43 protein-coding genes, 2 tRNA genes, 1 rRNA gene, 2 other RNA genes and 2 pseudogenes are annotated in these 47,132 nt (G+C 24.0%); 18 read left to right on the top strand and 32 right to left on the bottom strand.

All coding sequences use genetic code 4. From position 1 onward, the window contains the following. A pseudogene (locus tag F795_RS06410) lies at positions 1-200 on the top strand (IS30 family transposase); the annotation flags it as partial. A gap of 182 nt (positions 201-382) precedes the next feature. After that, entirely contained in the window at positions 383-1,204 is an 822-nt protein-coding gene (locus F795_RS0101310) for a hypothetical protein (RefSeq protein ID WP_022935941.1), read from the top strand. 21 nt (positions 1,205-1,225) lie between these two features. Here the strand turns inward: F795_RS0101310 and metK are convergent, their stop codons facing one another. The 5 genes and pseudogenes from metK to rpsP form a co-directional block, all read right to left on the bottom strand. Continuing rightward, positions 1,226-2,377, bottom strand: coding sequence for a methionine adenosyltransferase (gene metK / locus F795_RS0101305; RefSeq protein WP_022935940.1), 1,152 nt, complete (start codon positions 2,375-2,377; stop codon positions 1,226-1,228). 182 nt (positions 2,378-2,559) lie between these two features. Further along, positions 2,560-3,534, bottom strand: a complete 975-nt coding sequence (locus tag F795_RS0101300; protein WP_022935939.1) for an aspartate--ammonia ligase — start codon at positions 3,532-3,534, stop codon at positions 2,560-2,562. Positions 3,535-3,751: 217 nt separating this feature from the next. Continuing rightward, a pseudogene (gene rplS, locus F795_RS03360) lies at positions 3,752-4,099 on the bottom strand (50S ribosomal protein L19); the annotation flags it as partial. Further along, positions 4,092-4,775, bottom strand: a complete 684-nt coding sequence (gene trmD, locus F795_RS0101290; RefSeq protein ID WP_022935937.1) for a tRNA (guanosine(37)-N1)-methyltransferase TrmD — start codon at positions 4,773-4,775, stop codon at positions 4,092-4,094. The gene trmD and the pseudogene rplS, both read right to left, overlap by 8 nt. A gap of 2 nt (positions 4,776-4,777) precedes the next feature. Further along, complete coding sequence (gene rpsP, locus F795_RS0101285; RefSeq protein WP_022935936.1) at positions 4,778-5,044, bottom strand: 30S ribosomal protein S16; 267 nt, start codon at positions 5,042-5,044, stop codon at positions 4,778-4,780. 258 nt (positions 5,045-5,302) lie between these two features. Between rpsP and F795_RS0101280 the strand changes: the two genes are divergently transcribed. Both F795_RS0101280 and F795_RS0101270 read left to right on the top strand, forming a co-directional pair. Further along, on the top strand, positions 5,303-5,818 hold the full coding sequence (locus F795_RS0101280) for an MAG0490 family ComEA-like DNA-binding protein (protein WP_022935934.1): 516 nt from the start codon (positions 5,303-5,305) through the stop codon (positions 5,816-5,818). After that, positions 5,743-7,131, top strand: coding sequence for an MAG0480 family ComEC-like protein (locus F795_RS0101270; protein WP_084254390.1), 1,389 nt, complete (start codon positions 5,743-5,745; stop codon positions 7,129-7,131). The genes F795_RS0101280 and F795_RS0101270 overlap by 76 nt, the downstream gene beginning before the upstream one ends. Here the strand turns inward: F795_RS0101270 and ligA are convergent. Genes ligA through F795_RS0101250 form a run of 4 tightly spaced genes read right to left on the bottom strand, consistent with a single transcriptional unit; the run spans position 7,085 to position 11,881 of the window. Further along, on the bottom strand, positions 7,085-9,091 hold the full coding sequence (gene ligA, locus F795_RS06405) for an NAD-dependent DNA ligase LigA (RefSeq protein WP_022935931.1): 2,007 nt from the start codon (positions 9,089-9,091) through the stop codon (positions 7,085-7,087). The genes F795_RS0101270 and ligA overlap by 47 nt on opposite strands. Before the next feature lie 16 nt (positions 9,092-9,107). Further along, entirely contained in the window at positions 9,108-10,052 is a 945-nt protein-coding gene (locus F795_RS0101260) for an energy-coupling factor transporter transmembrane component T family protein (protein ID WP_022935930.1), read from the bottom strand. A gap of 3 nt (positions 10,053-10,055) precedes the next feature. Next, a complete protein-coding gene (locus F795_RS0101255) occupies positions 10,056-11,093 on the bottom strand; it encodes an ATP-binding cassette domain-containing protein (protein ID WP_022935929.1) in 1,038 nt (345 codons plus the stop codon). Then, complete coding sequence (locus tag F795_RS0101250; protein ID WP_022935928.1) at positions 11,078-11,881, bottom strand: energy-coupling factor transporter ATPase; 804 nt, start codon at positions 11,879-11,881, stop codon at positions 11,078-11,080. The genes F795_RS0101255 and F795_RS0101250 overlap by 16 nt, the downstream gene beginning before the upstream one ends. 58 nt (positions 11,882-11,939) lie before the next feature. Here F795_RS0101250 and rnpB point away from each other — a divergent pair. The 6 genes from rnpB (at position 11,940) to rpsD (ending at position 16,720) form a co-directional block, all read left to right on the top strand. Continuing rightward, positions 11,940-12,229: RNase P RNA component class B (rnpB, locus tag F795_RS03740), an RNA gene on the top strand. A gap of 82 nt (positions 12,230-12,311) precedes the next feature. Continuing rightward, positions 12,312-12,418: ribosomal RNA gene (gene rrf, locus F795_RS0101245) — 5S ribosomal RNA — on the top strand. 44 nt (positions 12,419-12,462) lie between these two features. Beyond that, on the top strand, positions 12,463-13,305 hold the full coding sequence (gene whiA / locus F795_RS0101240) for a DNA-binding protein WhiA (protein WP_022935927.1): 843 nt from the start codon (positions 12,463-12,465) through the stop codon (positions 13,303-13,305). Between the two features lie 98 nt (positions 13,306-13,403). After that, positions 13,404-13,682, top strand: a complete 279-nt coding sequence (locus tag F795_RS0101235; RefSeq protein WP_022935926.1) for a hypothetical protein — start codon at positions 13,404-13,406, stop codon at positions 13,680-13,682. A gap of 638 nt (positions 13,683-14,320) precedes the next feature. Then, on the top strand, positions 14,321-15,865 hold the full coding sequence (locus F795_RS0101225; protein WP_022935924.1) for a hypothetical protein: 1,545 nt from the start codon (positions 14,321-14,323) through the stop codon (positions 15,863-15,865). A gap of 255 nt (positions 15,866-16,120) precedes the next feature. After that, complete coding sequence (gene rpsD / locus F795_RS0101220; protein ID WP_022935923.1) at positions 16,121-16,720, top strand: 30S ribosomal protein S4; 600 nt, start codon at positions 16,121-16,123, stop codon at positions 16,718-16,720. A 21-nt stretch (positions 16,721-16,741) separates the two neighbouring features. On the opposite strand, the gene F795_RS06400 is transcribed toward rpsD, so the two are convergent. The 7 genes from F795_RS06400 to ffs all read right to left on the bottom strand — a co-directional run bounded on the left by F795_RS06400 (position 16,742) and on the right by ffs (position 27,023). Next, a complete protein-coding gene (locus tag F795_RS06400; RefSeq protein ID WP_277868642.1) occupies positions 16,742-16,870 on the bottom strand; it encodes a hypothetical protein in 129 nt (42 codons plus the stop codon). A gap of 103 nt (positions 16,871-16,973) precedes the next feature. Beyond that, the gene (locus F795_RS0101210) at positions 16,974-17,756 is read right to left on the bottom strand and encodes an ABC transporter ATP-binding protein (RefSeq protein ID WP_022935921.1); all 783 of its coding nucleotides are present in this window, start codon (positions 17,754-17,756) and stop codon (positions 16,974-16,976) included. Next, positions 17,731-18,783 carry a FecCD family ABC transporter permease gene (locus tag F795_RS03735; protein WP_084254389.1) on the bottom strand — a complete coding sequence of 351 codons (1,053 nt, stop codon included), beginning with the start codon at positions 18,781-18,783 and terminating at the stop codon, positions 17,731-17,733. Before F795_RS03735 ends, F795_RS0101210 begins: the two co-directional genes overlap by 26 nt. Beyond that, positions 18,776-19,858 (bottom strand): ABC transporter substrate-binding protein, encoded by a 1,083-nt coding sequence (locus F795_RS06395; RefSeq protein ID WP_022935918.1) that lies wholly within the window; start codon positions 19,856-19,858, stop codon positions 18,776-18,778. Before F795_RS06395 ends, F795_RS03735 begins: the two co-directional genes overlap by 8 nt. A 101-nt stretch (positions 19,859-19,959) precedes the next feature. After that, complete coding sequence (locus F795_RS0101190) at positions 19,960-24,690, bottom strand: DUF4011 domain-containing protein (RefSeq protein WP_022935917.1); 4,731 nt, start codon at positions 24,688-24,690, stop codon at positions 19,960-19,962. Between the two features lie 113 nt (positions 24,691-24,803). Beyond that, entirely contained in the window at positions 24,804-26,846 is a 2,043-nt protein-coding gene (locus F795_RS06390; protein WP_022935916.1) for a hypothetical protein, read from the bottom strand. Positions 26,847-26,926: 80 nt separating this feature from the next. After that, an RNA gene (gene ffs / locus F795_RS03730) (signal recognition particle sRNA small type) lies at positions 26,927-27,023 on the bottom strand. A gap of 171 nt (positions 27,024-27,194) precedes the next feature. Here ffs and F795_RS03350 point away from each other — a divergent pair. From F795_RS03350 to recU, 4 genes are all read left to right on the top strand, one after another. After that, positions 27,195-28,331 carry a helix-turn-helix domain-containing protein gene (locus F795_RS03350; RefSeq protein ID WP_022935915.1) on the top strand — a complete coding sequence of 379 codons (1,137 nt, stop codon included), beginning with the start codon at positions 27,195-27,197 and terminating at the stop codon, positions 28,329-28,331. After that, on the top strand, positions 28,303-29,127 hold the full coding sequence (locus F795_RS06385) for an MAGa7180 family putative nuclease (protein WP_022935914.1): 825 nt from the start codon (positions 28,303-28,305) through the stop codon (positions 29,125-29,127). Before F795_RS03350 ends, F795_RS06385 begins: the two co-directional genes overlap by 29 nt. A gap of 80 nt (positions 29,128-29,207) precedes the next feature. Beyond that, positions 29,208-31,241, top strand: coding sequence for a UU173 family protein (locus F795_RS0101170; RefSeq protein ID WP_165000484.1), 2,034 nt, complete (start codon positions 29,208-29,210; stop codon positions 31,239-31,241). An 84-nt stretch (positions 31,242-31,325) separates the two neighbouring features. After that, positions 31,326-31,850, top strand: coding sequence for a Holliday junction resolvase RecU (gene recU, locus F795_RS0101165; protein WP_022935912.1), 525 nt, complete (start codon positions 31,326-31,328; stop codon positions 31,848-31,850). On the opposite strand, the gene F795_RS0101160 is transcribed toward recU, so the two are convergent. The 10 genes from F795_RS0101160 to prfA form a co-directional block, all read right to left on the bottom strand. After that, positions 31,847-32,125, bottom strand: coding sequence for an HU family DNA-binding protein (locus F795_RS0101160; RefSeq protein ID WP_022935911.1), 279 nt, complete (start codon positions 32,123-32,125; stop codon positions 31,847-31,849). The two genes, recU and F795_RS0101160, sit on opposite strands and share 4 nt — an antisense overlap. Before the next feature lie 61 nt (positions 32,126-32,186). After that, on the bottom strand, positions 32,187-33,173 hold the full coding sequence (locus F795_RS0101155; protein ID WP_022935910.1) for an NAD(P)H-dependent glycerol-3-phosphate dehydrogenase: 987 nt from the start codon (positions 33,171-33,173) through the stop codon (positions 32,187-32,189). Between the two features lies 1 nt (position 33,174). Further along, on the bottom strand, positions 33,175-34,485 hold the full coding sequence (gene der, locus F795_RS06380) for a ribosome biogenesis GTPase Der (RefSeq protein ID WP_022935909.1): 1,311 nt from the start codon (positions 34,483-34,485) through the stop codon (positions 33,175-33,177). After that, positions 34,485-35,150: a (d)CMP kinase gene (gene cmk, locus F795_RS0101145; RefSeq protein ID WP_022935908.1), complete on the bottom strand. Its 666-nt coding sequence runs from the start codon at positions 35,148-35,150 to the stop codon at positions 34,485-34,487. The genes der and cmk overlap by 1 nt, the downstream gene beginning before the upstream one ends. Positions 35,151-35,158: 8 nt before the next feature. Continuing rightward, on the bottom strand, positions 35,159-35,527 hold the full coding sequence (locus F795_RS0101140; RefSeq protein ID WP_022935907.1) for a hypothetical protein: 369 nt from the start codon (positions 35,525-35,527) through the stop codon (positions 35,159-35,161). Further along, entirely contained in the window at positions 35,527-36,588 is a 1,062-nt protein-coding gene (locus F795_RS06375; protein WP_022935906.1) for a hypothetical protein, read from the bottom strand. The genes F795_RS0101140 and F795_RS06375 overlap by 1 nt, the downstream gene beginning before the upstream one ends. 84 nt (positions 36,589-36,672) lie before the next feature. Next, positions 36,673-38,538, bottom strand: coding sequence for a type I DNA topoisomerase (gene topA, locus F795_RS0101130; RefSeq protein ID WP_022935905.1), 1,866 nt, complete (start codon positions 38,536-38,538; stop codon positions 36,673-36,675). A 162-nt stretch (positions 38,539-38,700) separates the two neighbouring features. Next, on the bottom strand, positions 38,701-39,816 hold the full coding sequence (dnaJ, locus tag F795_RS0101125) for a molecular chaperone DnaJ (RefSeq protein WP_022935904.1): 1,116 nt from the start codon (positions 39,814-39,816) through the stop codon (positions 38,701-38,703). Positions 39,817-40,187: 371 nt separating this feature from the next. Then, positions 40,188-40,895, bottom strand: coding sequence for a peptide chain release factor N(5)-glutamine methyltransferase (locus tag F795_RS06370; RefSeq protein ID WP_022935903.1), 708 nt, complete (start codon positions 40,893-40,895; stop codon positions 40,188-40,190). After that, positions 40,895-41,974 carry a peptide chain release factor 1 gene (gene prfA, locus F795_RS0101115; protein ID WP_027120247.1) on the bottom strand — a complete coding sequence of 360 codons (1,080 nt, stop codon included), beginning with the start codon at positions 41,972-41,974 and terminating at the stop codon, positions 40,895-40,897. Before prfA ends, F795_RS06370 begins: the two co-directional genes overlap by 1 nt. Before the next feature lie 59 nt (positions 41,975-42,033). Here prfA and F795_RS0101110 point away from each other — a divergent pair. Further along, positions 42,034-42,108: transfer RNA gene (locus tag F795_RS0101110), tRNA-Thr, on the top strand. Positions 42,109-42,208: 100 nt separating this feature from the next. On the opposite strand, the gene F795_RS06365 is transcribed toward F795_RS0101110, so the two are convergent. The 5 genes from F795_RS06365 to F795_RS06355 all read right to left on the bottom strand — a co-directional run bounded on the left by F795_RS06365 (position 42,209) and on the right by F795_RS06355 (position 44,569). Continuing rightward, positions 42,209-42,284: transfer RNA gene (locus F795_RS06365), tRNA-Trp, on the bottom strand. Positions 42,285-42,312: 28 nt separating this feature from the next. Continuing rightward, positions 42,313-42,543: an acyl carrier protein gene (locus F795_RS0101100; protein WP_022935901.1), complete on the bottom strand. Its 231-nt coding sequence runs from the start codon at positions 42,541-42,543 to the stop codon at positions 42,313-42,315. Positions 42,544-42,565: 22 nt separating this feature from the next. After that, complete coding sequence (locus F795_RS0101095; RefSeq protein WP_022935900.1) at positions 42,566-43,090, bottom strand: MHO_1590 family protein; 525 nt, start codon at positions 43,088-43,090, stop codon at positions 42,566-42,568. 8 nt (positions 43,091-43,098) lie between these two features. Then, on the bottom strand, positions 43,099-44,232 hold the full coding sequence (locus F795_RS06360; protein ID WP_022935899.1) for an MHO_1580 family protein: 1,134 nt from the start codon (positions 44,230-44,232) through the stop codon (positions 43,099-43,101). Next, positions 44,225-44,569, bottom strand: coding sequence for a hypothetical protein (locus tag F795_RS06355; RefSeq protein ID WP_022935898.1), 345 nt, complete (start codon positions 44,567-44,569; stop codon positions 44,225-44,227). Before F795_RS06355 ends, F795_RS06360 begins: the two co-directional genes overlap by 8 nt. A 134-nt stretch (positions 44,570-44,703) precedes the next feature. On the opposite strand from F795_RS06355, the gene F795_RS0101080 reads away from it, so the two are divergent. Next, positions 44,704-45,417: a pseudouridine synthase gene (locus tag F795_RS0101080; RefSeq protein WP_022935897.1), complete on the top strand. Its 714-nt coding sequence runs from the start codon at positions 44,704-44,706 to the stop codon at positions 45,415-45,417. A gap of 52 nt (positions 45,418-45,469) precedes the next feature. Here the strand turns inward: F795_RS0101080 and F795_RS0101075 are convergent, their stop codons facing one another. Continuing rightward, positions 45,470-45,868 carry a cytidine deaminase gene (locus F795_RS0101075; protein WP_022935896.1) on the bottom strand — a complete coding sequence of 133 codons (399 nt, stop codon included), beginning with the start codon at positions 45,866-45,868 and terminating at the stop codon, positions 45,470-45,472. Positions 45,869-46,371: 503 nt separating this feature from the next. Between F795_RS0101075 and F795_RS0101070 the strand changes: the two genes are divergently transcribed. Together F795_RS0101070 and F795_RS03340 are read left to right on the top strand one after the other, a co-directional pair. After that, positions 46,372-46,758 carry an MG284/MPN403 family protein gene (locus F795_RS0101070; RefSeq protein ID WP_022935895.1) on the top strand — a complete coding sequence of 129 codons (387 nt, stop codon included), beginning with the start codon at positions 46,372-46,374 and terminating at the stop codon, positions 46,756-46,758. 158 nt (positions 46,759-46,916) lie between these two features. Further along, the coding region (locus tag F795_RS03340) for a helix-turn-helix domain-containing protein (protein WP_040538404.1) at positions 46,917-47,132 on the top strand (216 nt) is incomplete at its 3' end.

Below are 47,132 nucleotides of genomic sequence, written 5' to 3'. Positions count from 1 at the left end.
GACAAAAAGGTAGTGATGAAAATTGAAATGGTTTATTTAGGAGATTCTTTCCTAAAGGAACAGATTTCAATGATATATCACCTGAAGAAATACAAAGAGTAACAACCCTAATAAATAAAAGACTAAGAAAAACTTTAAACTATAAATCAGCTGAAGAACTATATGTTGATGCTTATAATAAAACCATAGAATCATTGTAATATAGAAAATCATAACCAAAAAATACAGCAATTAAAAAATTGCAATTTTTCGTTTGCAATTTTTTAATATTTTAATTTGTTTGTAATAGAATAAAGTTATAAGCAACAAGCGTTGCACTTCATACTTCATTCAAGCTGAGTAATCAACTTTTTTGTTTATTTATTGTATAATTTTATTAATTATGAATACAAAAAATAGAGAATTAAAGATATTAAAAAAAACTAATGCTCAATCAGTTTGATTTTGAACTTTAGTTTTATGTATGGTTATAGTAGTAGATGCATTTTTTGCATATTTTGGAATTGTTTTTAAAACTAAATTTGATGGATATAAAGTATTGGGCAATGATATCGCTTTGAGTATTGTTTGTGGATTTATGGTTGGTTTAATAACTTTAATATTAGCTTTCGTCTTTTTACAAATATTTAAAAAAGCAGTAATTAAAGATTTCTTTTCATATTATTGTTATATTAATTCGTTAAGAAATGCCCACGCTCTTCTTTTGATTAAAGATCAAAGATTGCTTGATATTTATAAGAAAAATGAAGCAATGACAAAAAAAGAATATATGGAATTATTAGCTAAAATGTTAAATTATTCAACTTCTTCAATAGAATATAAAAACTTAGTTAAAAATGTGGACGATGATTTTAGAAAACATTCATATAATGAAATTGAACCTAAAAACATAATTAGATTAGGTTTTTTAAAAACATTTGTATTTAACTTTTTAATTCCTTTAATTATTATTTTAGCCTTAATACCTTTTCCAATCTTATATCAAAAAGATATAGTAACTAAAAGTTCTGAATTACCGGCGCTTTCTAGACTTATAATTATAGTAATAATGACTATATTTGTGCTAAATGTTTCTATATTTGCCTATGAAATTGATGCAACTAAAAAAATATGAAACAATGAAAGTTTTAATAATTATTTTTTCTTCTCATTTAATACATTCTCATATAAGTATTTAAATTCTTCTTTTATTAGAAGTGAATAAATATTTTTAAAAAAGCATAACTTATTTAGAGCTATGCTTTTTTTCAAAGTACGCTTGAATTTCTTTAACTTTATTTAGTCTTTCTCAAGGTAAATCTAAGTCATTTCTTCCAAAGTGTCCAAATGTTGCAGTTGGTAGATAAATAGGCTTTAATAAATCTAATGTATCAATAATACCTTTAACTGATAAATCAAATATTTTATTGATCATATCAATTAATTCAGTTTCGGAATATTTTGAAGTGTTAAATGTTTCAACATATATACTTTGCGGTTTCGGAAGTCCAATTGCATAAGAAAGTTGTATTTCACATTTCTTTGCAATTTTAGCTGCAACTATGTTTTTTGCAATATATCTAGCCATATAAGTTGCAGATCTATCTATTTTGGTTGCATCTTTTCCCGATTGGCAGCCACCACCGTGATGAGCAAAACCACCATAGGTATCCACTATTATTTTTCTTCCGGTTAAACCTGTGTCTCCGACAGGTCCACCAATAACAAATTTACCTGTTGGATTTAGCAACATTTCATAATCTAGATTAAGCTTATGTTCTTTAAGGACATAATCAATTATATTTTCTTTGACAAATTTTCTAAATTCTTCATAGTTATAATTAGCATCATGTTGTATAGACATAAGCACTTTTTTAACTATAATACTATTTTTGTCTGAATCTTCTTCTATTGTTACTTGGCTTTTCATATCTGCTTTAGCATATGGAAATTTATTTTGACGTCTTAATTTTTCTGCTCTTTTAACAAGTTCATGAGCAAGAGTAATTGTTCAAGGCATATAGTATTTGTTTTCATCAGTTGCATATCCAAAGATAATACCTTGATCACCTGCCCCTAGCTCTTTATTTTTATTAGATTTAACACCTTGAGCAATATCGGGGCTTTGCTCTGAGATGCCAACCATAATATTAAAGTCATTTTCTGTATATCCTAAAGGTTTTAAAACTTTTCAAGCTTCTTTTACAACATCAACATATCCATTTGTTGTTATTTGTCCGCCTATATAAATAACATTGTTATTTGCAATTACATCACAAGCAACACGTGAATATGGGTCTTGTTTTAAAAGCGCATCTAAAATAGCATCACTAATTTGGTCACAAATTTTATCTGGATGTCCTGCACCAACACTTTCGCTGGTTAATAATCTTTTCATTTATTTCTCCTTATTTTGTTAATTATTATTACATAAGGAGATAATGTTTTACATGTTGGATTAATTTAAAATAAATAATCCCTCGCTATCCACCTTGTTTATTTAAATAAATAGGTTGGCGTGTCTTATTGCTGCTAAGCTAAACACCTCTTTATGTATTAAGTTTTTTTAACAATTATATTTTATAATATTTCTAGTTTTTTTAGTTTATTTTTATTGACATTTTTTTGATCTCAAACACTAACTTGAACTTCTCCAATGTGTTCCTTTTCGAGTAAAAATAAAGCTATTCTGCTTTGACCTAAACCACCACCAATTGTAAAAGGTAGTGTTTCATCAATGATTTGTTTGTGATAATCGCTAAGCGATTTTATTTTACTTTCAGACATATCCATTTGTTTAATTAAACTGTCTCTATTTACTCTAATTCCCATTGAACTTAATTCAATTGCCCGATCATGTAATTTATCGTAAATAATAATATCGCCATTTAAATTTCAATCATCATAATCTTTTGCGCGTGAAGAATGTGGCTTATTATTAGTTAAGTTATAACCTATTTTATAAATAAAAACTGCGCCATACTTTTTAGATATTTCATACTCTCTTTGGTTAACATCTAAATTAGGATATTTGTCTAATAACTCTTGTGAAGAAATAAAATAAATATCTTTAGTTAATTTTTTTGAAAGTTGAGGATATTCTAAATTAATTTCATTTTCTACTTCATATAATGCTTGATATATCTTTTTTACAATGTATTGTAAAAAATTAAGATTTCTATCTTCTTTTTTAATTATAAGTTCTCAGTCTCATTGGTCAACATAAATTGAATGTAAGTCATCTTGTTCTTCTTCGCGTCTAATTGCATTCATATCTGTGTAAATACCTTCATTAATATTAAAATTATACTTACTAAGCGCATATCTTTTTCATTTGGCAAGTGAATGTATTATTTCTAGATCTTCATCAATATTTTTTGCTTTAAATTTAACAGGTTCCTCTCCATTTAAAGGATCATTTAAATGGCTTGAACTAAGTAAAAATAAAGGCGCTGAAACTCTAACTAAGTTTAATGTTTTAGCTAGCTTAGATGAAAATAAAGTTTTTAATTTATCAATTGCAAATTGTGTTTCTTTTAAATTTAATTTAGACATATTCTATTAATGATAGCATAAAGCATATAAATTAAAATAAAAAGCACATTTAATAATTTAAATATGCTTTATTAATTATAGAATTTGATAACTATTTTTTAGCAGCTTTAGGTGCAGCATTTTTAGCAGCAGGTTTTTTAGTAGTGGTTGTTTTAGGTTTAACTTCAACTTTTTTAGTAACTTTTTTAGGTTTTGCACTAGTAGTTTCAGTGTTTGCCTTAATTTCCTTAAGACGTGTGCTTTTACCTTGTAAATCACGCATATAGAATAATTTAGCTCTTCTAACTTTATTCTTTCTTAAAACTTCAATTGTAGAAATTAAAGGAGAATTTAATTTAAATGTTCTTTCAACACCAACACCATAAGAATCTTTTCTTACTTTAATGGTTTTGTTAATTCCTTCGCCATTTGCAGCAATAACAAGACCTTCATACATTTGAATTCTTTCTTTGTTACCTTCTTTAATTCTAACGTGAATCTTGATGTTATATCCTTCTCTAATTTCAGGTAAGTCAGTTCTAATTTGTTCACTTTCAACTTCTTGTAATAATTTAGTTCTACTCATCTTTTTTCCTTTCTAATTTTTTAATAATATCTTTACGATTTTTTTTAGTTTTTAAATAAGCTTGTTCTTCTCTTCATTTTTGAATATCTTTATGATTGCCTGATAAAAGTACATCGGGAACCTTATAGCCTAAATAATCATAAGGTTTAGTATATTGTGGGTAATCTAGTAAACCATTTCCTTCAAAACTTTCATTTTCATGACTTTCTTTTTTTATTACACCAGGACATAATCTAGCAGTAGCTTCAGCAACTACCATTGCTGCAATTTCGCCTCCTGTTAAAATATAATCCCCAATAGAAAGTTCTTCATCTACAAAGTTTAATATTCTTTCATCAAATCCTTCATAATGGCCACATATTAATGTAAGTTCATCATATTTAGCTAATCTATGAGCTTCAGTTTGATTAAATAATTTGCCTTGTGGGCTTAATAAAACTTTATATGAATTAGGCACAGTTTTAAGTGCTTCATGAATGGGTTTTACTTGTAAAAGCATCCCGCTTCCACCACCATATACTGTATCATCAACTTTATTATGTTTATCATCAGAAAACTTTCTAAAGTCAATAATATTTAATTCTAGATGTCCTAATTTAATTGCTTTAGCAATTATACTTTGCAATTTAAATTGTTCAAAATATTCAGGAAATAGAGTAAGAATGTTTATTTTCATATTTATTTTTTGCTTACTTTGCTTGCTTTATATTTTGCATAGAAATCATTTACTTTTAATAAATTTCTAACAGTTTCTGATGGTTTAGCGCCTTGATCTAAGTATTTAGTTACTAATTCATAGTTAATGTTTAATTTTTTTGTATGAGAATCATAGTTTCCCAATTCTTCAATAAATTTACCATCTCTAGGAGCACGTTCATCGCTGGCTACAATTTTATATGTTGCATAGAATTTTTTACCAGTTCTTTTTAGTCTTAATTTAACCATGTTATTCCTTTCTTTATTTAATTATTTAAAAATAATTATATATTTTACCATAAAAAAAACTGTCAAGCAAAAATACTTGACATTTTTTATTTATTTAATAATTGATTAATAAAACTTTTAACTACAGCAAATAAGTTTTTAATTTTAAAATTGATATATTTTAGGAAAAACAAAATGACTTTTCCTAATCTTTTCTCATCTTTTTCCTTTTTTAGAAATCTTTTTCCTTTTTGTTTATTCTTATTATTGAGAGGTATTATGAGAAAAAGTGTCAAAAGGATTTTAATTAGTTCAAGTATATTTGTTATTTCATCAATATTTTTAATGTCATCTTTATTAATTACTAAAAAAAGATATATTGCAAATAATAAAGATAATAAAAATCAACAAGAAGAATATATTACTATTAATATAAGCGGTGCTATATTTTTTCCAGGCGAATATACAATAATTAAAAATAGTTTGATTAGTGATATTTTAAAAATAGCAAAACCTAAATCAGGTGCTAATTTAAAGAATATAGATCTTAATAATAAAATTGAAAAAAATAATTATAAGTTATATATACCATATAAAAAAGATGCAAAGTTTTTTATAACAGAAATTAAAAATGCAACCGATTTAGTAAACCTAGGTATTAGAAAAAATATTTCAATCAAAATATTCAACTTTATAAAACAGCATAAGTTTAAAGTAACATGAGAAGAAGTTTCAAAAATAAATGGAGTTGGTGAAAAGACTTTATCAATTCTCAAACAGAGACTAATATTGTAAATGACTATTTTAAATCCTTTATTATTGCACTTTTAATATTTCTAGTTTCTTTTAAGGTAAGCAATGTCTTACTTTGATTTACACTTGTATTATTTTTTGCTATTAATATTTTTAATTGAAAAGCATTATTAGTTGGCATTTTTATAGGCAGTTTATTTATTATGATAAGTAAAATTTCTTTATATATTACATTTAAAAATGTAGGCAAAGAAATTGATGATAATTTTAAAATTATTAAAAGTTTTTCTAATTTTTTTATTGTTCAGAATAATAGTAGAACTAATATACTTATCTATTTTAAAAATAATATTTTTAATATTGATGATATTGTTCACGTTAAAGGTGCAGTTTCTGAAATTAAAAATGTTAATTCATTTCATAATTCTAATAATGTATATTTACAAATTTATAAAGCTAGTGTTTATTTATATGAAAAAGCAAATATAAATAATTTTGTTAATAAAGATGCAAATACTAGAATGTTTTTAAATTTGTTTATTTTTTCCAAACAGATTGATAAAAACAATGAAATTATACAAATGTTAAAAGAAATGTCTATTATTCATTATTTCATAATAAGCGGATTTCATTTTGGAATAATTTATTTTATTTTTAAAAAAATATTTGAAAAAATTAGGTTAGTTAAAGTTTCTGAATACTTAAGTTTATTATTGCTTTTTATATATTTGTGTATGTTAAAGTTTCCAATTTCAGCATTTAGAGCTTTTATATTTTTACTTTTGAGAGTCATAAATCAAAAGCTATTTAACAAAAAGTTTTCTAATTTAACATTACTTGCTTTTATTGCTACGCTATTCTTAATTTTTGATTATTCATTAATATTTAATTATTCATTTATTTTTTCTTTTGTATTAACATTTGTTATTTTATTAACTAATAATATTTTTAGAAATACTAAAAAAGAATATTTAAAAAATATATGAATATCTTTATTCACATATTTTTCATCACTTTTAATATCATTAACTTTGGTTGAAAAAATAAGCATTTTTTCTTTTATATATCAATTATTTTTTGGGCCAATAATATTTTTAAGTTACACTTTTTCTATTTTATTTTTCTGAACTAAATATTTATCAATGTGATATTTTAATTTTTTAAGTGTTTTAATTAAATTAATTTATAAAACTAATATTGAAATAAATATAGGCAAAAAGCTTATTTATTTGCCTTTTATAATTCATGCATTATATATTTTGATTTATATGTTAATTTCATTAAATAGGAACTATTTAATGTATAAAATTAATTCTTATTTTTTAGCATATCAATTAAATCATTTTCAGAGATAACTTTAACATTTAATTCATTAGCTTTATCTAATTTAGATCCAGGATTTTCTCCGCATAAAACATAAGAAGTTTTTTTAGATACACTATTTACTATATTTCCATTATTTGCCTTTATTAATTCTTCAAAATAGTTTCTAGGCTTAGATAATGTTCCTGTAATAACAATATTAATTCCATCTAATAATTTGCTTTTTATATTTGAAATATGTTCGAAATTCATTCCACTATTAAGAAAGTCATTAATTAATTTTTTATTATTATCAACTGATAGCCATTTTTTAACTGAATCAATAATTTTCGGACCAATTTCATTATATTGAATTAAAGAATCAAAATCAAATTTTAGAAATTCAGAAAGTTTTTGAACTTTAGAAGCTATAAAGCTTGCAACTTTTTGTCCTATGTGTTTTATAGATAAAGCAAAAATAAATTTGTCAAGTCCTAATTTTTTTGAATCTTCAATTGAATTTAAAATTTTCATTATAGATTTAGTTCCTAATTTTTCTAATTGTGTTAGTTCATTTTTATTATTTTTTAAATTATAAAAATCTAGTGGATTAAGAATTAATTTATTTTCATATAATTTTTCTACTATTTTTTCGCCCATTGAAAAGAAATTCATACATTCTTTTGAAGAAAAATGAATTAGTTGTTTTTTTATAATTTCTGGACAATTGTAATTTTCACAATATTCTTCTAAGAATGTTTCGCTTTCTATTAATTTAGAATTACAATATGGACAAGTTTCTATTCTTTTAAAATAATCAGGTTTACCTTTTGGATTAACTAGTCCTATAATGCAAGGAATAATTTCACCAGCTTTTTTAATATAAACTTCATCGCCAACATTTAAATTTAGTTCTTTAATGTAATTAAAATTATTTAATGTTGCAAAGTTTATTTTTGAACCAGAAATTTCGACAGTTTTAACTTGGCCATTATAAGTTACTAAGCCGGTTCTTCCAATAGTTATAAATATCTTTTTAATTGTTGTAATTTCAATGTTTGGTTCAAATTTAAAAGCAATTGCATAATGTGGAAACTTTTGAGTTTGCCCTATTTTATTTCATCATTTAATTTCATTTAATTTAATAACTACACCATCTGCTTCAAAATCAAATGTTTTTTTAAGTTCTGGAAAATTATTTATATATTCTTCAATTTGATTAATATTTTTAGCTAGTTTATAATCTTTTACAACATGAAAATTATTTTTCTTAAGGAAACAAAAGGCATCTTCCATTGTAAAAATATTATGACTTGGAGCATCGACTACAAAATATATAAAAGATGACAAACCTCTTTGAGAAACAATATTAGAATCTAATTGTCTTAAAGTGCCAGCTGCTGCATTTCTTGGGTTGGCTAAAGGCGGTAAATTATTTTTTAAATTTTCTTCATTTAATTCATTAAATCTAGAAATAGATAAATATATTTCTCCTCTTAATTCGATTTTGTGTTTGTATTCTATTTCTTTAGGGATATCATTAATTTGTAAAATATTTTTTGTAACATCTTCTCCCGTTATTCCATCTCCTCTAGTCACACCTCTAATTAGTTTTCCATTTTCATAAGTTAATGAAATAGAAAGGCCATCAATTTTAGGTTCAATTAAAAATGAAAAATCATTAGTATATTTTTCAATGTTTTTAATAAATTTCTTAATTTCTTCAATTGAATATGCTTTGTTTAAAGAAAGCATTGGTTTTTTATGAATTACTTTATCAAATATTGATAAAGACTTTGCATCAATTTTTTGCGTTGGAGAGTTTTTAACTTCTTCATAAGTTAGCAAATAACTATATTGTTTTTCTAATTTTTGAAGTCTAATAAACTCAGTATCATAAATTTCATCAGTTACAATAGGATTATCCAAATTATAATAAGCATTGTCTCATTCAGCAATCTTTTTTTGAAGATTTAAAATTTCTTCTCTAATATTTTTTTCTTTAGCATTCATTATAAATCCTTATTTATTAAACTTTATGAAATGTCATTATTCATCATTCTGGTAAATGCACACTATGTATTTGACAAACAGTTACCATAGCAACTATTCCAAATATTACAAATATTGATAATATATCTCTCCAATTAATTCCTAATTGTCTATATTTAGACCTTTTAGCATATGGATCATATCCTCTAGAAGTCATTGCATCAGCTAAATCATTAGCTTTAGAAAAAGAAGCAACAAATAGTGGGACAATTAAAACAATAAAAGCCTTTGTTTTATCTTTTAATTTTCCATGTTTAAAATCAACTCCACGACTAGCTTGAGCTTTCATTATTCTATTTGCTTCATCTAGTAATGTTGGAATAAATCTTAGTGCTATAGAAATAATCATTGTGATAATTTCTGTTGGGAATTTAATTAGTTTTAATGGATAAAGAATATCATTTATAGCTCTAGTTAAAAATACTGGCTTTGTTGAAACAGTGAGAATAGTAGTTGTTAGGATAACACCATATATTCTAAATAAGATAGAAACAGTTCTTAAAATAGTAAATTTAGTTAATTGGAATTTAGCATTTAGGCCAAATGGCGCTCAATATATATCATTAATTATGGTTTGTCCACGGTGATATACATAAGTGTCTATGTTAGCTTCGCCTGCTAAAGGAATATAAGGAGTGCCTTCGGGAGGTATTGCACCTTTAATAGTTAGCATATTGACTAACAATATAAATATTGTTATATAAAAAGGCATCTTTAATTTTCTAAATAATGATCTTATTGATTTGGTTGCAATTAAATATATTGTTGCAATTATTAATATTAGAATGGATAAGGTAAATAAATGGTCAACTATAAAGAAAAGAACTATAAATAAAATATTGCACAAAAATTTTAGACGTGGGTCTAACTTATGTACAAATGTATTTAAATTTACATATTTTCCTATAATTGCTTTGTTCATTTTTTACCTTGATTTATTTTTCTTTGTAATTATATCATTAAGTTTAGCGGCAAGTTCATCAAGAGATGTAACTTTACCTATTTTGAATCCTTTTTTTTCTAATTTATTAACAAAAGATAATAGTCTTGTTGGTATTAAATTATTTTCAATTAAAAATTCATTATTACATAATATATCATATGTATTTCCGTCATGAATGATTTTTCCATCTTTAATAAATAATGTTCTATTGGTTCATCTAAGCGCATTATCTAAGTCATGAGTTACAATTATTATTGTTTTCCCTTCTTCTTTATTTAGTTTACTAAATAATTGAAGCATTTCTTCCACACCGTGAGGATCAAGTCCGGCAGTAGGCTCATCTAAAATTAAAAATTTAGGTTCCATTGCTAAAATACCAGCTAGGGCCACACGTCTTTTTTGGCCGCCTGATAAATTAAATGGGCTGCGTTCTAAATATTCTTCAGGTAAGCCTACCATTTTTATATATTTTTTAGCAAGTTCTTTAGCAACATTTTTTTTGATTCCCATTGAAACAGGACCAAAAATAATATCTTTTTCTATTGTTGACTCAAATAGTTGATATTCAGCAAATTGAAAAACAACGCCAACTTGCTTTCTAATTGCTTTAATGTGTTTAATTTTTCTAATAGTTTTAGCAATTTTAACATCAGTATAAACAATTTTGACACGATCAGCTTTTTTTATTTTTTTAAATTCATCGCGTTCTTTTTGTCATTGTTTATATTGCTTTTCATACTCTTTAATTTCAACTTCTGAAAAGTTTTTATGAAACTTAGGTTTTTTAGATAATTTTAACTTAGAAAAATAAGGAACTTCTAAAAAGGTTATATCGCCAGTGTCCGGAATAATTAAACCATTAAGATGTTCAATAAATGTAGTTTTACCTGAACCGGTTGGCCCTATGATAGAAATAGCTTCATCTTCTTTAATACTTGTTGAAACACCATCAAGAACTTTTACGTATGAAGGAAGTTTTTTATCATATTCTTTTGAAATATTATTTACTTTAATTTGCATAGTTGCTCCAATAATTCATTTTCGTTATAAGTTGGTGTTACTTTCTTAAGTTTTTCAGAAAGTTTATAAATAAATGGCGAATCTATTTTTGCTATTTCAATAATCTCTTTGTTTTTCAATATGTCCATTGGACTTCCGCTAGCAATTAATTTTCCGCCTGAGAAAACTAAAAGTGTATCAGCTAATAAAGCTTCATCCATATCATGTGTTATTGAAATTAAAGTTTTATTAGTTTTTTTGTGAAGGTCATGAATTATTTTATATATATCAGCCCTACCACGTGGATCTAGCATAGAAGTTATTTCATCAAAAATAATAATTTCTGGGTCAAGTGCTAAAGTGGATGCTATTGCAACACGTTGTTTTTGTCCACCAGATAAGTTTTGAGGTTCTCTATCTAAGTATTCTAGCATATTTACTTCTTTAGCAAATTGTCTAACTAGTACATACATTTCATCATAACTTAATAATTTATTTTCTAAACCAAAGGCAATATCATCTTCAACAGTTGCTCCAATAAATTGGTTATCTGGATTTTGAAAAACTATTCCAATTTTTTTCCTAATATCATAAACAGTTTGTGAATTAATTTCAATTGAGTCTACAATTATTTTTCCACTTGTTGCCTTATAAATTGCTGAAAGTAATTTAGAAAATGTACTTTTACCTGAACCATTATGTCCTAAAATAGCGACATACTTGCCGCTTTCTATTGTTAAATTCACATCTTGTAATGCATAGTTTTTTGCTTCCGGATATTTATAAAATAAATTCTTAACTTCTATCATAATTATTAAATTATAAAGACTTTAAAATAAAAATTATATATTTTAGAATATAATTGAACTGTATGGCTAATTGCTACATTAAGTAGAGGAAAATCCGCTCTAACACTTTCTGCGATGAAAGTAAAGTTCATGCTAGATCTAATAAATCTAGGCAACAAAAGTTGACGACTAGTGCAACAGAGACGAGCTTATTAAGTTAAGAATGCAACGATGTAAACTCCATGAGTTAGAAACCCAAATTTAGGTAGGGGAACTAAGTTAAGAGAACTGAATCAAGACTTGGAAGTAATTACGATTACTTAGATAAATAATTAGCGCCAGCAATGGTACAGAAAGCGGTTTATAGTACAAGAGGGTTTCCCCTCTTTTTTTATTAAAAAATTTTTTTATTTTTTTTAAACAAATTATTTTTTTAGTGTATACTATTTTACATAGCAACCATAACGAAGGGGTTCCACCTGATACCATTCCGAACTCAGCAGTTAAGCCCTTCAGTGCCGATGATACCTTAAATGGGAAAGTAGGTCGTTGCTTTTTTTATTTTTTAAGGTATAATTTTTTAGTATTTATGGTAATAAAATATGCAAGAAAAATCATTTAGTTATGTTATTAAAAAAGAAATTATTAGTAAAAAACTTTCTAAGGAAGAACAACTTAATTTTTTAAGTGGTATTTTTGATACTTCAAAAGTAGTAAATAATGTTTCTTACATAATAATGAATGAAAAAGAAAATCTTGAATATATAGAAAACTTAATTAATAAATTTGAACTAAAATTTGAAAAAAATAGGAGTAATAGTTTAGCTATTAACTTAGATACCTTTAAGAATGATAAGCTAATAAAACAACAAGCATATTTTTCAGCTATATTTTTTAATAGCGGATCTATTTCAAATAAAAGTAGTTCTTCATATCATTTAGAACTTAAGTTTTATGATTTACAAAAAGCAAATGAAGTTATTAATATTATGAGTAACTATGATATTAATTTTAAAATTCTTAAAAGAAAAAACATATATGTTTTATATATTAAAAAAATTGAAAATATTTGTGATTTTTTAAGAGCCATTGAAGCATTTGATTCCTATTTAAAATTTGAGGAAACTAAAATCGAAAGAGATTTTAATAATAATGTAAATCGTCTTACTAATTTTGATTTTTATAATCAAGAAAAAATTGCTTCAATAAATAATGATTTTTTGAATAACTATGATTTTATTAAGAGAACAAATAATTTAGATATGTTTAGTGACGTTGAACTTAAGTTTTATGAATTGAAATTCAATAATTTAGATTTAAGCTTGAATGATTTAGCGAAAGCACTTGAAAAAAGCAAAATATATCGAACAAAGTCTAGTTTATCTAGATATTTAGAAAAACTTGATAATTTTGTTAAAAAAATTGTTATAAAAAATAGTAAATAGAAGCAAATTGAACTTTGCTTTTTTATTTTCATAGTTTTCCTAATTTTAAACAAGTAAGTATGGTATTTATTATTAATAAGCAATTAGGAGTTTATATTATGAAAAATAAAAAATATTTACTAGGGTTAGGATTAATTTTCTTTCCAATAGTTTCATTGTCTGCATCATGTACTAATAGTAAACCAAGTAAACCAGATGAAAGTGTTTCTAATGAAGTTCTTGATGAAATTGATTTAGTTCAAGGTGATATATTAAAATTAAAAAATGAAACAAATGCTATTTTGGCCGTTAATGATGGCAAAGATGTAGACTTAGATATCAATAAAGCTATAGCAAAAAAATACATTAAAAAATTAAAGAATTTTAAAAAAATTTAAAAGAAATAAATCTAGTTTAATTTCCTTAAAGGGATTTAAAGAGACCCTTAAAGTCTATCTTAAAAATTTAAAAGCTGCAAAAGATAAATTTATTCATGATGTTTTACATAGTTTAAAAACTTTAATTACTGAAGTTCAAAATTATATTGATACTGAATTAGTTGATGAACATTATGAAGAAATAAAGAAAAACTTAAATAATGATCTCAAAAAAACAATTGAGTTAATTAAAGACGTTTATATAATTACAAAACAACAATTAATTGACGCATATAAATTTTTGAAAAATTAGGCAACAAAATCGGTTTTGCTGAAAAATATAAAAATAAAGAAATCAAAAATAAGGATGGCAATCCAATTGATGATTCAAAAGTAAGCGCCTTGGAAAATGCTATTGAAGAAGTAAAAACAATTGATGAATATGCATCATTTGATGAAATTCAAAGTGCCATTTTTAAATTAGAAAGAGCATTAGAAGAAGCTGGATTTTAGGAAAAATAATAAATAAAAACATATTTGAAGCGCTATGCGCTTCATTTAATTTTTTTTAATTTAAAATTTAATTTCCTTTCATTATTTTAATAAGACTGAAATATGGTATAATTATACATATTTATTAATTCAAATTTGGAGTTTATATGAAAAACAAAAATTCTTTACTTAGCTTAGGATTGATTTCTATTCCCTTAATACCTTTATCAGCAGCATGTACTAATGGAAGAAAAGTTGATAATTTAGATACATCAAAAGAAGAAAAAGTTCCTCAAGAAGTTTTAAATGCAATTAAAACCAAAAAGGAAGAATTATTACCTTTAGAAACAGAGGCTAATAGTCTTTTAGAACTCAATGACGGAAGTAACTATGAATTAAATAAAAGCAAATCTAAAGTTAAAGAACAAATTAAAAAGATAACTAGTTTTTTAGCTAAAACTAAAACTTTAGAAGAATTATCTAATTTGGATCAATTAAAAAATGATTTGCAAACTTATATTCAAGAATTAAAAGCTACCAAAGTTACACAAATACAAGGTGATATAAATCGTTTAAAATCTTTAAAAAAAGAAGTTGAACAATATATCAATACTGAATTAATTGATGAAGAATATGATGAAATTAAAAAATCACTAAAAGAACATCTTTTAGAAACAAATAATTTAATTAATGAAGATGTGTATAAAGTTACTAAACCCCAAGTAGTTGCAAATTATATAGCATTAAACAAAGAATTGGCTAAAGCAAAATTAGCTAAAAAAGAAATTGTTGATAATGCTAATTACAAGATTAATAAATTAAAAGCTAATTTGAATTCAAAAATTATTCAATATAGAGAGTTTGCTGATGAAAAGTTTAATGATGAAATTAGAATAGAATTTTTATCAACTTTAAATAAAGCTATTGATGTTAAAAATAATAATATGGCTACCGAAGAAGAAATTAAAAAAGTTTCTAAAGAATTAGATTTTTCATTTAGAAATTCATTATTAAATTCTTCTTCTGAACTTCTAAAAGTTGAAATTGTAAGAGCAAACGAACTACTTACTAAACTAGGAAGATATAACGAAAGTATGTTTTTATTTAATGATATTATGGCAAAATTATCTGATGCTCTTATAAACTCTAGACAAGTTTCTAATGCTGATCCTATTAGTAAAGAAGATTGTCTTTCAGAATATAGTGTTTTAAATAATTTAATAACCGAAATTGAAAAAGAAGCAGCGCAATTAGTTCGTAATGCATTAAAAAATGAATTGGATGAATCAAAAAGGTTTTTAAAAGGTGAAGTAATTTCATTTGATTCTGTTATAAAGAAAAATGCTAATAAAACATGACTTTTTGATGCAATGGATAAAGTTGAACAAAGTTTAATTTTAACTAATTTATATTGAGAAAATTTGACACTTACCAGAATTAATTTTTATAGTTCATTTTATAATGTTTTTGTAAAACCTTTTGCTCTTATAAAATTAGAAGAAATTTATAAAACAGCAAAAGATTTTAGTAAAGGAAATATTAGAAGCCAAAGTGGTAAACTTATTGAAAATACAAAAGCATTTTATTTAAAAAAAATAATAGATTCGGTTCCTGCATATGAATTACAAAGAAAAACTGGCTACTATTTACAAATAAAAAAATGATTTGATGATTTAACACAAGGATTAATTGACGCGGATTATTATAATTAACAAATAATTATTAGTGCAAGTAATACTTGCACTTTTTATTTATTAGTCCTAGTATTTTTAAATTATTTTAATAAATAGTGTAAAATAGTTAATGCAAATGACACAGCAAAATAACATTTTGTCTTAAACTTTTTATTTTGTTAATAGATTTGAGAGTAAGAAAGCTGTATTCCGAAATCATTAGAATAAAAACAAGCAAAAGAGTTATTTACCTAGTCTTTGCATATTAATTAACTTTATAAGGAGAAATTAAATATGTCAAGATATTTAAAATCAATATTTAAGAAAAGTAGAAGATATAACTTTTCTTTATTAGAAAACAACAAAGAATTTTCTAAAGGTAAAAAAAGAACAACTGCGCCTGGACAACATGGTGCTAAAAGATCTAAACCATCTGATTATCAACTCCACATGTATGAAAAACAAAAAGTTAGATATATGTATGGTTTAAATGAAAGACAATTCAAAAACTTATTTGGACTTGCTTCAAGAAAACATGGAGTTACTGGGATTATTTTATTACAAATGGTAGAATCAAGATTAGATAACTTAGTATTTAGAGCTGGATTTGCTAGAACAAGAGCACAAGCAAGACAATTTGTAACACATAATCACTTTACAGTTGATGGACACAAAGCTAACATACCTTCAATGCAAATTGCTGTTGGTTCAAAAATTGAATTAAAACCTAAATTTGCTAACAATAAAGAATTAGTTAGTGCTAAAGAAGTTATGACTGTTAGTCCATGACTTAAGGTTAAAGATAATACAATTACTTACTTCCGTTTACCTGAAAGAAACGAATTTGCTAAAGATATAAACGAAGCTTTAATTGTTGAATATTACAACAGATAATAAAACTAAAAAATGCAGAAATTATGCTTCTGCATTTTTATTTATAATTTGTACTTTATCACTAAGCAAATCAAGTTCTATGTAATTATTTTTCTTTAAAGTTTCTAAGGCATTTATTATTGTATCTTTGAATTTTTCTGTATTTTTCATTTTTAAAAGATCTGCAAAATAATCTATTACATCGCTTACCAAGATATTTAGAAAAACTTGATTTATTTATTAAAAATATCACCAATAAAGATAATAAGAAAAACTAATCTTTTAATTTTATAGAAATACTATTATGCTCTAATTCATTTGCATAACAAATTTTATCCCCATAGATATTTTGCATATTGTTTTTAGTTATTATTTCTTTTGCTATTCCTTCTTTGACGATTTTATTTTCGTTTATTAAATAAACATATGCTTCTAATAAAAGTGCATGATTAGGGTTATGTGTTGAAATAATGAAGATTTTTTTATCTTCATATTTCTTAATGATGTTTAAAATTTTTTCTTGTTTTTCTAAATCTAATGCTGAAGTAGGTTCATCTAAAATAATAATTTTAGCATCTTGGATAAATGCGCCAATGATATTAACAATTTGTTTTTGTCCACCACTTAATTGTGAGTAATTTTTATTAATTAAATTTTCAATTTCAAATTCCTTAATATATTTACTTAAAATTTTCAATGATTCTTGTTTAGAACTTTTATGGTGATTATATAAACTTAATTCAAGATAATCATAAACTAACAAATTTATATTTTCATTTTGAAGTTGAGGAACATAAGAGATTAATTTAGATTTATTTAATGTTGATAATTTTCTTAATTCTTGTTCTTTATTATCATTATTAATAATTATTTCACCTAAATATTTTTTTTCTAAACCTGATATTATTTTTAATAATGTTGATTTGCCAGCTCCATTTAGCCCTAGGATTACATTTATATTATGATTTATTGAAAAGTTAATATTTTCAAAAATATTAAAGTTCATATTATTTGGATATTTAAAAGTTAAGTTATTTACTTTGATTATTTCTTCCATATTTTTTAAACCTTTCTATTATAATGGTTAGAACAAATGTAATTGAACCAAGTAAGCCTGTTATTGCTGAAATAGGAATTTCGGAACTTGTAAATGTTCTTGAAATAATATCTGATAAAAGTACAAATAAAGCACCTCAAACTATTAATAGCATAAAAATGTGATAGTATTTTTTTCCATTGTATAGTTTTTCGATGAAAATTTTCACAATATGAGGAATGATTAAACCAACTCAAGAAATAGAACCCGAGGCCGATATTGAAGTTGCTGTTAAAGTTGTTGATATTGTAATAAATAATAAGATAAAAGGTATGTACTTTAGTCCTTTAGTTTCAGCATGAACTTTTCCTAAAGATACCATTACTAAATGTTTTTTAGTTATAAATACAATAATAATGCATATTGTGTTAACTAGAAAAGCAATTAATACCATTTTCATCGTAATGTTTTGGAGTGAACCTAGTAATCAAAAAGTTATAGTAGGTAATGTAGTATTTTCATTAGCGATATATTTTGTTATACCAATAATTGAACTAGTTAAACTACTTACAATTATTCCGGCTAAAACAAAATTCAAGGTCGACGAATATTTTGTAAATATTTTAGAAATAAATATTGTTAATATTACAACAACTATCCCAAAACTAAATGACATTAAACTTATGATTGATATTGGTAAACCAATTAATATTCCAATAATCGCTCCAATTGAAGCTCCATTTGTGACACCTAATACATTAGGCGAAACTAAATTATTTCTAAATATTTCTTGAAATATAAAACCAGCAATACTTAAACTTGCGCCAACAATCATTGCCATTAAGGTTCTAGGTAGCCTTAATCTAAAAAGAACATTAGTTTCAATTAAATAGTCCTGCTTTTTGAATAAACCATTTCAAAAGTTATTTCATTTCAATTTATATCTACCAACATATAACGAAACAAAAAATAAAATTATTAAAAATGCGATTGAAAAAAATAGTACTAAAAAATATTTTAGCCTATTTTTGTTTTTACTTTTATCCATTAAAAGGTAAACCTTTTAACATTCTATCAACTAATTCATTTGATAGATCTTTGTTAAAAAATATTTTTGATATTTTAATAATTTCATTTTTTACATCAAATTTAAATAATTCAGGATAAATTTTGTTCGCTTGATCATAAATAAATGCTGATGAAAATATATTAAGTTGTTCAAATGGAGTAAGTCCTAAGGGAATATTGAAATATTTATTATTTTTAATAGCTTGTAAATGTGAATAATCTTTCAATAATGTTTTTCTTAGATCATTTTGATAAGTACCACCCAATGATATAAAATCAGGATTTGCTTTTATAACTTCCTCAATCGAAGGTTGAGGGTTTATAAATCTTTTGCCTATATAATCTAAATTAAATAAGTCACTATAAATATATTCGATAAATGAATTTCCATTATCAGTGTAATTAATACCTCTGTTTTTATCACCTCTTACATAATATATAGATTTTTTTGGTAAATTACTTTTTGAAATTTTTTGACTAACTTCATCGATAGCTTTTTGCATTAAGTTTTTTCAAGTTTCAGCTTTTTGTTTAACTTCTTTGCTATCTCAAATTTTTGTTATTAAATCTGCATAGTAATATACATAGTTTTTAAAACCATTGTTATGATATAGACTAATAGTGGCTGCGGGTATTCTGGCTTTATTTCACATATCACTTAAATATTTTTCTGGTGAAAAAACTAAATCAACGTTTTGTGATAATAAAGATTCTTCACTTTCTTTATATTGAAGTGTTGCTTTTTTATTAATATTTTCATCAAAAAATTTAGTTCAAGGATTATTCTTAATATTAGAAAATACTCCAGCAATATTTTTTTCTAGACCGAAAGCGACTAGTAAATCATATGAAGTTCTTGATATGCAAGCAACCTTTTTAGGGTTTTTGGTAATATTGACTTTATCACCTACCATATCTTCTATAGTTATTTTATTAGTGTCAGACTTGGGGGGGGTGCAACTTATTGGTAAAAATGACAATGTGATTAATGGTAAAGTTGCGATACCAATTTTAAATAATTTAAATTTATTCTTTTCATTTTTTATATTTTTCATAGTAATAATTATATCATTATATAAATTTTAAAATTTATATAAACAAAGCTTTAATTGTTGAATATTACAATAGATAATAAAGCTAAAAAATGCAGAAATTATTATTCTGCATTTTTATTTATAATTTGTGCTTTATCACTAAGCAAATCAAGTTCTATGTAATTATTTTTCTTTAAAGTTTCTAAGGCATTTATTATTGTATCTTTGAATTTTTCTGTATTTTTCATTTTTAAAAGATCTGCAAAATAATCTATTACATCACTTACTGAAGTTGAATTAATAAGTTTAATATATTCATATATTCCACTCATTAATTCATTTGGTCATATTTCATCAATTAATCTTTTGGTACTATTTTCATCAGTAGTTCTAAAAATAACATAATCAAAGTTTCGTTCTTTAAGAAACTTATCTTTATCAAAATAAAAGTTTAAAGATAATATTAGATTTTTTACTTTACTTAGACTTATTTTATTTCTTCTCAATGTGTTAGTGTGTATTGGACAAATTGCTTGTAAAAATACTCTAAATTCATCTTTAAAAGTAAATCAACCAATTTCTTTATTTTTATATTCATTAGTCTTTTTTAGTAGTTTTTCATATAAAATTTCAATGTTAGGGAAAGGCTTTGAATTTATATTTACAACTTTCTTTTTCTTAAGAATGTAACTTATTTCATTGGTTTTAGTGCTGTCTATTTCTTTAGATGCTTTATTATCGGTTTTATTATTATTAATATAACTATTAATAACTTTTTGAAGATTATTTAATTCTTTTTCTTTATTTATAAATCAATTTGTAGATCAAATTCTATATATGTTTCAACCCTTAGATTGTAAAACATTTTGTCTTATTCTATCTCTATCTCTTGCAGTTAAAGAAGACATGTAAGTTGTTCCATCACATTCAATTCCTAAAACATATTTAGAAGGGTCATTAGGATTTTTAATTGCTAAATCAATTTTATATTTTGAACATCCTACTTGTTTGTCAACTTCATACCCTAACTTAACTAATTCATTATATACATAGTTTTCAAATGCATTATTTTTTAGTATTTGTGCAGTTTTATTATCATTATTTTGATTTTGACTTGAACCATATTCAGCATATTTTAAATAGTTTTGTAAGAATTTAATTCCTCTGCCTGTTATTTTTTGACTATTAATATCATCTCAAGAGATTGATGAAACTAGTATTAAACATTCTTTAGCACGGGTAAATACAACATTTAAACGTCTATATCCACCTTCTTTATTAATTGCACCAAAGTTCATAGAAACACTGCCTTTTTCATTAGGTCCGTAACCCATTGAAACAATAATAATATCTCTTTCATCCCCTTGAACATTTTCAATGTTTTTGATGAATAAGTTTTTAGAATTATCTAAATTAAGAAGTTGTTCATATTTTTTTTCTTTACGGCAAAGTTGGCTTATTTTAGACTCTATTAAAGTTTGTTGATTTATATTAAATGTAACTATTCCAATACTTTTTTCAGTACCAAATTTATCATATATTTGTTTTATTTGATTTATAACTTCATTAGCTTCAACTTCATTTTTTCTATTTATAAATGAACCTTTTACTTTTATAAATTTAATTTTAGAATAATCATTTTGGTTGTCATTTGAAGGGAAAGTTATTAATTCTTTGTAAATTTCTTCATTAGAAGGAATAATTAATTCTTCATATTTAGAACGGTAATGTCATTTCAATTTTTTAGAAGGTAAGAAAATATTTGCTGCATCAAGAACAGATTCAAGGCCTTCAAGAGAACTATCATCTTCTTCATCATATTCATTATCATCTTCTAATTTTTTGAAGAATGATGTAGGTGGGAGTTGTTCATTATCACCGCAAATAATTAATTGCTTTCCTCTTGCAATGGCACATAAAGCATTTTCTGTAGTTATTTGAGATGCTTCGTCAAATATAACAGTATCAAATTCTATATCGCTTTCAAATAAATAAGAACTTACCGATAAAGGTGACATCATGACGCAAGGTTTAAGTTGCAAAATTAAATCCGGAATTAATTTAAATAGTTTTAAGAAAGGCATTAATTTTGATTTTTTATTAATTTCTTTTCTCAATATTCTTTTAGAATGATCATATTCATCTAATGAGTCTTTTTGAGGAATATATTTTTTAATTTGGTATTCAATTTTATTGGCGGCTATATCAATCATCTTTTTGTCATATTTTCTAAACATTTCAACAAAATTTTGATATTTATCGCTTGAATCGACGTCAATCATATTGTTTGACAAAGCATTGTTAATTAGATTTAAGAACAACGATTTAGCAAAAATTCCTCAGATATCTTTATTAATTTTTCTTGAAATTATTTCGCTTAAAAAAGCTTTAATTAGTTCATCATTATCTTCATCATAATATATTTTATTGAATTCTATTCTTTCAAATATTTTATTAATTTTATTATGTCAATCACTAACTATAGGATCTAACTCATTAATTGATTTAGAATTTGAGTTAAATATATTTTCAAAGTAAAAACCATTAATAATTGTATTTATTTGATTAAATCAAATAAGTTCCTTATCAAATTGAGTTATAAAGTCTTTTTGAATTATTTTTTGATAATCAAAGAAATTTGATTTATTAAGTTCAAAATTGTTTTTGTATGCATATATTGTTAGTTCATTAAATCATTCAATATTTTGAATATTTGTATATAAATCTTTATCAATATCAAATAGTTTATAATTTAATTCACTTATTTTGTGCAGTAATGTGTTTCTATTTTCTATATACAATTTAGATAACTTTAAATCTTTATAAAATAGATGAAATTTTGGTTTAACTTTATATTGCATGTTTTCACATAGCTTTTTAAATTTTTCTTTGTATTTTTTAGAAAATGCTCTTTTAAAAGCATTTTTGTATTCTCTAAAAAATGTATAGTAATCAATTATTAGTTTTTCATTATCTAATAGTTCTAGGTTTATGTAATTAATTTTATTTTTAATTTGTAGGTTTTCTTCATATAAGCTTTTTATATGCTTATATTTTAATAATTCTTTTTGGCAGTCAATGTTAAGAATTGAACTATGTAAATTACCAGTTAATTTTTTTAAATGTTCATTTATAAAATTAAGTGTTTTAAGTATATTTTCTAATTTATCATCTTTATTAATTGGAATTATATTAGAAATTAAATTAATGTAAGTTTTAATATTAGAAAATGACTTAATAAAATCTAAATGAAATTTAGTTAAATATTCTATTTCATCAGGTAATAAGTTTTTGCTTGATAAGCCTTTAAAAGGATTAGTTAAAATACTATATTTATTATCATTAATTCATTTTTCAAAATATTTAATTTTAAGTTCGTATTTATTTAACTTATCACTTGTAATACTATTAACACTAAAATTGCTTAAAGCAATAGTTTCTTTAAGATTAATGTGTTTAAAATATTCTTGATACATTTCATAAATATTTTTATTGATGTTATCAGATTTTTTAAATAAATATTCACCTAAATTATTTAATGCATTTTTAGCTTCTTCATAGTTATTTAAAATATTTTCTTCCGATTCTTTATCTATTGTTTTATGTACATCAGCATTTTCCAGAACACTTCAAAGTTCTTTATATATTTCTGACTTATTTTTTGTACTTACACTATGCAAAGGAAAACAATATTTATTAATACCTATTTTAGATAAGTTATTATATACAACTTGCAAAGCAGCCAATTTTTCAGAAACAAATAAAACTTTTTTATTTCTAGCAATTAGTTCAGAAATAATGTTTGCAATTGTTTGACTTTTTCCGGTTCCTGGAGGTCCTTGTAAAACAAAACTTAAGCCTTTAATAGCATTTTGTATAGCAACTTCTTGCGAACTATCAGAATCAAGCGCATGGTAATATTCTTTTATATTTAAAATATTATCAATATCTTTTTCAGAATAGTATTCTGAAATATCAAATATACTACTTTCAGAACTATTATTAAGTAATTGTTTTATTAATACATTATCAAGAAACTTTTCTTTATTTCTTTCAATATCTTTTACCATATTGATTTTTTGAAATGAAAAGATTGATAAGTTTATACTATCTTCAACACTGAAATTACTTGGAATAGCCTTTTTAACTTGTTCAACATATTCAAAATAATTGAGAGTGTTTGAAAAGTCGCTATCATCATTTTCATCTTCTACTTTATTATCTTTTTCAAAATCAATATCAATATTGTAATTTAGCTTTAATTTTTGAATTAGTGACTCATTTACATATAATTTATCATTTTCAAAACTTAAAACATAATTTGAACTTAAATTTTTTCTTTCTAATTTAGCTTGGCAAAATAAAAGAGGTGCTTTAATTTTTTCTTCTTTAGTAAAAGGATTGCTATTATCAAAATATACTAAAGTTCCTAACGCTAAATATAAAATATCAATAGAATATTCATCTTTAAATTCTTTGGTTTTCTTACTTAATAAGTTCAATGTTTTATATTCATCTTTTAAATCTTTATTAGTTTGTATTTTTAAATTTGATTTTTCTTTTTTACTTTTAGGATTATCATTTTCTGAATCATAATAAAAATCTAAATTATCTAATTCCTCCCTTTTTATTTCTTCTATTTTTTTAGAATCAAAGTATGATGAAGCAAATTCTAGCTTATCATTGCTTGCAATTTTTTTAAGTATTGTTTTAATATCTGGGCTAACTATTTCAAGATTTGATGAAGAATCTTTAAAATTAATCATTTTATTTTTTAAACTTAAATCTAATAGCTTTCTTTTTTGTATTTCTAATTTTTCAGCTAGCTTTTTATATTCTTTATTTTGTTCCATGATATTATTTCCTTTGTACTAATTTTGTATTTTATTATTATATATGTATTTTTCTTAACATAAAAAAATATAAAAAAAGTAGGCAAGTTTTTTGCCTACCTCATATATTTAAATTAATCTAATTCTAGAATTTGTTCAAATACTTCTTCGCTATCATTAGCACCATTTCCAATTTTGCCTATTTTTCATCTAAGAATATATTTTCCATCTTCAAAATATACATTTATACCTTTGTCATTGCTTCCATAGTTATCTATTTTTCCGATATTTGCTTTATTACCACTACCATGTGTATTTAGGTGCATACTATTAGCTATTTCTGCATTTATTGTTAAGCCTTCAATTTCAACACCATCCTTTTTCTTATTTAAAATTTTGTTGTTATTTATTACAAATAAACCTCTTATTGGGTTTTTCATTGCTGTTTTAATTTGTTCTTTTTTAGTAGGGTCAATTACAAATAATTTCTTTTGTTTAGAAAATTCATAAAGTTTTGCTAAAGAAGCATCATATTTATTGGTAAAACTTAAATTAAATGTCTTTTCAAATGTAGCTGAAGTTGCTTTTTGTACAAATTTAATTGTTACAGCTACTTCACCAGTCATGTTATTTGAGTCACCAACATTTATTTCTTCAATATTAAATAGTTCTTCATGATTAGGATCTTTAAATTTAATTGTTATATTATCTTTAGTAACAGAACTTGCTCATTTTGCTGATGAAATAATTGTTACATCATTGATTATACTAGTAGGATTATTTGCAGGAATTTTAAATCCTTCTATGCTAAATTCTTTAAATGAAGTTTCTCCGCTAGTTGAAGTTAAAGTAATTTTTACATTTAATTCTCCACTAAATTCGTTAATTTCACCTATTACTTCTGCAACAAATGAAGTTGCTTGTAAAACATATGGTGTGTTATTTTTAAAGAATTTAATTTTACTTTGATCAATGCCATTAGTTTTAATTGTGGTTAATTCAATTGCATCTTTTCCTTCATAGTCAACTACTAAGTCAGTAAAGTCAGCTTTATTTGGGTTTTCTTTAAAGCCGCTAATTGTTGCCTCAAATTCTTTATATGCAATTGGCGCAGCTGATTGAACTTCATTACTATTAACTAATTTGAATTTGATAGATACACTATTATTATCAAAATTTTTAGTTACATTAGTTTTTTCATATTCAACTTTGGCATTTATATTTGGTGTTAATGCTGGTCATTGAACTTTTTCTCAATCAAAGTCATTAATTAAAGTTGTTGCTTTATCTTTATAGTCAATTTGATTAATTCATTTATTAACTTCATCTTCTAATTCTTTAGGAGAGTGAATATCAAATTTTTGTTTAGATGATTCAAGTGTTTTTAGGTCAATTAACATAGGTTGATTTTTTCCCATAAATTGAGCTAATCTACCTTTAATTGAATATCCCTTTTCATCTTTTGAAAGAATTACAGTTTTATCTTCGTTGTCCGGGTTTAAAACATTAATATGTTCAGGTATACTTAAATTTTCAAATAATTTAATTTTATCTGGTGCTTTATAGTCTTTACTATAAATGCTTCTATTAGTATAGTCATAGTATAAAGTATCGCCATTTTTAGCAACGGTTTCTAAATATTCTTTAGCTTCTAAAGAAGGAATTAATTTAAATTCCTTAAAATGTTCTCTTTCATCTAAAATAGTAGATTTAGATGTTTTATGACATTGTATTGAGCGAATAATTTCATCAGAAATAAATTTGCCTTTTTTAATTTTAAATTTAATTTCTCTTAGTCCACTCATATATAGATCTTCAGTTAAATCGTCTACTGGTTTTCCAAAAGCTAGGTCAACAATTTCATATCCTAATTTTGAAGGTTCTTTGCCATCAAGTAATATTTTTACTTTTGATAAATCCAATTCAGGAATATCAATTTTTTCAAACCCTCCTTCATTTTGATAAGTTTCAGATATTACTAATTTAGCAATATCTTGTTTAAATTCTTCTTCAGTTTTTTCAGGATCTGGTTTCGAAGGATCTGGTTTTGAAGGATCAGGTTTCGCAGGATCTGGCTTTGCAGGATCTACTGGTTTTGTTGTAGTACATTTAGCAGCTACAGTTAAAGGTATTAATGGAGTGATTGCTAATAATCACGCAAAATTTATTTTTTTCATATGTTTCCTTATATTTTTGTAAAAAATGATTATATATTAATTATACCATAATTAACCTTGTAACAAATTTTGATAAAAAAAGTAAAACAAAAACCGCAAGACACGATACTTCTTGATGTGGCTGCTATATCTCTATCCTGACCAGGTTACAAGGTTATTGTTCTTACGGCATAAATTATTATATATTATTTTTTACTTTTTTAAATAAATCATTGTTATCTCAATTCATAAACCAAAAAGTTATTTTTCTTGTATATTTTTTTGTACATTTTTATACACTTTTTTTAACCTAAAGGAAATTTAAATAATATAATAAAATATATTAAAATATTTTGTTATGGAGAAAAAATGGCTAATAATTTAAAGTATGAAAAAAAAGTATTAAATATCGAACAAAAAAACTTTGCACAAGAAATAAAAGTTTTTTTGAATAAATATCAAATCACTCAAAAAGAATTATCGCTTCGTTTACATCTTAGTATAAAACATATAAATTCAATTTTAAATAATGAAATTAAAAGAATATCCGCAAGTGTTCTTGATAATTTGGAATATGTTTTAAAATTACCATTTGGATCTTTAACTAGACTTTATCATGAACATATAGCACTAAATGAAGTTCAAAACATTTCTAATGTAGAACAACAATTACGCGAATATGGAATTGATTATATTTCAGATCACCCTGAATTATTTTTGCGTTATGGAGTTTTAATAGAAAAAAATATGCCTTTATATAAAAAAATGATGCAAATGAAAAAGTTTTATGGTGTTTCTATTTTAAGCGATTATTTTAAATATTTAGATGTGCATGCATTAGCTGATGCTACAAAATATACTCAAAGACCAAATTCAATTGTTTGAATTAGATTATGCGAAAATTGTATTAATTTTGAAAACTTATATATAGGTACATTTAGAAAAAATGGTTTTGAATTATGCTTTAAAAAAGTTCTAAACTATATGAATAGTAATGAATATTCAATTTTTGAAAGACTAGAAAAAATTAAAGAATTTTTATATTCAAAAGGTATTGTTTTGGTTTTAAAACCTTTTATTGAAAATAGTTATATTAAAAGTATAACAATAAAAAAAGGCGGAAAAAGATATATCTTTTTATCAGATATGTTAAACACTGAACCATTAATATTCTTTGCATTGTTACATGAATTAGTGCATTGCTACTTTCCTAATTTTAATGAAGAGCAAATTGATAAAAAAGTTATTTCTCAATATCGTAAATGAGAAAAAAATCACAAATCAAATTACAAAGCTATTTATGATGCAATTAATTATATTAACGTTGTAGCACCATGAAGTGAAAATGAAAAAAATGGTAAACCTTTAGATGAAATTACTAAACAACATCTTTTAAGTTTATTACAAAAAAATTATGAATATGTCACATTTGAAGATAAAACATATGATGAAAAAAATGAATGCGAGGAAAAATTAAATGATAATACCAAAAAGATTATGTTATAACAATAGCCATTATAAATTAGATAAAAATACTAAAACTTTAGTTTTGAATAAAGAATACCACAAACAATTACTTGATAATGCAGGTAAGTTTGGTGGTTTTAAAAAAATAACTGCTACATATTTAGGTGATATTTTGAAAGTAGATAACTTTAAAAGCCCTTTTGCAGTATTTGGCCGTTTATGTGGTGTACCAATGCCGGTCCTAGATGAAAAATACATAAATGCTGGTGTGATTTTAGAACCAAAGATAAGGGAAAAAATTGAAGAATCTTTAGGTTCTCATCTTGAAACATATGATGCTAAAGAATATAATTATGATTATTTTAAAGATAATAAGTTTTTTGGCGGATTGCCCGATGGATATTCAAAAGAGAAAAATTTAATTATTGAGATTAAAACAACAAACGTTAAAAATATTGAAAATTGAGAAAAATATGGGTTGCCTAAAAATTATTTATTACAAGCTCAGCTTTATGCTTATTTAATGAAAGCTGATAAATATTCGATTGTTGTATTATTTTTAGAAGATGATGATTATAAGGACCCTGCATCTGTTGATATTAATAAAAGATATCTAAAGAATTATCGTTTTACTTTAGATATTCCTAAATTAGAAGATAACTTAAAAAAAGTGGAAGATTGATATGATAAATATACAAAATTAGGTATTAGTCCTGAATGAAATGATTCCATAGATGCTGATTATTTAAAATTTTTGGAATGTTCTAATAAAGAAGAATGAGAAAAATTATATTGCAAGTGAGTAGAAGAAGGGAAAGCAGTACCAAAATGTTAAAAAATGTTCCAAAATTTTTTTCCTTTAAACATTATGCAAACTTTGTGTTGTATGATAAGTTTTATTTTTTAAATAAAAGTATGTGCGAAGAATCATTATTTTCATTTGATGAAGAAGAAAATGATGAAGATATTGATATTTTAAGTAAGTATAATTCTTTAGATTTTGATTTTTATGAAAATAATTTAGATGAAATTATTTTAAAAAATATTAACGACAAAGAAGTTCATAAAGATTACTTAGAACTAAATAATTTAAATGATAAATTAAAATTTGCAAATAAGTTAAATGAATCTAAAGCAAATTTAATAAATAATTTACCCCAAAATATAAAATCAGAATTTGACACTATATTAGAAAACTTTTTAAATTCAAGTTATGAAAGCATTCAACTTGAATATGATAAATATTATTCTGAAGCTCAAAAATTTATTCAGGCTCAATATAAAATAAGCGATGATAAAGTTAAATTTATTAGTCCAAAATTTTCTAAAGAAAATCAAATTGTAGAAACTAAAAATGCAATTGAGGAAGGTTATGAATTAATTTTTAATCCTATTTTAGAATATAAAAAAGCTATTAGTAAATTATCATATTATTTTCCTCAATTACAGCTTGGTGGAAATATATTAATATCTCCGAAAGCCAAAAATATTAATATTATTAATGCATATTATGACCTAAATATCTATAAACAAAATAATTTAGATATTAAAGCATATAACTTTTGTTTTCCTTATAAAAAGAAAAAAGGTATAAATAGGTATATTTGAAAAAAAGATAAAATAGAATTTCATATTTCAAATGACGGTACTCTTAGCAAAGAAAAAAACTTCTTTGAAATACTTGATGAAAATAAAAGCGTTGATATTCTTAATTTAATTGATTCACTTGAAAATACTGTTGATTATAAAAGATTTGATGAATATATAGATTATATTAATAATCTAGAAAAACATGAAAAAGAATTAAATAGAATGCCTAACATTCAATACTTTAAAGACTTACAAGCTAGAAATAGTAGTCCAGTAGGAGATAGTTCTTTTATAAAAGACGATTTTATAAAACGTTATGTTCCAGCAGATTATTTACCTTGATCAAAAGAATTTTACGCTTTATATATCTTTGACAAAAATAATATTGAATTTCCTATTCTTAAGCCTAGTGTAAATAATAAAACCAATAGTCAAATATTTAATTCGATGCGTGAAGCATTTAACATTTTTATGAACAATGACAATTTAATTTATATAAGTGAAGATGTTAAAAAATTAAAACATGAAATTACATTAGCTAGATTAAAGGAAACAAAAAAACAAAATTTTGTTTGATTTGATTTTGAAGGTTTTACAAATTTATTTCCTATTATTGATTATCACATCCCTTTTACACAATTAATTTCTCAATTATCAGTAATGCAAACTACTTGAAATAATGAAATTAATAATTATGAAATAGTTGAATCAAAAACTAAAGATTACGTATATGATCCTTTAAATTATTCATATAAAACTTTAATGAAAATTATTGATGATATATATGTTGAATATGCAGACGCATATGTTGTTTATAATCAAAATTATGAAAAATCTAGAATAGAAGAAATTGAACAAATGCTTGAACTATATTGAAAAAATGATAATGTAATAAATGAAAATGTTTTTATTGAATATAAAAATAAAATTGCAAGAATAATTGAGAATTTATTAGATTTGAATGATATTACTAAAGTTTCAAGCTTTGCAAAATTGGAAGATTGTATGTTTGTTCCTTTAGCGCTTAAAGGGAAATATTCAATAAAATGTTTTGAAAAATATATTACTCATAACAATATTTCCTTAAAACATAAAATAACCCCGTATAAAGAACTTGATATTCAAAATGGTGTTATGGCTATGGAAAAAGCTACTTTAAGAATGCTAAATCAAATCGGCAATAATGAATGATATGGTAAAAACGGCAAAGAAGGCGTTGAAGCTCAACTAAAAAAATATTGTCATAATGATGTTTTAGCAATGATAATGACAGCTGAATTTATCTTAAAAGTGTTTAATAATAAAGATAAATATATTAAGGAATTTAACGACGCTCTTTATAATTCAAGAAAAAAATAGCAAATTATTAAATTAAGTCTAAGATAACTTAGACTTTTTTATTAAATTTTAATTTTAATTCATATTTATCTTAAAATATAATATATGAATATAAACGGTAGTAAAAATCGAGGAATGCTTTTAGAAACAATTTTAAACCAAAGCAATTTTTACTATTTAAAAAATAACATTTGTTTAGTGCATAAAAAGAATCTTGATATTAAATTTAAGTCTGTTTCTAAATCTAATAATAAAGAAAATTTAGTAAGTGAAGGAAAAATTATATCTAAAAGTACTGTGGATTATTATGGACTTTGAAATGGCAAGTTTTTGGCTTTTGAGGCTAAAAGTACAGAAGACAAAACATTTTCATTAAATAATATTAAACCTCATCAAATTGAATATTTAGATTTAGTTACTAAACTTGATGGTATTGCCTTTTATATATTTTATTTTAAGATACAAAATGAATTTATTTTAATAATGCATAAAGATTTTATTAAAAAGATAAAAAATAAAAAATCCTTGCAATATGAAGAAGCATTAGAAATTGGCCATAAACTAGTGCTTATCTATCCAGGGATTTTAGATTATATAAGTGTTTTAAATAATTTAGAAAAAAGTAATTAGTTTCTATTAACTTGTGCTTTGAAAACATCTGAGAATCTAAATTTAGGTTCTGTTTTTGCAGGTACAATTATTTTTTCTTTTGTGAAATGGTTTAATCTTTCAATTTCAGGTTTGTCAATAGTAGAAAATGTTCCAAAACCTGATATTGAAACTATTTCTTTTTTAGCAAGTTCTTCTGCAATAATTTTTTCAAGTTCGTCAAAAATTGATTCAATTAAAACTTGAGGATGTCCAGTATTTTCACTTGCACGAACAATTAAGTCTCTTTTATTCATTATGTTTTACCTCTTTCTAAATTTGTAAATTAGTAATAATATATTACCATATTTTTGCTTATTATTCATATTTTGGAATAAGTTTTATAAGTTCATTAATACAATTATTAGGATTTTCATTTAAAAATATTAGCCTATAAAGGCATTCAACAATAGGAAGCTTAATAGCTTTTGTTTCTACATATTTTTCATATACAGTTTTAATTGATTGAATACCTTCAACGGTTACATTAGGTTTATTTTGCCCATTAAAGAAATTTTTACCATAGGTAAAATTTCTAGAATTATTTGACATAGATGTTAATATCATATCTCCAAGACCTGATAATCCATTTAATGTTTCTTCTTTACCATTTAAAAACTTGCAAAACTTTTTCATTTCTTTTAAAGCAAAAGTTAAAAATGATGCTTGTGTATTAATTGTATAATTTAAGGCAATTAAAAGTCCACTTCCAATAGCAATTATATTTTTATATATAGAGCCTATTTCAGCACCAATAACATCAGTTTGAACTAGAACTTTAAAATAATTATTTGAAAATATACTTTGTACTTCTTTAATTAATTCTATATCATGGCTTACACCAACAACACATGTTATAGCTTTTTTAACTATTTCTAAAGCAAAAGATGGACCGATTAGCGAGACAATACCTTTAATGTTTTTATTTTCCTTAGTTAGCATATTAAGTTTTTGATGAATAGTATCAGAACTATTAGGATAAAAGCCTTTACATACATTTATAATAGTTACTTTAGAACAATTTAAATTTTGTAAAACTTCATTAACAACATCTTCTAAAAATTTTGAAGGAACAGCGAGCAAAATAAAATTTGTATTTTCTAATGCTTCTTTTAAGTTTTTTGTTACTGAAAATTTGTTTAACTTTTCATGTGGAAAATAATTTTTATTAAACCCTTTTGATAAATCATTTAATTCATCTTCATTTATTCCATAAATTATAACATCATTTTTATTGTCAACCAAAACGTTGGCGCACGCAGTGCCCATTGCACCTGAGCCAATAATTGTTATCTTCTTAACCATATTAATCCTCTTTATTTTTGTTTTTTAAAACTAACTTAATTGGGGCACCAATAAAGTTATATGTTGATCTAATTTGATTTTCAATGTATCTTAAATAAGTGAAGTGTGCTAATTTCTTATCATTTACAAATAAAAGAAATGTTGGTATTTTAGCATCAACCTGTTTAGCAAATTTAATAGTTAGCCTTTTACCGTTAATCGAAGAAGCTGGCTTAATTAATTGAGATGTTACTATAAGTTGATTTAATTGATTAGTGTTTATTTTTCGACTTATATTTTCCCTTACCATTAAAATTGTATCTCTTAGCTTATCCATTCTTTTGTTTTTAAGAGCCGATATAAATACAATTGGCGCATAATCAACAAACTTCAATTTCTTTTGTAATTCTTTTTTATATTTATCCATTGTATCAGTATCAGCTTCAATTAAATCTCATTTGTTAACTACTATAATTAGTGGTTTTTCTTGTTCAAATGCTAAACCAATAACATTTTGGTGAAATAAAGAAATTTCTTCTTTAGCATCTAAAATTAATAAGCAAAGTGAAGCTTCAGCAACAGAATTAGTTGCTCTTAATAAAGAATAATGTTCAATGCTATCAGTTAATTTGCTTTTTCTCTTAATTCCAGCAGTATCTATAATTTCAAATTCTTGGTCTTTTATTTTAATAAATGTAGATACTGAATCTCTTGTTGTTCCTGGTATATCGCTAACAATTGATCGATTTGAATTTGATAATGTGTTTAAAATTGTACTTTTACCAACGTTAGGTTTTCCTAATAAAGTTAATTTAAATGTTTCCTTTAAATCTTTAGTTTCATTAGGCAAATTTTTAATAATTTCATCAAGCAAATCGCCTAAATGTTTTCCATGAATTGCTGAAATTAAAAATATGTCTTTAAAACCTAAAGAATATATTTTTGGGTCAATATCATTTTCAGAACTTTCGAGTTTATTAACTGCAATTAAAACTTTCTTATTTGCTTTTCTTAATAATGAAGCAATATAATAATCTTCTTCGGTTAAATTTTCTCTACCATCTAATACAAAAACAATAACATTTGCTTCTTCAATGGCTATTTGTGCTTGAAATTCAATTAAAGATCTAAAATCACTATTTTTATCTGTAGTTATTCCACCAGTGTCAATAATTTTAAATTGTTTACCACATCAAAGCGCATTTTCATATAATCTATCTCTTGTAACTCCAGGAGTATCATATACAATAGATTTTCTTTTATCAATTATTTTATTAAATAATGTGCTTTTACCAACATTAGGTTTTCCTATTATTGCAACAACACCACTCATTATTTAATCCTTTTTTCAATTTCTTTGTAAAGTGCATTAAAGTTTTCTTCAATAGACATATTAGTTGTATCTATTTCAATTGAACCTTCACTTACTTTTAAAGGGTCAATTTCTCTATGGCTATCAGCATAATCTCTTTCAATAATTGATTTTAGTATTTCGTCATAATTAGAAGGAATGTTTAATTCTATATTTTGTTTAATCCTTCTTTTAGCTCTAACTTCAGGACTAGCTCATAAAAAGAATTTAACATCTGCGTTTGGTAAAATTCTATAAGTTGCATCTCTACCATCAACAATTACGCCTTTTTCATTATGTGCAACTGTTTGAATGTATAAATTTACTTTTTCTCTAATAGACTTAAACTTTGCAATTTTTGAAGCTAATTTAGAAATATTATCTTCTCTAATTACTTTTCCAACATTTTGGTTTTTGAAAAAAACATCATTATTGTCAACAAAAATTATGTCCTCAAATTTTCAAGCATCATTGATTAAATTTTCATTTTCGGTATCTAAATTATTTATAAAAGCATTATATGCAATTACTCTATAAATTGATCCACTACTAATGTATTTATAATTTAATTTTTTAGCAATCATTTCAGACATAACAGATTTTCCAACGCCACTTGGTCCATCAATAGCAATATTAATTTTTTTCATATGTTTCCTTATTTATCTTCTAATTTTTCAATCTCTTGAATTTTTTCTTTTAATAATTTTATATTACTTTCAATTTCTTCATCAAAATAAAAGTTATTTTTGCTAAATTTGTTTTTTTGTAAAGATTCTTCTCTTTGCTTTGAAATCTTATTAATTCTATTAATAATAGCAATTATTTCTTCATCATTTTTATTAATTATATTGTCTTTACTTTGTTTAACTAATTTAGTATTATGGTTTAATTCAAAATATTTTTGTATATCATCATCAATAAAAATGTTGTCTACATTTTTTGTATTAAAAAAATTTTGAATGTTTTTAAACATTTCAACGTACTTTTCATTTTCATTTATAATTTTATCTTTTTTATTTTTCATTATATACCAACTATTGTTAAAATTATTCTTCTAGGTTTGCTTTTAGTAATAGAAGTTTTGCTATGATAAATATAATCAATTGTTAAATAGTTCAAGTTTTTCTTATTATTTCAGTTAACATAAGCATATTCATTTAGTTTATATTTATTTAAAATATCAGGGTTGGTAGAATCAGGGTTTGGATAAGGATTTATTATTTCATTGTTTAATCCTGATTTTTCATTTTCATAAAATTCTGGAATATATGGAAAAATATCATACTTATCTTCTGGATAAATATCTGGGAAAATTTTTGCTTCTTTGAATATTTTTAATATTCAATCTCAAACTTCTTTTCTAAAAGTTTCAGATGCAAATCATTTAGTACCATTTTGATCAGTAATTTCTTCACCAGGCGCTCTTTTTCTCAATATTGCTTTTATTTCTGCATCATATTTTTCACTTCATAATTTTTTGAATTCTTCAGTATTAAAATTTTCTGCATATTCATTTATAACAACTGTCTTAGTTATTTTTTTGTAATATTTTTTATTTTTTTTAGCATCAAGTTCACCCTTAATGAAATTTTTATTTAATGTTATTTCAAAGGTAATATCTAATTCATTTTCATTTTTGTCTTTAGACAATTCTAAATCTAAATAATTTAATAATATTTTTTTGCCTGTATTAAAGTCAATGTTATTTTTAATATACAAATTAATAAAATCATTAATATCAAATAGTTTATTTTGTTTACTAAAATTATATGAATCTATAATTTCACTAGCATTTTGGGCAACGTCTCATGCAGAATAAAGTTCCACATTATTGCAAATTTTTTCAAATTGTTTTAGCGAAATGCTCTCTTTTTCATATGATATATTGTTTTTATAAACAAAATAAATAGTTCCAGCTAAAGATCCGCCAATAAGAATTGGGGTTGTAGTTCAAAGTAAAATTTTCTTTCTTTTTGCTTTTTTTAGTATTTCATCAAAAGATAAATTATGTTTATTAGTACTTGTAACTTTTGATTCATTTGATTTATTATTGTTATTTTCGTTATTGTTGTTGTCTAATTTCATATTAAAAATTGTACTTTATTTTTAAAAATATAAAAAAAATAGAACAATTAAGTTCTATTAATTAATTTTTGTAAACCTTTAGGTTTAGTTTACTGAATTCTTTTTAGCTTTAAATTTTCATTTGAAGTTCTTTTGTCCATCAATATTTCTTAAATATTTGCATTTAGGAAATGATGAACAACCAATAAACTTTTTGTGATCTCTCTTGGTATATCTATATATTAAATCTGATCCACATTCAGGGCAAAGCTCATTAACTAATTCTTGAGGTAGTGTACTTATTTCCATAGTTTCAGTTACATATTCAAAATTGCCAGTGAATTTTTCTCAAAATTCTTTAAGCAACAATTTGTAATCACTTTTTCCAACACTAATTTCATCGAGTAATTCTTCAACTTGTGCTGTATATTCTTCAGTAATGGTATCAGGAAAACCTTCAATTAATTTTTCTAATACAACTTTTCCAAATTCTGTAGGGTGTAAAGCACCATTAATAGTTTCAACAAAAAGACGTTTTTTAATAACAGAAATAGTAGATGCAAATGTTGAAGGACGTCCTACTTTTATATCATCTAACATTTTAATTAGAGAACCATCGTTATATCTTGCTGGCGGTTGAGTTTCTTTATCTTCTCTAATGTATTCATCAACATCAATATAATCGCCTACTTTAAAGTTAATAATTCCATTATCTTTTTCTTCATAGCCTATTACTTTGTAATAACCGTCAAATGTTACATTAGTAAATGATAATCTAAAATTATATTGGTGGTTATTGCCTTCATTTAAAAGTTCATATCTTCTAATTTCTCTAATAGGACTAGCCATTATTGCACAAATTGTTTTATTATAAATTGTTTTATATATTTGATAATCAACGTCGCTTAATTTGTATTCATCTCTTGCTTTATCAGGAGTTAATTCAATATTTGTTGGTCTAATAGCTTCGTGAGCATCTTGATCTCCGCTAGTACCTTTAACATTTTCTCCAACATATTCTTTTCCATAAACTTTTTCAATGTATTTTTTAGCTTTTTCAATAAATGTTGCTGATAATCTAGTTGAATCAGTTCTTGGATATGAGATTATACCTTCTTCAAATAATTTTTGAGCAGATGATTGTACAACTTGAGAACTATATTTAGCTTCTTTATATAATATTGATTGTTTAAAAGGTGTGTGTTGAGCTTCTTTTTTACTTGAAACTTTAAAGTCTATAACTTTTAATTTTTTAGATGAATTTATATTATTAAATATTTCTTCAATGTTTTCACGACTTATTCAAGTATTATCATTTTTAAATTCACATAATTCAGTTGGGTAATAAAAGCTAGCATTTGGACACTTATTTATTTTAGCTTCGATTTTTGAATAATAGGTAGGAATAAATCTTTCTATTTCTTTTTCACGATCACAGACCAATTTTAAAGCAATTGATTGAACTCTACCAGCTGAAGGATTGGTAGGCGTATTTTTAACTTTTGCTTTCATTAATTGAGAAAGTTTAAAACCGATGATCCTGTCTAACATTCTTCTAGTTTTTTGTGCTTCTACTAAGTTTTTATCAATTTCTAGTGGATTATCAATAGCAGCTTTAATAGCGTCTTGTGTGATTTCATTATATTTAATTCTTTGATATTTATTTTCAATTTTTAATGTATCAACTAAGTTTTGAGCAATAGCTTCACCTTCACGGTCAGGGTCAGTAGCAACTAAAACAATTTTTGCTTCTTTTGCTGCTTGCTTTAACTCTTTTATAACTTTTGATTTACTACTATCTGGAACCATTATTGGTTCTCAATTCTCAAAGTCTATACCTAAATTATTAGTCCCTCTAGTGGACATTTTTAAAATATGTCCTACTGAAGAAATAACTTCATAACTATCGTCCAAATATTTTTTTATTGTTTTAACTTTGTTTGGTGATTCAACTATCATTAATTTTTCCATAATATTACCTACAACCTTTTTTATGATAATTGCTATATATAATAGCATAAGATTTTATGATATAGTTAAAAAGTAAAAAAAATATTTTGCATTTTTATATTTGTTAAAAACGTAATTTTTTGCTAATTATTTTTAATAATTAAAATAAAAAAAAGACGAGTTTTAAAACTCATCTAATCATTTTGTGTATTCATTATTATCAGTTGTTTCAAATGCTTCAATAACTTTATTTAAATTATCTTTTGTGAATTTTGGAATATATGGTTTTAATGTAACTAATAAATTACCACGTTTTTTAGTACCTAAAATAGTTGCACCATAGTTTTCGATTTTGATAATCTTATCAAATTTCATATCTCTTGTTAATTTTATTTGTACTTTTCCATATGGTGTTGGAATCAATATTTTATTTTCTAAAATAATGTCCTTCATTGAAACTGGCACTGATAAAAGAATATCATCATTTACTCTTTCATAATATTTATGTTCTCTAACATGAACAACTATATATAAAGAACCATTTTCGCCACCATCTAAAGAAGGCATACCATAACCTTTTTTAACAATAGTTTGTTCATTACTAATTCCGGCAGGAATATCAATGTCTAAATTAATTTTCTTTCTTTCTAGACCGGCTCCATTACATAAATGACAAATTTTTGAAATTATTTTACCAGTTCCAGCACAATGTCTACAAGTTGTTTGAGTTGTAAAAAATGCAACTTTTTGTTCAATTCTTCCTGTTCCATTGCAATGTTCACATGTTTTAAAATCAGAAGGATTTTCTGCTTTGCTTCCATTACAATTAGAACAAATAACTGATTGCGAAACGGGAATTGTAGTTTTCTTACCATTTATTGCATCTAGAAAATCAATAGTTATGCTTATTTGAACGTCATTTCCTGGGGTAGCTCTATTTCTTCTATTAGATGTTTGTCCACCAAAGTTGCCAAATATCTCCTCAAAAATATCTCCACCGCCAAATCCGCCTTGGAATGATTTGAAAAAGTCAGCAAAAATATCTTCGGCTGCTGTTCCAAATTGTGCTTGATCAAATGCTTGATGACCATACTTATCATATTTAGCTCTTTTTTCAGGATCGGATAAAATTTCATATGCTTCAGATACTTCTTTAAATTTTTCTTCTGCATCTGGTTCTTTATTTCTATCTGGGTGATATTTCATAGCTAATTTTCTATAAGCTGTCTTTATTTCACGTTCAGTAGCATCTTTGTTAATTTCTAAAACTTCATAATAATCTCTTTTGTTTTTTGCCATAGTAATTAATATTTTAGCACATTTTTGTTGAGAGTGCTAAAAGTTTTTTAATATTTTTAATTAACATTTTTGCATGGGCTATTTTAAAATTCAATTGTTATATTTAGCTAAAATTTATACAGTAATAAATAATACTTATTACTTTTATTTTAATTTTTAAAATATATGGTTTATTATATGGTTTATATTAAATTGATTTTAAGGAAAAATAAAAAAATAAAGTCATTTAATTTGACTTAAATGACCATTAAATACTTTTAGTTCAAGTTAGCAATATAGTAAAATTGCTAAACAAAAAAATTATAAGAAATATTATTACTTAACATTTATTTATTATATATGTTTAGAGTTCTTGATTATTCAAATTTAGTTTATTTTAAATCACCGTATTTAATTATTGCTATTCTATTTTTATTATTTATGTCTTTTATTATTTTTATATTTTGATATTTATTTTTAAGCATATCTGCAACAAAATCGTCAACTTCAAATAAAATGTGTCCATTCTCTTTTAAATATTTTTTAGCATTTTTTAAAATAGTTTCATAATGTTTAAACCCATTATTTTTTGCATATAAAGCTTTTTTAGGATCATATTTTAAAGAACCTATGTAAGGTGTATTTTTTAAGCTTAAATATGGAGGATTTGAAATTATTAGATCATATTTATTATTTATTTTTTTAAATCAATTTGATTTAAAAACATTCACTTCTAAATTATTAAGTTTAGCATTTTTTTTAGTTTGTTTAATTGCTGCATTTGATATATCAACCATATCAACATCACAATTAATATTTTTTTTAATTGCTAAGCCAATAAATCCCGAGCCACATCCTAAGTCCAAAACTTTTGAATCTTTATTAATATATTTATAAGATTCTAAAATTAATTCTTCTGTTTCATATCGAGGAATTAAAACATTGTAAGATAAATCAATGTGAACATTTTGCAATATTTGATAACCAATTATTTTTTGAACAGGACAATTTTTTCTTAAAAGTTTTTCTTCTTGTTTAGAAATAAAAAGCGGCAAATTATATCTTTGCTTTTCTCGTAACAAAATTTCTTTTTCAATCATTAAAGGCCAGCTTCTTTTATTTTAGTAGCTTTTTCATCAGCAATTAAAGCATCAATAATTTTGCCTAAATCGCCATCCATTATAGTTTTAAGTGAAATTGAAAATCCTATTCTATGATCTGTTATTCTATCTTGTGGATAGTTATATGTTCTAATTTTTTCAGATCTATCTCCAGTGCCTGCTTGCATTCTAAGTCCGTGTTCTTCTTCATCACGTTTTTTTATTTCTAATTCATATAATTTAGATTTAAGAATTTTTAATGCAGTTTCTTTGTTTTGGATTTGGCTTCTTTCGTCTTGTGAAGTTACAACAATATTAGTTTTTTTATGAGTTATTCTAACAGCTGAGTCAGTTGTGTTAACTGATTGTCCGCCAGCGCCTGAACTTCTAAATACATCAACTTCAATATCTTCAGGTCTAATATCAATTTTAATATCATCTTCAATTTCGGGTAAAACTGTAACAGTAGCAGTTGAAGTATGCACTCTTCCTTGAGTTTCTGTAACCGGAACTCTTTGAACACGGTGTACTCCGCTTTCAAACTTAAATTTAGAATAAACCATTTCACCTTTAATGGTAAAAACTAATAAACTATATCCACCCGCTGCTCCAAAAGTTGAATCAACAATTTTTATTTTAAAACCTTCGTTTTCGCAATATTTTTGATACATTTTGAAAAGGTCGCCTGAAAATAAGTTAGCTTCATCTCCTCCAGCTGCACCTCTAATTTCAACAATAACATTTCTTTTATCATTTTCATCTTTGGGCAAAAGAAGTTCTTTTAATTTATTTTCTAAATTTTGCATTGTTTCTTCTTGAATAGTAATATCATCTTTTGCAAGATTTAATAATTCTTCATCATTTTCAGTTTCAAGTATTTGTTTTGATTCATTATAAGAATTTTCAGAAGCTAAATATTTTTGAAAAGTTAAATAAATATCTTCGATATCAGTTTTTTCTTTATTTATTTGATTGTATTTTTTAATATCGTTGTAAATTTCGGCATTTGAAAGCTGAGATAAGTAGTTTTCATACTTATCTTTAATAGCCATCAAGGATTTATACATAGTTTTTTCCATAATTTATTTATTATAACAAATTTTAATATATAATAAATAAGAACTTTTCAAAAAAGAATGCCGTTTTAGCTCAGTGGTAGAGCACTTCCATGGTAAGGAAGGGGTCGCTAGTTCAATCCTAGTAAACGGCACCATTTCAACTAAGTTGTAAAAGTAAAATGCTAGAAAAACTTCTGGCATTTTTATTAAAATAAAAAAACTAGAAAATAATCTAGTTTTACATTAAAAATGATATGGCAGGGGTAGCAGGACTCGAACCCACAACACACGGGGTTGAAGCCCGTTGTTCTGCCGATTGAACTATACCCCTAAATTAAAGAAAACAAAACCATTATACATTATTTTTTGTTTTCTTTGCTATTTATTATATTAATAATATCATCAACTAATTTAATTTCCATAAGCTCTTGGTCACTAACATGTAAATTAAATTTTTTTTCTAAATCTGTTACTAACATTAAAAGATCTAAACTATCAATTTCCAAGTCTTTAATTAAGCTTTTTTCATTAAAATTCTTTTTAGTGTATTTTTTTATTTCTTCAAATATTAAATTTTTTTTGTTGTCCATAACTACTTTATTATATATAAAATTAAATTGTATTTATTGAAATCCTATAATTTCTAAATGCTTTTTTTGTTTTATTAAATCAAATAAAATATAAATCTACATTTTGATTATCTATTCTATTAAATGAATATTTAATCATTCCGTCAGTTACAGTTATTCTTGAAATAATGTCTTTAATCATATATTCAACCATATTATCATCAATTCAACCTTGGCCATCTTTATAATTTAATTGATCATAATATTCTTTTTGATCTACAATTGGAAAAACTTCATCTCCATTAATTTCTTCTAAAGTTTTATCGTCATATATTTCATTTGGTTTTTTAGAATATATTGGCGAATCATTCTTTTCATCTTGTTTATTATTTGAATTAGAAGACCCGTTAGTATCTTTTTTATTTTCTTCAATTTCATTTGATTGGGATTTTTCAACATTTTTATCTTTTTTAATTTTTAATAGTATAGCTGCACTTGCCCCTGCTATTGCTGCTATAGAAATTATTGAAAGTGATGAAACTAAAAGTATTTTTTTATTTATTGTCATTTATTGTCCTATCAAAACTTAATATTCAAATTATTTATATTTTTAACATTTTTGAATCAAATACTTCCTCAATTTTTAGGGACTGATTCAAAATAATTTTTTTCTAATACACTTAATTTTATTAAACCATTTAGATATGAGAAAAATGGTTTTTTAATTTCTTGGTTGTAGGTTAGTTTAATATCAGAAATATTTTTATTAAAATATATAGATATTTTATGGCTAAAGTTTCCATAAAAATTTAGTGGTATTAATAGGCCTTCTTTAGCATCTAAACTTTCGTTACCTATAATAGTTTTCTTTAGATTTTTATCATAATAACTATAGCTAGGAACATAAGCCAATAAATTATTTTTATTAGATTTATCTAGCTGCACCATAAATTTATTTTGAATATATTCATTTTCAGTTTCATTTTTAATATTCAAGTTATAAATGTCGAGTTGATGAATATCGCTGCTTTGCTTAGTGCTTTTTTCTCAATTTTTTGAAGCAGTAATTTTGTAAAGAAGATTGCTATGAAAGCCTTGTTTTAGCTGCGTTGGTATAAAATTAAAATTTAAATATTGCACATCCATATATTGATCATATTTTTCAAAATTAGCTACTTTATTAAAATGTGAGATTTTAATGTCACTAATTAATTTAATGTTTGCATTTTCTTCAACTTTAATGTTAGTTTGCAAAGGTACCAAATTAAACTTATAATTTAAAGCATAAAGCTTTTCTCATCTGTTTCTGTTATTTAAAATATTAATTTCAAATAATAAATTTCTTAGTTTATTAAAAGTAATATTTTTTCCATTGCTATCTTTGCTTAAAATACATTGAAACTTATATCCTTCTTCTGCATTAAAATTATTTGCACTAAACATTTTTTCAAATTTAATTTCTTTATTATCAATACTTGAATATATTGAAACATCTGAAATATTGATGTTATTATTTTTGAAAATAAATTCTAAAATTAATTCATCTGTTGATATTAGCCTTTTAATATTTATTGTGAACTTTTCATTGTCGTTTATGTAATTTTCATTTAATATACGCTTTTCTAATTCATAATTTAATTTTTCTGCAAAAACATTATTTATGTTTTGATTGTATCTATTTATTTGTACAATATTTGGATCATTAAACATAATAATTTTGATATTTATTTATTGATTTTTTGAATATGTTTTTGCTTAATAAAAATTTCATAAATAAGTTAACTACAAAATTTAATTTTTTGTAATATGTACTTTTTGATCAAATTCTTAAATATCATTCTGGATTCGAATTACAAAAAATGAAGTTATTTATAAATATTGTTTTTTCATCTTTGTAAAGTGAATTTATAAAAAATTCAAGATTGTCATTACTTTCACTATTTTTAAAATTAAATAGTTTGCCATATAAACAAAAGTTTTTTATAAATTTTTTCTTTTGCGCTAATGTGTTTAGATTTTGTAAAATATTTTTTTCACTTTTTTGCATTTTTTTCTTTCTGCCTTTTTCTAGGCAAAATAATTACATAACAAATTAGTTGCAATATTGCAACTTTGAGACTTTAATTTTTTGATATTTGTATATAATATATACAAATATAAATTTTTGAAAGTCTCACAATTATGGAAGAAAAAATAAGAATACAGAAATTTTTAAGTCAAAATAGCATTTGTTCAAGAAGAGAAGCTGAAAAATTAATTAATGAAAAAAAGTTATTTATTAATGGAAAAGTTGCTGAACTTGGTCAAAAAGTTAATGAAAATGATGAAATTAAAATTAATGGAAAAGTTTTATCTTTAACTAAGAACATTAATCATTTTTACATTTTATTTAATAAACCCAAAAGATTAATTTGTACTCAAAAAGATCCTCAAAATAGAAAAACTATTTTTCAATATTTAAATTTAAATCAATTGTGTTTTTCGGTTGGCAGACTTGATTATGATACAAGTGGTGTAATTATTATTACAAACGATGGAGAATTTACAAACTTCTTATCTCATCCATCTAATAATTTTGAAAGAGAATATGTAGCTGAACTAGAAAAAGAGCTAGATGAAAAAAATTTATTATTTTTAAATAGTGATAAAGTAATTTTAAATGGTAAAAAATCTAAGCAAGAAGTTATTGCTTTAGGAAACAACAAATATAAAGTTAAATTATTTGAAGGTAGAAATCACCATGTTAAAAATTTATTTTTATTGGTTAATAATTATGTTTTAAATTTACATAGAACTAGATATGCAATTTTTAGTGATAAAAATTTAGAAATTGGAAAGTGAAGAAATATTACAATTAATGAATTGCAAGCTTTAAATTATAAAATTAAAAAATAACTTTAAAAAAAACAAAAGGACTCAACTTTAATTTGAGTCCTTTTAACTTTAATTAAAATTTAATATCTTTATCTTGCACTTGATAAGGAACAAGTTCGTTTATGGTTTTAATGTCAGTTTTTGAACCATCATTGTTATAGAAATAAACTTTTGCGCCATCTTCTAAAAATTGTGTCATAACTTGTAAACAGCCTGAGCAGCAATAAAGAATATTTTTTAAATTAGAAGCAACGTGCATTTCTTTAAATGATTTAACTTTTCCACCATATGCTACTGAGCCAAATAAACATGATCTTTCAGCGCAAAGTCCACTTGGAAATGCTGGGTTTTCAACATTTACACCAAAAAATGCATTGTTATTATTATCAATTGCACATGCAACAACCTTAACATTAGAATATGGGCTATATGCAAGATTTAATTTTTCTTGTAATAATTCAAATATTTTCATATCTTAATTTTACCATTTTTGTTGTATAAATATAAAAGTAAAATATTCTTTGTTTTTTCATTTAATTATTTTCATTTTAATTTACTCATACTAAAAAATAAAATAAGTGATCTGCGCATATCACTTATTTTCTTCGGCTTTACCCGGTTGCTTATCACAACAGCAGTAGAATTAACTATGCCCTGTGATTTGATACAAATAAATGATATCACATATATTAAAATTATTTTTATAAAATTTTTTATTTTTTTAATTTTCATTTAAAAAAGTTTAATTTAATTTATTTTTAGTTTGTAAATGAAAATAAAAATTTTTCATTTTAATATTTAATAAATACTTAGTTTCAATATTTTTAATTAGTAAAAATATTGAAATTTTTATATATTTAACACATTAAATATATAATTTTGTTGCAAAAAATATTATCATGAAATGATAAAAAAATCGTACTATAATTATTTTGTATCGCATCTTTATGCCACATATTAAAAAAGGTTTAACATATGGTAAAAGATAATAAAAAAGACATAACTAAATATAGTCTAAAAGAAAGATATGAAATTGTTGTTAAATATTTTAGATTTATAGCTTTTTCAAATCAAATACATAAAATTAGTACTGAAAATTTACTATCAAATAATAAAGAACTTCAAAAAATAATTACTGTAATTCAAAATGCAATAGATATTAAACATTTAACAAATTTTAAAAGTTTTAAAGAAATATCAGATGCAATATGCAAACATTTAGGTAGTGATCATAAATTAATTTTTGAATACGTTCTTGTTAAAAAACGTAATGATTTATGATGAAAAAAATATTTTTCAAAATCTACATATTATCGTAAATTAAGCTCACTTTTAAATTTTTTAATCATGCTTTTGCTTTAAAAAGTCCCGACAAATTGGGACTTGCTACATTGCAACATGAAGTGCAACACTTGACAAATTTGTTAAAGTTGTTGCATTTTTTTTATAAAATAAAATTGAAGGGATACTTTTCCCTTCAATATAACTCTTATGCATTGCTTAAAAAAAGAGGTTACAATATGAATTATACACATATTAATTATGAAGAGAGAGTTTTAATTGAACATTATTTTAATTTAAATTATTCAATTAATAAAATCGCTAAAGAAATTAATAGATCTCCTTCTACTATTTCTAGGGAATTAAAAAGAAACTTTGATAGCAACATAATGAATTACAATTCGAACTCTGCAAGTCAATTAGCACGCAAAAGAAGATATCATCGTTTTTATTTT

The sequence above is a fragment of the Metamycoplasma orale ATCC 23714 genome, assembly GCF_000420105.1.
GTDB classification, from domain to species: domain Bacteria; phylum Bacillota_I; class Bacilli_A; order Mycoplasmatales; family Metamycoplasmataceae; genus Metamycoplasma; species Metamycoplasma orale.
Note: the sequence above shows the minus strand (reverse complement) of the source record. Positions and strands in the feature narration are given on the sequence as shown.